Origin of the sequence: Actinoplanes sp. NPDC049802, from assembly GCF_040656595.1 — a bacterium.
In the GTDB taxonomy this organism is placed as follows: Bacteria; Actinomycetota; Actinomycetes; order Mycobacteriales; family Micromonosporaceae; genus Actinoplanes.
This window is the reverse complement of sequence record NZ_JBFAMR010000013.1, coordinates 1-57,671: the sequence shown is the minus strand read 5'-3', so window position 1 is coordinate 57,671 and position 57,671 is coordinate 1. Positions and strand designations below refer to the sequence as shown.

The 57,671-nt window shown below is 70.9% G+C and carries 40 protein-coding genes and 2 riboswitches (1 of these 42 running past the window's edge); of the genes, 20 read left to right on the top strand and 20 right to left on the bottom strand.

Annotated elements, in window-relative coordinates:
• The 9 genes from AB0I88_RS12210 to AB0I88_RS12170 form a co-directional block, all read left to right on the top strand.
• Positions 1 to 1,161: the 3' portion of an FAD-dependent oxidoreductase gene (locus tag AB0I88_RS12210; RefSeq protein ID WP_361021765.1), read on the top strand. The gene continues 1,050 nt to the left of window position 1, outside the view; the window shows 1,161 of its 2,211 coding nt (coding positions 1,051-2,211); its start codon lies beyond the left edge, outside the window; its stop codon occupies positions 1,159 to 1,161.
• A gap of 227 nt (positions 1,162 to 1,388) precedes the next feature.
• The gene (locus tag AB0I88_RS12205) at positions 1,389 to 2,141 is read left to right on the top strand and encodes an L-type lectin-domain containing protein (RefSeq protein ID WP_361021761.1); all 753 of its coding nucleotides are present in this window, start codon (positions 1,389 to 1,391) and stop codon (positions 2,139 to 2,141) included.
• A gap of 93 nt (positions 2,142 to 2,234) precedes the next feature.
• Positions 2,235 to 3,098, top strand: coding sequence for a glycosyltransferase family 2 protein (locus AB0I88_RS12200; protein ID WP_361021758.1), 864 nt, complete (start codon positions 2,235 to 2,237; stop codon positions 3,096 to 3,098).
• On the top strand, positions 3,095 to 4,246 hold the full coding sequence (locus AB0I88_RS12195) for a glycosyltransferase family 4 protein (protein WP_361021755.1): 1,152 nt from the start codon (positions 3,095 to 3,097) through the stop codon (positions 4,244 to 4,246). The genes AB0I88_RS12200 and AB0I88_RS12195 overlap by 4 nt, the downstream gene beginning before the upstream one ends.
• A complete protein-coding gene (locus AB0I88_RS12190; RefSeq protein ID WP_361021753.1) occupies positions 4,243 to 6,189 on the top strand; it encodes a hypothetical protein in 1,947 nt (648 codons plus the stop codon). Before AB0I88_RS12195 ends, AB0I88_RS12190 begins: the two co-directional genes overlap by 4 nt.
• Positions 6,186 to 8,489, top strand: a complete 2,304-nt coding sequence (locus AB0I88_RS12185; protein WP_361021750.1) for a hypothetical protein — start codon at positions 6,186 to 6,188, stop codon at positions 8,487 to 8,489. Before AB0I88_RS12190 ends, AB0I88_RS12185 begins: the two co-directional genes overlap by 4 nt.
• On the top strand, positions 8,483 to 9,949 hold the full coding sequence (locus AB0I88_RS12180) for a sugar transporter (protein WP_361021747.1): 1,467 nt from the start codon (positions 8,483 to 8,485) through the stop codon (positions 9,947 to 9,949). The genes AB0I88_RS12185 and AB0I88_RS12180 overlap by 7 nt, the downstream gene beginning before the upstream one ends.
• A complete protein-coding gene (locus tag AB0I88_RS12175; RefSeq protein WP_361021744.1) occupies positions 9,949 to 11,193 on the top strand; it encodes a glycosyltransferase family 4 protein in 1,245 nt (414 codons plus the stop codon). Before AB0I88_RS12180 ends, AB0I88_RS12175 begins: the two co-directional genes overlap by 1 nt.
• Positions 11,165 to 12,418, top strand: a complete 1,254-nt coding sequence (locus tag AB0I88_RS12170) for a glycosyltransferase (protein WP_361021741.1) — start codon at positions 11,165 to 11,167, stop codon at positions 12,416 to 12,418. The genes AB0I88_RS12175 and AB0I88_RS12170 overlap by 29 nt, the downstream gene beginning before the upstream one ends.
• Here AB0I88_RS12170 and AB0I88_RS12165 read toward each other — a convergent pair.
• The 4 genes from AB0I88_RS12165 to AB0I88_RS12150 all read right to left on the bottom strand — a co-directional run bounded on the left by AB0I88_RS12165 (position 12,358) and on the right by AB0I88_RS12150 (position 17,921).
• Positions 12,358 to 13,908: a glycosyl hydrolase gene (locus AB0I88_RS12165; RefSeq protein ID WP_361021738.1), complete on the bottom strand. Its 1,551-nt coding sequence runs from the start codon at positions 13,906 to 13,908 to the stop codon at positions 12,358 to 12,360. The two genes, AB0I88_RS12170 and AB0I88_RS12165, sit on opposite strands and share 61 nt — an antisense overlap.
• 187 nt (positions 13,909 to 14,095) lie before the next feature.
• Positions 14,096 to 15,751: a precorrin-2 C(20)-methyltransferase gene (locus tag AB0I88_RS12160; protein WP_361021735.1), complete on the bottom strand. Its 1,656-nt coding sequence runs from the start codon at positions 15,749 to 15,751 to the stop codon at positions 14,096 to 14,098.
• A 26-nt stretch (positions 15,752 to 15,777) separates the two neighbouring features.
• On the bottom strand, positions 15,778 to 16,398 hold the full coding sequence (locus tag AB0I88_RS12155; RefSeq protein ID WP_361021950.1) for a precorrin-8X methylmutase: 621 nt from the start codon (positions 16,396 to 16,398) through the stop codon (positions 15,778 to 15,780).
• Entirely contained in the window at positions 16,395 to 17,921 is a 1,527-nt protein-coding gene (locus tag AB0I88_RS12150) for a precorrin-3B synthase (protein WP_361021732.1), read from the bottom strand. Before AB0I88_RS12150 ends, AB0I88_RS12155 begins: the two co-directional genes overlap by 4 nt.
• Before the next feature lie 140 nt (positions 17,922 to 18,061).
• Positions 18,062 to 18,134: riboswitch (cobalamin riboswitch) on the top strand.
• Positions 18,135 to 18,186: 52 nt separating this feature from the next.
• On the opposite strand from AB0I88_RS12150, the gene cobN reads away from it, so the two are divergent.
• On the top strand, positions 18,187 to 21,774 hold the full coding sequence (cobN, locus tag AB0I88_RS12145) for a cobaltochelatase subunit CobN (RefSeq protein ID WP_361021729.1): 3,588 nt from the start codon (positions 18,187 to 18,189) through the stop codon (positions 21,772 to 21,774).
• A gap of 12 nt (positions 21,775 to 21,786) precedes the next feature.
• Positions 21,787 to 22,320, top strand: coding sequence for an N-acetyltransferase (locus tag AB0I88_RS12140; protein ID WP_361021726.1), 534 nt, complete (start codon positions 21,787 to 21,789; stop codon positions 22,318 to 22,320).
• Positions 22,321 to 22,443: 123 nt separating this feature from the next.
• On the opposite strand, the gene cobF is transcribed toward AB0I88_RS12140, so the two are convergent.
• From cobF to AB0I88_RS12075, 13 genes are all read right to left on the bottom strand, one after another.
• Positions 22,444 to 23,199 (bottom strand): precorrin-6A synthase (deacetylating), encoded by a 756-nt coding sequence (gene cobF / locus AB0I88_RS12135; RefSeq protein WP_361021723.1) that lies wholly within the window; start codon positions 23,197 to 23,199, stop codon positions 22,444 to 22,446.
• 204 nt (positions 23,200 to 23,403) lie between these two features.
• Positions 23,404 to 24,051 (bottom strand): carbohydrate-binding protein, encoded by a 648-nt coding sequence (locus AB0I88_RS12130; protein ID WP_361021720.1) that lies wholly within the window; start codon positions 24,049 to 24,051, stop codon positions 23,404 to 23,406.
• Positions 24,052 to 24,064: 13 nt separating this feature from the next.
• Entirely contained in the window at positions 24,065 to 25,123 is a 1,059-nt protein-coding gene (locus AB0I88_RS12125) for a dipeptide ABC transporter ATP-binding protein (RefSeq protein WP_361021717.1), read from the bottom strand.
• 12 nt (positions 25,124 to 25,135) lie between these two features.
• A complete protein-coding gene (locus tag AB0I88_RS12120) occupies positions 25,136 to 26,221 on the bottom strand; it encodes an ABC transporter ATP-binding protein (protein WP_361021713.1) in 1,086 nt (361 codons plus the stop codon).
• Positions 26,222 to 26,256: 35 nt separating this feature from the next.
• Positions 26,257 to 27,240, bottom strand: coding sequence for an ABC transporter permease (locus AB0I88_RS12115; RefSeq protein WP_361021711.1), 984 nt, complete (start codon positions 27,238 to 27,240; stop codon positions 26,257 to 26,259).
• 141 nt (positions 27,241 to 27,381) lie between these two features.
• A complete protein-coding gene (locus tag AB0I88_RS12110) occupies positions 27,382 to 29,121 on the bottom strand; it encodes an ABC transporter substrate-binding protein (protein WP_361021708.1) in 1,740 nt (579 codons plus the stop codon).
• 32 nt (positions 29,122 to 29,153) lie between these two features.
• Positions 29,154 to 30,167 (bottom strand): ABC transporter permease, encoded by a 1,014-nt coding sequence (locus AB0I88_RS12105; RefSeq protein WP_361021705.1) that lies wholly within the window; start codon positions 30,165 to 30,167, stop codon positions 29,154 to 29,156.
• A 592-nt stretch (positions 30,168 to 30,759) separates the two neighbouring features.
• Positions 30,760 to 31,665: a TIGR03619 family F420-dependent LLM class oxidoreductase gene (locus tag AB0I88_RS12100; protein WP_361021702.1), complete on the bottom strand. Its 906-nt coding sequence runs from the start codon at positions 31,663 to 31,665 to the stop codon at positions 30,760 to 30,762.
• Positions 31,666 to 32,014: 349 nt separating this feature from the next.
• A complete protein-coding gene (locus tag AB0I88_RS12095; protein WP_361021699.1) occupies positions 32,015 to 34,711 on the bottom strand; it encodes a bifunctional diguanylate cyclase/phosphodiesterase in 2,697 nt (898 codons plus the stop codon).
• A gap of 88 nt (positions 34,712 to 34,799) precedes the next feature.
• Complete coding sequence (locus tag AB0I88_RS12090; protein WP_361021696.1) at positions 34,800 to 35,456, bottom strand: response regulator transcription factor; 657 nt, start codon at positions 35,454 to 35,456, stop codon at positions 34,800 to 34,802.
• A complete protein-coding gene (locus tag AB0I88_RS12085) occupies positions 35,453 to 36,553 on the bottom strand; it encodes a sensor histidine kinase (RefSeq protein ID WP_361021693.1) in 1,101 nt (366 codons plus the stop codon). The genes AB0I88_RS12090 and AB0I88_RS12085 overlap by 4 nt, the downstream gene beginning before the upstream one ends.
• Positions 36,554 to 36,654: 101 nt before the next feature.
• On the bottom strand, positions 36,655 to 37,611 hold the full coding sequence (locus AB0I88_RS12080; RefSeq protein ID WP_361021689.1) for an ATP-dependent DNA ligase: 957 nt from the start codon (positions 37,609 to 37,611) through the stop codon (positions 36,655 to 36,657).
• A 17-nt stretch (positions 37,612 to 37,628) separates the two neighbouring features.
• Complete coding sequence (locus tag AB0I88_RS12075; protein ID WP_361021686.1) at positions 37,629 to 38,891, bottom strand: extracellular solute-binding protein; 1,263 nt, start codon at positions 38,889 to 38,891, stop codon at positions 37,629 to 37,631.
• A gap of 357 nt (positions 38,892 to 39,248) precedes the next feature.
• Between AB0I88_RS12075 and AB0I88_RS12070 the strand changes: the two genes are divergently transcribed.
• The gene (locus AB0I88_RS12070; RefSeq protein WP_361021683.1) at positions 39,249 to 39,626 is read left to right on the top strand and encodes a hypothetical protein; all 378 of its coding nucleotides are present in this window, start codon (positions 39,249 to 39,251) and stop codon (positions 39,624 to 39,626) included.
• 9 nt (positions 39,627 to 39,635) lie between these two features.
• On the opposite strand, the gene rnhA is transcribed toward AB0I88_RS12070, so the two are convergent.
• Positions 39,636 to 40,094, bottom strand: coding sequence for a ribonuclease HI (gene rnhA / locus AB0I88_RS12065; RefSeq protein WP_361021680.1), 459 nt, complete (start codon positions 40,092 to 40,094; stop codon positions 39,636 to 39,638).
• Between the two features lie 153 nt (positions 40,095 to 40,247).
• On the opposite strand from rnhA, the gene AB0I88_RS12060 reads away from it, so the two are divergent.
• The 7 genes from AB0I88_RS12060 (at position 40,248) to AB0I88_RS12030 (ending at position 53,692) form a co-directional block, all read left to right on the top strand.
• On the top strand, positions 40,248 to 41,177 hold the full coding sequence (locus AB0I88_RS12060; RefSeq protein ID WP_361021677.1) for an ABC transporter ATP-binding protein: 930 nt from the start codon (positions 40,248 to 40,250) through the stop codon (positions 41,175 to 41,177).
• Positions 41,174 to 41,929 (top strand): ABC transporter permease, encoded by a 756-nt coding sequence (locus tag AB0I88_RS12055; protein WP_361021674.1) that lies wholly within the window; start codon positions 41,174 to 41,176, stop codon positions 41,927 to 41,929. The genes AB0I88_RS12060 and AB0I88_RS12055 overlap by 4 nt, the downstream gene beginning before the upstream one ends.
• A gap of 279 nt (positions 41,930 to 42,208) precedes the next feature.
• Complete coding sequence (locus tag AB0I88_RS12050) at positions 42,209 to 43,045, top strand: ABC transporter ATP-binding protein (protein ID WP_361021671.1); 837 nt, start codon at positions 42,209 to 42,211, stop codon at positions 43,043 to 43,045.
• Complete coding sequence (locus tag AB0I88_RS12045; protein ID WP_361021669.1) at positions 43,042 to 43,827, top strand: ABC transporter permease; 786 nt, start codon at positions 43,042 to 43,044, stop codon at positions 43,825 to 43,827. The genes AB0I88_RS12050 and AB0I88_RS12045 overlap by 4 nt, the downstream gene beginning before the upstream one ends.
• Positions 43,788 to 44,954: a sensor histidine kinase gene (locus AB0I88_RS12040; protein ID WP_361021666.1), complete on the top strand. Its 1,167-nt coding sequence runs from the start codon at positions 43,788 to 43,790 to the stop codon at positions 44,952 to 44,954. The genes AB0I88_RS12045 and AB0I88_RS12040 overlap by 40 nt, the downstream gene beginning before the upstream one ends.
• Entirely contained in the window at positions 44,951 to 45,568 is a 618-nt protein-coding gene (locus AB0I88_RS12035) for a response regulator transcription factor (protein ID WP_361021663.1), read from the top strand. The genes AB0I88_RS12040 and AB0I88_RS12035 overlap by 4 nt, the downstream gene beginning before the upstream one ends.
• A 126-nt stretch (positions 45,569 to 45,694) precedes the next feature.
• On the top strand, positions 45,695 to 53,692 hold the full coding sequence (locus AB0I88_RS12030) for a Calx-beta domain-containing protein (protein ID WP_361021660.1): 7,998 nt from the start codon (positions 45,695 to 45,697) through the stop codon (positions 53,690 to 53,692).
• Positions 53,693 to 53,983: 291 nt separating this feature from the next.
• A riboswitch (cyclic di-GMP riboswitch) is annotated at positions 53,984 to 54,062 on the top strand.
• A 236-nt stretch (positions 54,063 to 54,298) separates the two neighbouring features.
• On the opposite strand, the gene AB0I88_RS12025 is transcribed toward AB0I88_RS12030, so the two are convergent.
• Entirely contained in the window at positions 54,299 to 54,805 is a 507-nt protein-coding gene (locus tag AB0I88_RS12025) for a hypothetical protein (RefSeq protein WP_361021657.1), read from the bottom strand.
• Between the two features lie 6 nt (positions 54,806 to 54,811).
• Positions 54,812 to 55,096: a hypothetical protein gene (locus AB0I88_RS12020; protein WP_361021654.1), complete on the bottom strand. Its 285-nt coding sequence runs from the start codon at positions 55,094 to 55,096 to the stop codon at positions 54,812 to 54,814.
• Positions 55,097 to 55,163: 67 nt separating this feature from the next.
• On the opposite strand from AB0I88_RS12020, the gene AB0I88_RS12015 reads away from it, so the two are divergent.
• A complete protein-coding gene (locus tag AB0I88_RS12015; protein WP_361021651.1) occupies positions 55,164 to 57,431 on the top strand; it encodes a Calx-beta domain-containing protein in 2,268 nt (755 codons plus the stop codon).
• The last annotated feature ends 240 nt before the right edge of the window (positions 57,432 to 57,671 follow it).

The following is a 57,671-nucleotide window of genomic DNA, read 5'->3' as shown; positions in this document are numbered from 1 at the left end:
CGGCCGGCGATCGACCTGCACGAGTGCGACCTCAACCGGTTCGACCCGGGCCGCTGTTCCCCGGAGTACGTGCGGCGCCGCGCCGTCCGCCGGCTCGCCGACAGCCGGCGGATCGCCCACCCGGCCGACCCGCCCGGGGTCCGCGACCTGCGGATCGGCCCGTTCCACTCCCGGCAGACCGAGCTGGGCGCGGTGTTCGGTGAGGCCGGCGGCTGGGAGACCCCGCTCTGGTACGCGTCCAACCCGGCGCCGGACACACCGGCCGCCCGGGACGAGTGGTCCGGCCGGCACCGGTCGCCGATCGCCGAGACCGAGGCCCGGCTGACCCGCCGCCGGGTCGCGCTGTTCGACCTGACGCCGCTCACCCGGATCGAGGTGACCGGATCGTTCGCCGCCGGCGCCGGCATCCCGGTCGGCGCGATCCGGGTACGGGGCGGGATGACCGTGGCGCGGCTCGCCGGGTCCCGTTTCCTGATCGGCGCCAACGGCCCGCTCGATCTGGACCGGCTGCTGCGTACGGCCCCGCCCGGCGTGGCCGTGCGTGACGTCTCGGCCGGCACCTGCGCGCTCGGTGTGTGGGGGCCCGCCGCCCGGGAACTGCTCGCCCCGCTCACCACTGTCGACCTCGCCGCCTTCGGCCACCTCCAGGCGCGGGAGGGGTACCTGGGCATGGCGCCGGTGACGCTGCTGCGGATCTCCGGTGTCGGTGAGCTGGGCTGGGAGATCTGGACCGAGGCCGGGTACGGGCCGCGGCTGTGGGACACCGTCTGGGAGGCGGGCCGGGAACTCGGGCTGATCGCCGCCGGCCGGCTCGCCCAGGACAGTCTACGGATGGAGAAGGGGCGGCGGCTGCGGTGGACCGACACCACCGACGAGGACGAGGCCGACCCGGACCGGCGCAGCGCCTGCCTGGTGCTGGCCGAGACCGGGGACGTTCCGGTGGGCGGCGAGCCGGTGTACGCGGGCGGGTTCGTGGTGGGTCATGTGACCAGTGCGGCGTACGGGTGCTCGGCGGGTGCTCCGATCGCGTACGCCTGGTTGCCGTCCGTCCTTGCCGTTCCGGGAACCCAGGTGGAGATCGGCTACTTCGACCGGAGACTTCTCGCCACGGTGACGGTGGAGCCGCTGTTCGACCCGAAAGCGGAGCGCCCGCTCCGCTGACTCCGGACATGCGCGCGGAGCGTCTCTTCCGGTGAGCTACTCACCGGTTCGTCCACGGGGAGCGGCCTGAATCTGCCTACCATCGGCGATGGACCGCATACGCGCGGTTTCCCCTCGGGGTCAAAAACCATCGGGGGTAATAACGGAGACTCGCTCACGCGGCTTCTCGGACTGCCCTAGCTTAGGCCAAGTCTAAGTCGGGCAAATCCGCTGAAATGGAGCATGTCGTGCGTCTTTCTCGTTCGTCCAGAGTGGCGCGGGGCGGTCTCTGGGCCTCCGCCCTGCTCTCCACGGTGGCCGCGGTGTACTCCGGAGGAGCGCTCGCCGCCGACGGCAAACCCCCGGCGGACCGGCAGGTGACCCTCAACGGCACCGCCAAGCTGGTCCACCGGGCGGGCGACGACCAGCCCGTCATCCGGCTCACCAACGACAGCTTCAAGCAGGCCGGCTCGGCATGGCTGACCGAGCGGGCGGATCTGACCCGCTCGTTCGAGATCGCCTTCACGGCGCACCTGCGCAACGGCCGGAACGGCGCCGACGGCATCGCCTTCGTGGCACAGGGCAAGGGCGCACGCGCCCTCGGCGGCTGGGGCGGAGGCCTGGGCTACCGCGGAATCAGCCGCAGCGTGGCCGTCGAGTTCGACACCTACCGGAACACGCCCGATCCCAGCAGCAACCATCTCGCGGTCGCGCTCGGCGGCAACCCCGACCGGCACGCCGCGCTCGCCGAATCCTCGACCCCGCTGTACGGCAAGCCGTTCCACGCCCGGATCCGCTACGACGCGGCGGCCCACCGGCTCACCGTGCACGTCCGCGCCGTCTCACCCGGCGCCACCGAGCAGCTCCTGCTCGACCAGAACGTCGACGTCGCCCGGACCGCCGGCGTGACCAGCGGCTGGATCGGTTTCACCGGCGCCACCGGCGACGTCACCTCGCGCCAGGACGTCTACGACTGGAACGTCACCACGCCGTCGGCGTGACACCCAACATCTCCTGCCGGGGTACGCGCCCCGGCCCGTAACCATGCTCCGGCCCGGCCCGGGCCGACCTCACCTGCCCGATCGGAGACAGCCATGCCCACGGTCGACCGTGTGCTTCCCGACGAGACCGGCGACGTCATGTCCCTGACCACCACCGACATCGAGATCAAGATCCCGGCGGCCCCGCCCGAGGACGACGCCGAACCCCAGCCCCGGGTCAGCGTCATCGTCCCGGCACTGAACGAGGCCCAGAACCTGCCACACGTCTTCGCGCGGCTCCCGCAGGTGGACGAGATCGTCCTGGTCGACGGCGGATCCACCGACGACACCGTGGCGGTGGCCCGCCGCCTGCGCCCGGACATTCGCGTCGTACGCCAGAACCGCAAAGGCAAGGGCAACGCTCTGGCCTGCGGGTTCGCCGAGGCGACCGGCGACATCATCGTCATGATCGACGCGGACGGATCGACCGACCCGCTGGAGATCCCGAGCTTCATCGAGGCGCTGCGGGACGGCGCCGACTTCGCCAAGGGATCCCGCTTCCAGGGCGCCGGCGGCAGCGCCGACATCACCCGGCTGCGCCGGGCCGGCAACAAATGCCTCAGCATGCTGGTCAACGTCCTGTTCGGAACCCGGTACAGCGACCTCTGCTACGGCTACAACGCCTTCTGGGCACACTGCCTGGACGTGTTCGACCTGGACAGCACCTCCCCGGCGCCGGACAACGCGGACGGCCGGCTGTGGGGCGACGGCTTCGAGATCGAGACGCTGCTCAACCTGCGGGCGGCCCGCGCCGAGCTGACCATCGTGGAGGTCGCCAGCTTCGAGCACTCCCGGATTCACGGCGTCAGCAACCTCAACGCCCTCACCGACGGGATGCGGGTGCTGCGGACCATCGCCCGCGAATGGCGGCCGAAGCGGTCCAGGGCCGGGCGGCGGGTCAAGGAACAGGCCCAATGAGGATCGGGATCGTCTCGAACGCCTACCATCCGGACATCGGTGGGGTGGAGACCCACGTCAAGCGGTTGTGCGCCGGTCTCGCCGCGGCCGGCGACGACGTCGAGGTGATCACCCAGTACGCCACCCGATCGGTGGAGACCGTGGACGGCGTGCTGGTGCGCCGTTTTCCGCTCACCGTCCCGGCCGGGAACTACCGGCTCTCCGTCCCGTTGTGGCGCTGGTTGCGTGCCCACGCCGCCGAGTACGACGTCCTGCACGCGCACAGCTACCACGCCCTCGCCGCTCTCTGCGCCGCTCTGGGCAACCGCACTCCGCTGGTGTTCACGCCGCACTACCACGGCACCGGACATACCCGGTTCCGTGCCGCTTTGCACCCGCTCTACCGGCCGCTCGGCCGGGCCGTCATGCACCGGGCCTCGGCCGTCGTCTGTGTCACCTCCGCCGAGCGTGAGCTGGTGCTGCGGGACTTCCCGGAGGTCGCCACCCGGATCGTGGTCATCCCGAACGGCACCGACCCGCGGCCGGTCTCCGTCGCCCGCCCGCCGCGCACCCGGCGGATCCTCTGCGTCGGACGGCTGGAGCAGTACAAGCGTGTGGACCGGGTGATTCGCGCGATGACCCACCTCGGCCCGGAACACCGCCTCGACGTGGTCGGCACCGGCCCGGCCGGGGACCGGTTGCGGCAGCTCGCCGCCGACCTCGGGCTGGCCGGACGGGTGGTGTTCCACGGGCGGCTCGACGACGCCGCCTTCGACCACTGCCTGTCCCAGGCGTCGGCGGCGGTGTCCGCCTCCGCGTACGAGGCGTTCGGGATGGGCGTGGCCGACGCGCTCGCCGCCGGGCTGCCCACCGTCGCCACCCCGATTCCGGCACACCGCGAGGTGGCTCAGCTGGCCGGGGACAGCGCGTGGCTGCGGTTCGCCGACCCGGACGACGAGCCGGCCCTGGCGGCCGCCCTGTCCGCGGCCGCGGCCACCGGCCGTACCCGGCCCGCCATCCTGCCGACCTGGCCGGAGGTGGTCGGCGCGACCCGGGACGTCTACGCCGCGGTGGCCCGCCGTACCGCTACCGCCCCGGTCACCCGCCACCCGGTCCCCACCGCGGAGGCCCACCACCGGCAGCCCACCACGGGGGCAATCACACAATGAGCGCCGCCACGGCCAGCCGCACGACCGACCGGCGGGACGGCCGGCCGCCCGGGGCGCCGCGGCGCGTCTGGGCGGTCCCGGCCGCCGCCGGTCTCAGTCTCACGATCGCCGCCGCGGGCGGGGCGGCGGCGCTGGTCACCGCGTACCGGCGGGCCGAGTGGGGGCAGGACGGCGCGTTCACCTGGTTCTGGGCCGGGATGCTGGTCTTCACGTTGCCGGCGGCGTACTGGGCGGTTCGCCGCGGCTCGGACGACCGGCTCCGGCTGGCCGTTCTGGTCGGCTACGCCTGCTTCACCTACCTGCCGAAACTGCTGCGCAATCCCACCGGCCCGCTCTTCCACGACGAGTACGCCCATTGGGGACAGAGCCGGGACATCCTCCTCGACGGCGTACTGTTCCAGCAGAACCCGATCGTACGGGTGATCGGTGACTATCCCGGCCTGCACGCCACCGTCGCCTCCCTGGCCTCGCTCACCGGCCTGACCGTCTGGCATGCCGCGCTGTTCGTGCTGGTGCTGGCCCACGTGCTGGTGACGCTCGGTGTCGCGGTCCTGGCGGGACAGCTGTGGCCGGATTCGCGGATCGCCGCCGCGGCCGCTCTCGTCTACAGCCTGAACAGTTCGTTCCTCTACTTCGACACCCAGCTCGGCTACGAGTCCCTGGCGATCGGGGTGATGGTGTGGGCGCTGGCGGCCGGGCTGCGCGCCGTCCGGACCGGTGACCGTGGTCCCCGCGCCCGCTGGTTCGCGCTGACCGTGCTGCTGGCCCTGGCGATCACCGCCACACACCATCTCACCGCGATCTGGCTGACCGGCATGTTCGGGCTGGTGGCGTTCTCCTGCACGGTCCTCATCGGGCGGAAGGCGGCGGCGTCGCGTACCGCGTGGCTGCTCGCCGCCTGCACCGGCGGGGCGGTGGCGCTCTGGATGGGCGCCGTCTCGCCGCGTACCGGCAGATACCTGGAGCCGTACCTGGGCCGCGCCCTCGACCAGTTCAGCGGCATGGCCGGTTCCGGCTCCGGTGGCCGCACCCTGTTCAGCCAGTCGATCGCCCCCTGGTGGGAGCAGTACGCGGCCTTCGCCGCCCCGGGGTTCGCCCTGCTCGCCACGGTCGGCGCCACGGTGCTCTGGTGGCGTCGCCGGCAGCTCGCCGAACCGGTCACCAAGGCGGTCTCCGGCGCCATGCTGCTGCTCGGCGCCCTCTACTTCCCGGCCACCCTGCTGATCCTCACGCCCGCGGGGGCGGAGGGCGCACGGCGGTCCTGGGCGTTCAGTTACCTCGGCATCGCCGTGGCCGTCGCTCCGTTGATCATCGCACTGCTGGACGTGGCGCGTCGCCCGATCGGTCGATCCCGGCTGACCGGATCCGGACCGGCCGGGGCGCTGCTGCTGGCCGGGTGCGCGCTGGTGATGGTCGGGAACACGGCGGCCGGCATGAATCCGGCCTACCGCCTGCCCGGCCCGCCGGTCTTCGGCTCCGACACCCGGGCTGCCACACCCGAGGTGCTGGCCGCCTCCCGCTGGCTGCTGGAGACCCAGGGACGCGGCGCGCGGCTGGTCGCCGACCGTTACTCCGGGCTGATCCTCGGCTCGTACGGCGAGCAGGAGCCGACCACCGGCTCGGAGAGTTTCCCGGCCTACGACCTGTACATCACCCAGCCGGGCCGGCCGATGCCCGCCGCTCTGCTGGAGCAACTCCGGACCTGGCGTTTCGAATATCTGGTGGTGGACCGGCGGATGGCCGAGCAGGTGCCCGACATCAAGATCTATTTCGAGAACAACGAGCCGATCCCGCACGACGGGAAACCCGGCTTCACCCGGTCCCAGCTGACCAAGTTCGACGCCCTGCCCTGGCTCATCAAGATCTACGACGGCCCGCACCTGGCGATCTACCGGTTCGACTTCGACAGCCTGGGCCAGCGGGTCCGGATGGGGGCACGATGATCCGGCCGCTGCTCGTCGTCTACGCCGGCCTCGGCGGCGCCCTCGCCGCGGACGGCCGCCCCTGGCTCGCCGGCCCGCTCTGCCTGGTGGCTCTCCACGCCATCGGCGAACTCTGGATCCGCGCCCTGCCCGGCGTCCCGGCCGAGACCGGGGTTCCGGCCGTGCGGGCCGGCCTGGCCGCCGTCACCGGCCTGGTCACCCTGCCGCTGGTGGCGTTGCTGCTGCACCTGGCCGGCTTCCAGGTGCGGCCGGTTCCGCTGGTCGCCGGCACCGCCACGACGGCCACGCTCCTCGGCGCGGCCATCCTGCTGCGTGCCCGGCTGGCCACCCGGCGTGCGGCCACCCGAACCGCCCTCCCGTCCCAGCGGAGCCACGCGGCCGCTCTCTCACCAGGCCATCCCCCAGCCGGCCCCGGCGCCGACCAGCCGTCGACCGGCACGTCGACCGGCACGTCGACCGGGCATCCTCCGGCGGGCCCTGTTCCGGGCTCCGCGGCCGACGACGCTTCGGGCGATTCTTCGTCAGGGCGTTCCCCGGCCGATCCTTCGGCCGATCAAGCCCCGGCCGAGGACACGTCGGATCACTCTTCGGACCGCCCGTCCGCCGGCCACTCTCCGTCCGAGGAGCAGACCACGGAGATCGCGGGTCACCCTTCGGCCGAGGGCGCGATCATGGCGGGTGATCCCCAACCCGATCAGGGGTACGCGCGGACGGCCGCGATCGTCGGCGTACCGGTGATGATCGCGGTGGCCGTCGGAGCGGTCGCCGTCCGCGCCTACCTGGCCGCGCCGCATCCTGCCGAACCCGGCTATCTGAGCGTCGCCCTGAACGGCTGGGCCGCCGCCATCGACCGTCCCGTCACCGTGCCGGTCCGGGGACTGTCCGTCCCGGTGCTGGTGACCAGCGCCGGGCTGGACGCCGTCACCACCCCGCTGCAACTGCGGGTAGGCGGCCAGATCGTGGCGAGCAAGCCCCTGACGGTGGCCGCCGACTCGGTCCGTTCGCTGACCGTCCACGTCCCGGCGTTGCCTCCGGACGGCTGCCTTCGCGCGATCGACATCAGTGTCGGCGCCACGAGCACCGGCTTCTACGCCCGGGGCCCACGAACCGCCGGGCAGTCCGCCGTCCGGGGCGGCGCTCCGGCCGGCCCCGCGCTCAGCGGCCCTGGGGTGCACGACTCGACGACCGTGGGCGACCCGTCCTCCGGCGCCGCCCACGACCCCACCTCGGCCGGCGGTTCCGCCGACGCCGGGGGCGCCGCGGTCGTTCCCGGCCTGAACCAGCCCGGTGTCCGGGCCGGTTCCACCGACCCGGGCGCTCCGGGCACGACATCCGTCCCCGGCGAGAGGCCTGCCGGTCCGGTGAGGGCGGGTGTGGTTCCCGGTAAGGGATCCACGGGCGCTGCCGGGGAGGGTTCGGTTCCCGGCAAGAGGCCTGCGGGTCCGCTGCGGCCGGGCGTTGTTCCCGGTGAGAGGCCTGCCGGTCCGGTGGGGGCGGGTGCCCTCCCGGGGAAGAGAGGCACAGGGTCCGCCCAGACACGACCCGATGCCGGCAGATCGGTTGTCGCTCCCGGCAAGAAGCGTACCGGCGACCGGCATCTGGGCGCGGCCTCCACGAAATCGGATGTCGTTCCGGGTAAGCGGCCTGCGAGTTCGGTGGGTGCGGGAGTCGTTCCCGGTAAGCGGCCCGCGAGTTCGGTGGGTGCGGGAGTCGTTCCCGGTAAGCGGCCCGCGAGTTCGGTGGGTGCGGGGGTCGTTCCCGGTAAGCGGCCGGCTGTCCGGGACGGCGCCTCCCACACGGCCGTCACCCCGGGGACGACACTCGTTCCCGGTAAGCGACCTGCGAGTTCGGTGAATGCGGGAGTCGTTCCCGGTAAGCGGCCTGCGAGTTCGGTGGGTGCGGGAGTTGTTCCGGGTAAGCGGCCCGCAAGTTCGGCGGGTGCGGGAGTTGTTCCGGGTAAGCGGCCTGCGAGTTCGGCGGGTGCGGGAGCCGTTCCCGGAAAGAACCAGCCGGGTACCCGAACGGGCGGAGCCGCAGACGGAAAGCGCCCAGGCGTCAACGGCCGTTTCGTCGACCCCGGTTTCGCCGGTGTGTCACCCGGCGGCGGAAACGGCTCGAACGTCCGGGGCGGTGCCGTGCCGGGTCCCGCCTCGGCCGGGGAGATCCGCGAGGGTGTTCCGGGCCGGTTCGCCGATCCGGGCCCGGTCGGCACCGGCGGCATGGGCGGCGGCACGGCCGTACCGGCCGGGACCGTGCACGCCCGGGCCGCGGCTCCCACCCTGGAGCGGGTCGCGTGCTGATCACCGCCGCCCGCAGGCTGTCCCGGGACTCGCTGGCCCGGAACAGCCTGCTGATCATGGCTACCACGGTGAGCAACGGAGGCCTCGGCTACCTCTACTGGATGCTCGCGGCGCGGACCGTTCCGCCGTACCGGATCGGCACCGCGACGGCCCTCATCTCGGCCGCCACCGCCGTCAGCATGATCGCCAACCTGGGTGCCGGGCACATGTTCATTCAGCGGCTGCCCGGCAGCGACACCGGCACCTGGTCCCGGATCGTGGGCGTCGGCCTGTCCGCCGGGACGGTGGCCACCGTCGCGGCGTCCGCCGCGACCGCCCTGGTGATTCCGGATCTGTCCGGGAACTTCGCCTTCCTGTCCGGCCCGGCCGCGACGGCCGCGCTGATCGCCACCGCGGTGGCGATCACCCTGACCACGTTGCTGGACAACCTCTATGTGGCGCACCGGGCCGGTCACGGCATGCTGCTGCGTAACTTGGCGGTGGCCGGGGGCAAGCTCGTCACGCTGGTCGCGGTGCTGGCCGCCGGCTTCCACGGCGCGGTGGCCGTGCTGCTCTCCTGGACCCTGCCGGCATTGCTGATCTGCCTGGTCACGATCGTCGCGGCGCTGGGCCGGCTGCGTCCCGGAGCCCGGCCGCGGCTCACCGGCCTGCGCACCGAGCTGCCGCACCTGCGGTCCGCGCTGACCGGCCACCACCTGATCAACCTGACCCAGGCCGGGCCGGCGGCGATCCTGCCGGTGCTGGTCACGGCCCGGTTGGGGGCCGACGCCAACGCCCACTTCTACCTGGCGTGGATGACGGCCTCGATGCTGTTCATGGTCTCCCCGGCGGTCGCCTCAGCCCTGTACGCCGAACGCACCAACGCCGCCGACGTGCCCGTCACCCGAGCCGCCGTCGTGGTGCTCGCCGTGGTCGGGGGCCCGGCCGTCGTCCTGCTGTTCGCGGGCGATCTGGTGCTCGGCCTGTTCAGCGCGGCCTACGCCGTCGAGGGCGGTCCGCTGCTGCGGATCCTGGTGCTGGCCGCGCTCCCCGACGCGGTGGCGAACCTGGCGGTGGCGCACTGGCGGTCCCGCGGCGAGTTCCGCCTCTGCCGCCGCCTCAACCTGGTCCGCGCCGTGACCTGTCTGCTCCTGGCCTGGCTGTTGCTGCCCACGCACGGCGTGACCGGAGCCGGCCTGGCCTGGCTGGCCGGCCAGACCGCCGCCGCCGTTCTGGTAGCCGCCGTGGCCGTGTTCCGCCGCCTTCCCACCGGGTCTGTGGCGGCTGGTGGTGGCGGCTGTGCCGATGGGCCGGAGGCAGTGCTGACGGCCGGCCGGTCCGGGCCCGCCGACGGGGAGACGCCGCAGAGGGGCGACCGGCGCGGCACCACGGAAGGACCGGAATCGGGTGCTCACGGCGTACCCGACGGGGTTGAAGAACGGCAGCGAGCCGGCGGCGAGTCACCCACCCGGAGAAAGTGATGAAGATCCTGCATTTGTCCAATCTCTACGCGCCGGTGATCGGCGGCCTGGAGCGCAGCATCGCCACCAGCGGCGAGGAGATGGTGCGGCGCGGGCACGAGATCACCGTGCTCACCTTGGCGACGCCGGAGGCGCCGCACGACGAGATGATCAACGGGGTACGCGTGATCCGCGTCCGCAGTGTCGCGAACACCCTGTTGCCCGGTATGAACCGGGATCCACGGAAGCCGTTCCATCCGACCGTCGCGGACCCGCTGACCACCGCGGAGATCGCGCGGGTGCTGCGGGAGAACGAGTTCGACCTGGTGCACAGCCACGACTGGCTGATGTACAGCTACCTGCCGCTGCACTTCGGGCCGTTCGGGCTGCCGCATGTGCACACGGCCCACGATTTCGGGCTGACGTGTGTGCGCAAGACGTTCGCCCAGAACGGCCGCCGCTGCGAGGGGCCGGGTCTGGGCCGGTGTGTGCGGTGCGCCTCGGAGCAGTACGGCACGCCGAAGTCCGCCCTGCTCACCGCCGGACTGCGGGCCCACTCGCACCGGGGCATCGACTGTCTCACCGCGATCTCGTCGTCGGTGGCCTCGGCGCTGAACCTGGCCCGGCTGCCCGGCGAGCTGCCGGTGCGGGTGATCTCCAGTCTGGTTCCGGACGGCCTGGACGAGCTGGCCCGGGTCACCCCGCGGCCGGAGTGGCTGCCGGACCGGCCCTACCTGCTGTTCGTCGGCCAGCTCGGCCCGCACAAGGGCATCGACGTGCTGTTCGACGCGTACCAGAAACTCTGCGCCGACTGGCCCGGCCCGGACGGTCCGCCGGAGCTGGTGTGCCTCGGAACCCGGCGGGCGGACACCCCGCCCATTCCGGAGGGCGTCCACCTGCGTACCGATGTGCCGCATCCCAGCGTGATGGCCGCCTGGCGGGGCGCCTCCGCCGGGGTGGTGCCGTCGGTGCTGGAGGGGATGGGCCAGGTGGCCGTGGAGGCGATGCTGGCCGGCGTCCCGCTGATCGCGTCCGCCTCCGGCGGCCTGCTCGACGTCGTCGAGGACGGGGTGAGCGGCCTGCTCGTGCCGCCCGGCGACCCGGGCGCCCTGCACGCCGCGCTGCGGCGTGTGCTCACCGACCGTGACCTGGCCGCCCGGCTGCGTGCCGCCGGCCATCAGCGGGGCCTCGCGTTCACCGCGGCCCGCGTCGTACCCCAGATCGAGGAGGTCTACCGTGCCTGCATCGCCGCCCATCCCCGCTGACCGTCCGGCCCGCATCCTGGTGGTCGGCTCGGGCTGGCGGTTCCTCTCCGGGATCAGCTACTACACCTGCCGGCTCAGCAACGCGCTGGCGGACCGGTACGAGGTGGGCACGATCCTGATGCGCCGCCTCCTGCCGGCCCGGCTCTATCCCGGCCGGGAGCGGGTCGGTCGCCCTCTCGCCGACCTGCGCTACGCCGACGGGGTACGCGTTTTCGACGGCATCGACTGGTACGCCGTACCCAGCCTGTTCCGGGCGGTGGCGTTCCTGCGCCGGTTCCGTCCGGACGTGCTGGTGCTGCAGTGGTGGACCGGTACGGTGCTGCACTCCTATCTGGTTCTCACGATGGCCGCCCGGGCGCTGGGCATCCGTGTGGTGGTCGAGTTCCACGAGGTGCAGGACACCGGGGAGGCCCGGCACCGCTGGGCGGCCCGGTACGTGCGCCGCTGCATCGGCCCGCTGCTCAACCGCACCGACGGGGTGGTGGTCCACTCCCGGTTCGACCAGGCGGCGCTCGACGAGGCGTACCGGCTGGGCGGGGTGCCGTCCGAGGTGGCGCTGCACGGTCCGTTCGACCACCACCTGCCGGACCGGCCGGTACGCGAACCCGGCGACGACGTGTGCCGTCTGCTGTTCTTCGGGACGATCCGGCCGTACAAGGGTCTGGAGGATCTGATCGAGGCGTTCGAGTCGCTGGGCCCGCAGTACCACCTGACCGTGGTGGGGGAGACGTGGGAGGGCTGGACCCTGCCCGGCGAGATGATCGAGGCGTCACCGGTGCGGGACCGGATCGCGTTCGTCAACCGGTACGTCGCGGACGCCGAGGTCAACGAGTACTTCGCGAACGCGGACGTGGTGGTGCTGCCCTACCGGCGCAGTTCGGCCAGCGGGCCGCTGCACATCGCGATGAGCCACGGCCTGCCGGTGGTGGTGACCGCGGTCGGCGGCCTGGTCGAGGCGGCCGAGGCGTACAGCGGGGCGGTTCTGGTGCCGGCGGCCGATCCGGGCGAGCTGCGGGAGGCGATCGTGCGGGCCGCCGGGCTGGCCGGGCGGCGGCACACCGATCCGTCCTCCTGGGGGCGTACGGTCGACGCGTACGCCCGCCTGCTGGCCCGGATCGGTGTGGCTCAGCCGGTGCTTCCCGGACGGCATCCGGCCACCACCGGTCAGGACAGCGACACGTCGTCGAACCAGACCGTGCCGCGGTTGTCACCCGACTTGAGGTGAAGCTGGAGGCTCGTCGCGCCGGGCGGGGCGACCGCGTCGACGGTCAGCCTCGTCCAGCCGCTGTTGCCCTTCGCGATCTGCTTCGAGGTGCTCTGGCCCAGCCACCGGTCGTTGATGTCGAACCAGCTCAGCGCGATCTCGTTGGTGCCGGTCACGTTGACCCCGCGGGCCCACGCCTCGGCGTGCCAGGTGTCGCCGGCGGTCACCGGGGCGAGCGGGGACGTGCGGATCGACGGCACGCCGTTGCCGTACCGGCCGGTCCGCCCGAACCGTGCCGAGAAGCTGCCGCTGCGGACCGCGTCCCTGACGCGCACCGCGGCACCCTCGTCGGCCAGGTACGGGCGCCACGGCGAAGCCGCCGGATTCGCCTCGAAACCCAGGTCGAGGATGCCGGTGGTGAGCTCCTCCCCGGTCCAGGCGGCGCGTACCACCGCGGCGGCAGCCTTGGCCGTCCCGTCCGGGCGGTAGAGGCCGAACTTGTACTGTGCCGGCATCCGCGACACCTGCGAGTTCGACGGGATGGCACCCTGGCTGAAGTCGTACAGCGTCCACGGCGCCACCGACCTCACCCCCGCCTTCCGGGCGCCCTCGAACACCCGGGCCAGGAACGCGGCCTGATCGCCCTCGCTGTAGACGGCCGTGCTCAGGCCGGTCTCACCGATCACGATCGGGGCCGGGCTGACCGCCGCCTGGGCACGCTTGATCTCCGCGTAGGCGCGTTCCGAGTTGCCGTAGAAGTGGTAGTCGAAGTAGTCCAGCGGGGTCGACGTCAGCGACGCCTTGATCCGGGCCAGGCCGGCCGCGCCCGCGCCACCGTCCACCGACAGGGTCAGCGGCATCTCCGGAGCGGCCGCCCGGACCGCCGGGATCAGCCTGCGCACCCACGCCACGGCGGCCGGATCGGTGGACTGGAACTCGTTCTTCAGCTCGACGGACAGCACCCGCGGATCGTTCGTGTACGGGGCCAGCACCGCCTTGGCCCAGGCGGCGCTGCCGGCCGCGTCCTGATAGCCGGACCACCAGTCGAACAGGGTCAACTTGACCGTCAGGTTGTGCGCGGCGGCGGTGCTGACGAACTTGCGGAGCCGCTCCGTGTACTCCGCCTTCGGCCGGGGGAAACCGAACGACTGCGGGAAGACGATCACGCGTACGTTGTCGGCGCCGAGCGCGGCCGCCTTCGCCATGTCGGCGTCGATGCGGGTGGCGTCGAAGCCGGTCCACATCGCCGACCAGCCGGCGTTGGACGGGTAGTAGTTGATGGTCTTCGCTGCGAGCACCGCGGTGAGGCGGGTCTCCAAAGTCGCCGACTGCACGACGGCGGGCTTGGCCTTGGCCTTCGACGGAGCCTTCGTCGGGGTCTTGGTCGGAGCCTTCGTCGGGGCCTTCGTCGGGGCCTTCGGCAGGGCCGAGGCCTTGGGGGTGGGCTTCGGCGTACTGGCGAAGGACCCGGAGGCCGGCACGGCGACGGCGAGCAGGAGCGAAGAGGCCACGATCGCCGCACGCTTGCGAGCAGTACTCACTGAGGGTCAGCCCTTCACCTCGTAGGTTCGTTTGCTGACCCCTTTATTCGGTTTTCCACCGGCCACCACGAGGATTGCCGTGCTGCAAGGTGGTTGCGGATGGGGAGTGGACCGGGAACCGCCCTTCATTCCGGCGGTCCCGGCCGATGGTGGCCGTCTACGCCGGATAGTGCCGGGGAGTGAAGACGGCCGTCGTCCCGTCGCCGCGGGTCACCGCGCGGGTCTGCGACGAGCCGATGATCAGCAGGCAGCGCATGTCGACGGTGGCCGGATCCAGCGCGGCCAGCGTGGTGATCCGCACCGACTCGCCCGCGCCGCCGACATCCCGGCCGACCACCACCGGCGTGCCCGGGCGACGGTGCCCGCGCAGCAGCTCCAAAGCCCGGACCAGCTGCTCCCGGCGGCTCTTCGACGCCGGGTTGTAGAGGGCGACCACCAGATCGGCGGTGGCCGCCGCCTCCAGCCTGGACTCGATCACCGACCACGGCTTGAGCCGGTCGGACAGCGACAGGATGCAGAAATCGTGCCCGAGCGGCGCCCCGGCCCGGCTCGCCACCGCCTGCGCGGCGGTCAGACCCGGGATGATCCGGATCGGCACGTCCACCCACCGCGGATCCTCGGCCACCTCCAGAACGGCCGCGGCCATCGCGAAGACACCCGGGTCACCGGACGACACGACCGCCACCCGGCGCCCGCGCTTCGCCAGGTCCAGCGCGAACGCGGCGCGTTCCGCCTCGACCCGGTTGTCGGACGGGTGCCGGCGCTGCCGCGGGTTCGGTGGCACGCGGTCCACATAGGGGCCGTAGCCGACCAGATCGTCCGCGGCCGCCAGCGCCTCCTGAGCCTCCGGGGTCAGCCAGTGCCGGGCGCCCGGGCCCAGCCCGACCACCGTCACCCCACCGGTGCCGCGGTCGTCGCCGCTCGCGAACCGGGTCAGCGCCGCGGCGTTCGCGTCCTCCAGGCTGACCAGCCCGCCCACCGGCTCGGCCGTCGCCACCGCCGCCCCGTTGAACGTGGTGTCGACCGTGGCCTCGGCGAACACGGCCGGAACCGCCGGAGCCGACCCGAAGGCGGCCGCCGCCGGGCTCGGCAGCAGGGCCAGCGAGAAATACGGCACCGTGGCCGGATCGACGTCACGCAGCGGCCCGGACCGCTCCCGGCCGGTGGTGGCACGCTCCACATACCACGCGTCGTCGAGCCGGCCCGCCTCGGCGAGCGCCTCCCGGACGCCCTCGAAGGTGCGGCCCAGCTTCATCACGGCCGCCGAGTCGGTGACCGCCAGGCGTGCCGCCAGATCCTTCGGCTCCAGCGTGCCGGGCAGCACGGTGAGCACCTCGTCGCGCTCCATCAGCGGCCGGCCCAGGACCGCCGAGGCGGCGCTCACCGACGTGACGCCGGGTACGACGGTGGCGTCGTACCGGCCGGCGAGTCGCTTGTGCATGTGCATGTAGGAGCCGTAGAAGAACGGGTCGCCCTCGGCGAGCACCACCACGTCCCGGCCGGCGTCCAGATGCGCGGCGAGCCGCGCCGCCGACTCGGCGTAGAAGTCGTCGATGGCGCCCTGGTAGCCGCCCGGATGGTCGGTCGTCCCGGTGGTCACCGGGTAGATGAGGGCCTCCTCGATCTGGCCCTCCCGCAGGTAGCCGGCCGCGATGGCACGCGCGTTGCTGCGCCCGTGCCCGGCCGCGTGGTAGGCCACCACGTCGGCCGCCGCGATCAGCCGGGCCGCCTTCACGGTGACCAGCTCCGGGTCACCGGGGCCCAGCCCGACCCCGAACAGCCGGCCGGTCCTCCGTACAGGGTGGTTCGTCATCTTTTCCGTTCCCGACCTATTCCGGGTCATTCCGCTTCGCAGGCGAGGGCGTTCACCGCGGCCGCGGTGATGGCGCTGCCACCCCGGCGGCCACGCACGATCAGATACTCCAGGCCGGACTCGGCGAGAGCCTCCTTGGACTCGGCCGCGCCGATGAAACCGACCGGGATGCCGAGCACCGCGGCCGGCCGGGGCGCGCCCGCCGCGACCATCTCCAGCAGCCGGAACAGCGCGGTCGGCGCGTTGCCGACGGCCACCACGGCGCCGCCCAGCCGGTCGCCCCACAGATCCAGGGCGGCCGCGCTGCGGGTGTTGCCGATCGCCGCGGCCAGCCCCGGCACCGACGGATCCCGCAGCGTGCAGATCACCTCGTTGGCCGCCGGCAGCCGCGACCGGGTCACCCCGGACGCCACCATCTCCGCGTCGCACAGGATCGGCGCACCGTCGAGCAGAGCCTTCCGCGCCGCGGTCACCACACCCGGACTGAACCGGACGTCCCGCACCAGATCCACCATCCCGCAGGCGTGGATCATCCGGACCACCACCCGCGACACGTCCTCCGGCAGCCCGGAGAGATCCGCCTCGGCCCGGATGGTGGCGAACGAACGCCGGTAGATCTCCGCGCCGTCGCGCACATACTCCATCAGAGCCTCCTAGCCACAGCCACGATCTCCCCCAATGCGGTCACGGCCGTGCCGACCTCGCTGATCCTCGGCGATACCGCCCCGGCAGTCGATGGGCCGACCAGTCCGGATCGGTCGCGTTCCGCGCCGGTCGCCGCCACCGCCCGGGCCGCGCTGGTCTCGTCGCGTTCCGTGCCGGTCGCCGCCACCGCCCGGGCCGCGCTGGTCTCGTCGCGTTCCGTGCCGGTCGTCTTCGGTGGGCGGGCCGGGCCGGATCGGTCATCGTCCTCGCGGGTGACCAGGTAGCCGTCGGCGGTGGCCTCGACCCGGACGTGCGGGCCCGGTGGGCTGCCGCACGCTCGGGCGCACCCCACCCAGTGCACCGGCAGGCCGTCGACGAACCGGGCCGCGGCCGTGGCGTCGGCACGCACGTCGGCCAGCGACTTCGCGCAACCCGGCCGCCCCGCGCAGGCGGTCACCCCGGACCAGGGCGAACCCGCCGCCACCGCGAGCCCGGCCGCCGCCAGCCGCTCCACCCACTCCGGCGCCGCCGATGGCGGCAGATCGGCCACGATCACTCCGCGCCAGGGCGCCACCACCAGCTGACCGGCCTCTTCCAGAACCCGGAGGGGTACGCCGTCCAAGCGCCCCAACGGCACCAGTGCCCCCACCGCGGCCAGCCCGTCCTGCTGGGCGACGACACCGACCACATCGGCGGCGCCGGTGTCCCCGACCGGAACCGCGGCCGCCACGGTGACGGGCGTCAACCCGAGCGCGGCCTCCACCCGGGCCGACACCCGGGCCGGACCGTCGCCAAGCTCCCGCAGCCGCCACGCCGCCGGGCCGTCGCCCCGCTGCTCCTCCCGCTCGGCGAGGAACGCGTGTGCCGCCGCGATCAGCGCCTCCACCACCCGGCCGGTCTCCACCCGGAGCCCGGTGTCGTGCCCGGCGAAACGGATCGCGAACAGCCCGGCCCCGGCCCCCGGCCCGGTGCCGGGCGCGTGGATGGCGGGCGTGGACGGTGCCGGAACGTCGGCGGCCGGGTGGGAGGCGGGCGCCGACGGTGTGGGCACGGTCGTAGGCGGGTGGATGGCGGGGGCCGGAACGGCGGCGACGTCGGCGACCAGCGGGACCTGGCCCAGCGCGAACAGGAACTTGCCGGGCAGGGCGGCCAGGCCCGGATCGGCCAGAACGGCGTGATCCAGCGCCGGAAGGAGAGCCCGCACCGCCGATCCCGCCAGCGGCGGCGACGCGATGTTCCGTACATTGTCGTGGGTTGGGGAGGGCAGGAGGCCGGCGGCGCTCAAGCGGGCCGCCAGAGCTGGGGCGTCGTCGGCCGAAAGGCCTCGGAGCTGGAGATTGGCGCGCGAGGTCAGCTCCAGGGCGCCGTCGCCGAACTCCTCGGCCAGCTCGCGCAGCGAGCGCAGTTGGGCGCCGGTGAGCAGCCCGCCGGGCAGCCGGACTCGCGCCAGCAGCCCGTCGGCGGCGGCGTGCAGCCGCAACGCGCCGGGACAGGCATCGGTGTCGGAGGTCCGGACGGGAGACATGGCCCGGATACTACGGCCGACCCCCGACAGGAATTCACCGTCGGCTCTCGGCGGGTCGGCAGCGTCACAGCGGCCGTTCGGCCTTGACGCGGGACACCGGGGTTCGGAAAGGTTGTGGGCCAACGAGCGGCGACGCCGCGGAGGAAGCCGGTGCGAGTCCGGCGCGGTCCCGCCACTGTCACCAGGGGATTCTGCCCTGGGAGCCAGGAACTCCGGTCGCCGTGACATCCGACTACCCGGGGCGCGGACCCCGAGGGGAGCGCGCGTGTTTCTGCTGCTGTCGACCTCCGACACCGACCTGCTCAGCGCCCGGGCCAGCGGCTCCGCGTGGCGCCCGGCCAACCCGGCCCGGACCGCGGTCTCCGATCTGCCGGCCCTGCTCGACGGGGCCGACCTCGTGGTGGTGCGCATCCTGGGTGGACGCCGGGCCTGGGAGGAGGGGCTGGACACGCTGCTCGCGAGTGGTGTGCCGGTCGTCGTCCTGGGCGGTGAGCAGGCGCCGGACGCCGAGTTGATGAAGCTGTCCACGGTGCCCGCCGGGGTGGCCGCCGAGGCGCACGCCTATCTGGCGCACGGCGGCGCGGACAACCTGGCCTCGCTGCACGACTTCCTCTCCGACACGGTGCTGCTGACCGGCAACGGGTTCGCGCCGGCGGTGGAGAGCCCACAGTGGGGTCTCCTGCCGCGCCCGGAGTCGGCAGGCGAGGCGACCGTCGCGGTGCTCTACTACCGGGCGCACCACATGGCGGGCAACACGGCGTTCGTCGAGACGCTCTGCCGGGCGATCGAGGCCAAGGGCGCGCGTGCCATGCCGATCTACACCGCTTCGCTACGGACCGCGCCGCCGGAGCTGCTGGCCGAGCTGCGCAAGGCCGACGCGCTGGTGGTGACGGTGCTGGCGGCCGGCGGCACCCGCCCGGCGACAGCGAGCGCGGGCGGCGACGACGAGGCGTGGGACGTCGGGGTGCTCGCCGATCTGGACGTGCCGATTCTGCAGGGGCTGTGCCTGACCAGTTCGCGGGCCGTCTGGGAGGCCTCCGACGACGGGCTCACCCCGCTGGACGCGGCGACGCAGGTGGCGATCCCGGAGTTCGACGGCCGGATCATCACGGTGCCGTTCTCGTTCAAGGAGATCGACGAGGACGGGCTGTCGGTGTATGTGGCGGACGAGGAGCGGGCGTCGCGGGTGGCCGGCATCGCGGTGGCGCACGCCCGGCTGCGGCACGTCCCGCCCGCCGACCGCAGGATCGTGCTGATGCTGTCGGCCTACCCGACGAAGCACTCCCGGATCGGGAACGCGGTGGGCCTGGACACTCCGGCCTCGACGGTCGCGCTGCTCGCCGCTCTTCGCGATGAAGGCTACAAAGTTGGAGATCTCGATTCGTACGACGGCGACGGTCTGATCCATACGCTGATCGCCGCCGGTGGGCAGGACCCGGACTGGCTGACCGAGGAGCAGTTGTCCGGAAACCCGGTCAGGATTCCGGCGTCCCGCTACCAGGAGTGGTTCGACCGGCTCCCGGCGGATTTCCGGGAGAGTGTCGAGCGGCATTGGGGGCCGGCTCCCGGTGAGCTCTATGTCGACGACGGCGACATCGTGCTGGCCGCGCTCCGCGACGAGAACATCGTGGTGATGGTTCAGCCTCCGCGCGGGTTCGGGGCCAACCCGGTCGCCATCTACCACGACCCGGACCTGCCGCCGAGCCACCACTACCTGGCCGCCTACCGGTGGGTGGCCGACGAGTTCGGCGCGCACGCGGTGGTGCACGTCGGCAAGCACGGCAACCTGGAGTGGCTGCCCGGCAAGAACGTGGGCATGTCCGCCTCGGACGGCACCGACGCGGCGCTCGGCGATCTGCCGCTGATCTACCCGTTCCTGGTCAACGACCCGGGCGAGGGCACGCAGGCCAAACGCAGGGCGCACGCCACCCTGGTCGATCATCTGATCCCGCCGATGGCGCGCGCCGAGTCGTATGGCGACATCGCCCGTCTGGAGCAGTTGCTCGACGAGCACGCCAACATCGCGGCCCTGGACCCGGCGAAACTCCCGGCGATCCGGGCGCAGATCTGGACCCTGATCCAGGCCGCGCGGATGGACCACGACCTCGGTCAGGCCGACCGGCCCGGCGATGAGGAGTTCGACGACTTCATCATGCACATCGACGGATGGCTGTGTGAGGTCAAGGACGTGCAGATCCGTGACGGGCTGCATGTGCTCGGGGCGGCGCCGTCCGGTGAGGCGCGGATCAACCTGGTGCTGGCCATGCTGCGGGCGCGGCAGATGTGGGCCGGTCAGGTGGCCGCGCTGCCGGGTCTGCGGGAGGCGCTGGGCCTGCCGGAGGACGCGCCGACCGCCGCTACGGACGCGGTCGAGGCACAGGCCAGGGCTTTGGTGACGGCGATGGAGGAGGCCGGCTGGCCGACGACCGTCTCCGGCGAGTTCGTGTCCTCCGCGCTCTCCGCAGCCCCCGCTGTTCCTGACGATATTTCGGACCTGTCGGATGTCGGGCAGGTGGCGCGGGTCCTCGAGTTCGCCGCCGGTGAGGTCGTGCCACGGCTGGCGAGGACCACCGACGAGCTGACCAACGTGCTGCACGCGCTGGACGGCGGCTACGTCCCGGCCGGCCCCAGCGGCTCCCCGCTGCGCGGCCTGATCAACGTGCTGCCGACCGGCCGCAACTTCTACTCCGTCGACCCGAAGGCGATCCCGAGCCAACTCGCCTGGGAGACCGGCCAGGCGATGGCCGACTCGCTGCTGACCCGCTACCGCGCCGATCACGGCGACTGGCCCCGCTCGGTCGGCCTCTCCGCCTGGGGCACCAGCGCCATGCGCACGGCCGGCGACGACATCGCCGAGATCCTCGCACTGATCGGTGTCCGCCCGATCTGGGACCCGGCGTCACGGCGGGTCACCGGACTGGAGCCGATCCCGGCCGAGGAACTGGGCCGGCCGAGGATCGACGTGACGGTCCGGATCTCCGGCTTCTTCCGGGACGCGTTCCCGCACGTGGTCGCGCTGCTCGACGACGCGTTCAAGCTGGTCGCCGGGCTGGACGAGCCGGACAACCACGTTCGTGAGCACGCGCTGCGCGATCAGGGGGAACACGGCGACTGGCGGCGGGCCACGATGCGGATCTTCGGGTCGCGGCCGGGGGCGTACGGGGCGGGAATCCTGCCGCTCATCGACAGCCGCAACTGGCGTGACGACGCCGACCTGGCCGAGGTGTACGCGGTGTGGGGCGGCTTCGCCTACGGGCGGGACCTGGACGGGGTGCCGGCTCGCGGGGACATGGAGAACGCCTACCGGCGGATCGACGTGGCCGCCAAGAACATCGACACCCGCGAGCACGACATCGCCGACTCGGACGACTACTTCCAGTACCACGGCGGCATGATCGCCACGGTGCGTGCGCTCACCGGTCGCGCGCCGGCGGCGTACATCGGCGACTCCACCAACCCGGACCAGGCACGGACCCGCAGCCTCACCGAGGAGACCGCGCGGATCTTCCGGGCCCGGGTGGTGAACCCGCGCTGGATCGCCGCGATGCGGCGGCACGGCTACAAGGGCGCCTTCGAGCTGGCCGCCACCGTGGACTACCTGTTCGGTTACGACGCCACCGCCGGCGTGGTGACCGACTGGATGTATGAGCAGCTCGCCGCGTCCTACGTGCTCGACGACGAGAACCAGAAGTTCATGCGCCAGTCGAACCCGTGGGCGCTGCACGGCATCGCCGAGCGCCTGCTGGAGGCCGCCGACCGGCGGCTGTGGGAGTCACCGGAGCCGGAGACGCTGGCCGCGCTGCGGGAGCTTTACCTGCGGACCGAGGGTGATCTGGAGGATGGCCCGGCCTGAGACACTGCAGGGGTGATCATTCGACGTGAGACCGATGCCGACATCGAGGCGATCCGGACGGTGACGGCCGCCGCGTTCACCGCGCCACACTTCCGGGAGCCGCTGCCCGACGGGGTCGAGCCGGACGAGGCGCCGCTGGTGGGCCGGCTGCGTGCCGACGAGGGCTGGCTGCCCGCGCTGTCGCTGGTGGCGATCGTGGACGGTGCTGTCGTGGGACACGTGGTGTGCACTCGCGGCCGCGTCGGCGACGCCCCCGCCCTCGGGCTGGGGCCGGTCAGCGTGCACCCGGATCATCAGCGCAGTGGTGTCGGCTCGGCGCTCATGCACGCGGTGCTGGGCGCCGCCGACGCCCTCGACGAGCCGCTGGTGGTGCTGCTCGGCGACCCGGCCTACTACTCCCGGTTCGGGTTCCGGCCGGCGGCCGAGCACGGAATCGAGCCGCAGGTGCCCGAGTGGGCGCCGTACTTCCAGGTACGGCCGCTGACCGCCCACGACCCGGCGGTGCGCGGCGTCTTCACGTACGCCGCGCCTTTCAACGAGCTGTAGTTCGGCTGGTTCGGGGCTGTCGAGGCAGCGCTGAGGGCCGGCCGGGGTTTGACGTGGCTGTAGTTCAGGCCGGCTCCGGGTGCTGCTTCGAGGCGTCGAGGCAGCGCTGAGGGCCGGCCGGGTTCAGTCGGCGTCCGGGCGGCGCAGCAGATAGGTGTCCATGATCCAGCCGTGGCGCTCGCGGGCCGCCGCACGGGTCTCGACGATCTCCTCCGCCACCTCGGACACCCGGCCGGCGGCGAGCAGTTCGTCCCCGGTGCTCACGTAGGCGCCCCAGTAGATGTCGGCGTCCGGATGCGCCGTGAAGGCCTGCTGGGCGTCGAGCATCACGACCACGTCGTCGACGACTTCCGGCCAGCCCTCGGCGAGCCGCCGGCCGGTGGTGATCTGCACCGGCCGGCCCACCCGGTTCAGCCCGATGCGGTGCTTGGCGGCCAGCGCGGAGACGCTGCTGATGCCGGGGATCACCTCGAACTCGAACTCGACCGCCCCGCGGGCCAGGATCTCCTCCAGGATGGCGATCGTCGAGTCGTACAGCGAGGGGTCGCCCCAGACCAGGATCGAGCCGGTCTCGTCGTCCTTGAGGTGCTCGATGATCAGCTCTTCGAGGACCAGCGAGCGGCGGTGCCGCCAGTCCGCGACCGTGCCCGTGTAGTCGGCCGGGGTGCGGTCGCGGTCGGGGTCGCGGCCTTCGACGATCCGCTTCCGCGGGTGTGAGTAGCCCCGGATCAGGCGCTCCCGCAGCTCGATCAGGCTCGCCTTGGTCTCGCCCTTGTCGAGCAGGAAGAACACATCGGTACGGCCGATGGCCTTCGCCGCCTGCAGGGTCAGATGGTCGGGGTCGCCGGCGCCGATTCCTACTACACAGATCTTCCGCACGCTCCGAGTCTGCCTCACCGCCAGGGCCGTCCGGCAGCGGGCGGTCGTCCTGGGAGAGGACGACCGCCCGTCTCACCGGACGGCCCCGTTTCGAGGGCCGGCGAATCAACCTAATGCTTTCTGCACAGCACTTTGGAGTAGTACCGAGCGAGCGAGGCAGGGGGCGCCTTCGGTCACGGCAATATAACGACGCAGGTGAATCGGTTAGTGCTCGAACTGCAGCCAGTTCACGTTGGCGAACTCGGCGCCGTCGTTCGAGGTGAAAGTCACGTAAACGGTGTGCACCCCGGTCACCGGCCGGAGCACCGCCGTGTCGGTACGCCAGCTCTGCCAGCCGCCGGTGTTGCCGACCGACAGCTCACCGACCGGATCGGCGGTCCGGCTGTCCACCCGGATCTGTATCCGCCCGGTGCCGCCGGCCCCCGACGCGACCCGGATCCGGGCCTTGGTCGCCGCCACCGCGCCGAAGTCGAAGCCGTCGAATCGTAGATGGTCGTCCCGGTTGATCCAGCCGACGTTCTCTCCGCCGCCCTCGTCGTCGGTCGGCTCCGTCTGCACCCCGGCCAGCTCGGCGGCCGCCTCGGCTTGCAGGAGCGCGTACGTGACCGGGCTGGGCGCCGCCTCGGACGGGGTAGCCGACGGCTCCGACAGCTCGGACGGCTCCGCCGGGATGCTCGTGACCGTGGGCGAGGCGACGATCGGCGTGGTGATCATCGGGTCGGCCGGGGTGTCCTGCCAGCGCCCGATCAGATAGCCCACCAGCACCAGCCCGGCGCCGCCGAGCGCTCGGAGCGCCCGGCGGCGATTCTGCCACGATCTGGTGCGGTAGACGGTCGGGGATCGACTTTCCACTCGGCCAGGGTAATCAGACGGTCTCGGCCACGATCGACTCGGCCGGGGGCTCGGCGAAGTGGCACGCCGAGCGCAGCTTCGGCGTGTGCTCCAACAGCACCGGGTCCTGGGTGGCGCAGATGTCCTGAGCCTTCCAGCACCGGGTGCGGAACCGGCAGCCGGACGGCGGGTCGACCGGGCTGGGCACGTCGCCCTGCAGCCGGATCCGGGTCTTCGGCGGCACGCCGCGGACCACCGCGATGTCCGGCACGGCGGAGAGCAGCGCCTGGGTGTACGGGTGGGTGGGCCGCTGGTACAGGTCGTCGCGCCCGCCTTCCTCGACGACCCGGCCGAGGTACATGACCGCGACCCGGTCGCAGAAGTGCCGGACCACACCCAGGTCGTGGGCGATGAAGACGAACGCGATGCCGAGCTCGGAGCGCAGGTTCTCCAGCAGGTTCATCACCTGTGCCTGGATCGAGACGTCCAGCGCGGAGACCGGCTCGTCGGCGACGATCACCTTCGGCCGGGCGGCGAGGGCACGGGCGATGCCGATGCGCTGCCGCTGGCCGCCGGAGAACTCGTGCGGGTACCGGTTGTAGTGCTCCGGGTTGAGGCCGACCATCTCCAGGAGCTCCTGGATGCGCTTGAGCTCACCCTTGCGCTCGACCATCTCGTGCGTCCGCAGCGCGGTGCCGACGATCGTGCCCACGTTGTGCCGCGGGTTCAGCGACGAGTACGGGTCCTGGAAGATCAGCTGGATCTCCCGCCGGTACGGCCGCAGCTGTCGCTCCTTCATGTGAGCGATGTCCACACCCTGGAAGTTGATTTTCCCGCCGGTGGGTTCGAGCAACCGGGTGATCAACCGGGCGGTCGTGGACTTACCGCAACCGGACTCGCCGACCAGGCCCAACGTCTCGCCCGGCTGCAGGGTGAAGCTGACCCCGTCCACCGCCTGGACCGACTTGGAGCCGCGGATCAGCTTGCCGTCACCCCTGATCCGGAAGTGCATCTTGACGTCTTGCAACTCGAGCAGCGGCGCGCCCTCGACCTTGCGGACGCCGGATTTGACGGATGCGGTAGCAGCGGTCATCGTCGTGGTTCCTTACGGCAGCCGGGGGAGGACATCGGTCTCGAACACCCGGTCGGGGTCCTTGAGGTGGCAGCGCGAAGAGCGGCCGGGGTCAGCGGTGCGGGCGATCAGCTCCGGGCGCAGGGTCCGGCACAGGTCGCCGGGCACCCGCTCGCGGAACTCGCAGCGCGGGTTGAAGGCACAGCCGGACGGCATGGCCAGCAGGCTCGGCGGTGCCCCCGGGATCGGGTGCAGCGGGCCGGGCGTGCCGGAGACGGCCGGGATGCTTTCCAGCAGACCCCAGGTGTACGGGTGCAGCGGCGTGCCGAGGATCTTCCGCACCGGGCCGTGCTCGACCGCGTTGCCGGCGTACATGACCAGGATGTCGTCCGCGATCTCGGCGACCACACCGAGGTCGTGGGTGATGAAGACGACCGCGGAGCCGAAGTCGCGCTGCAGGTCGGCGATCAGGTCCAGGATCTGGGCCTGCACGGTCACGTCCAGAGCCGTGGTCGGCTCGTCGGCGATCAGCAGCTTCGGGTCGTTGACCAGGGCCATCGCGATCATCGCGCGCTGCCGCATACCGCCGGAGAACTCGTGCGGGTACTGGTCGACGCGCCGCTGCGGGTTCGGGATGCCGACCCGGTCGAGCATCTCGATGGCCCGGTCCCTGGCGGCCTTCTTGGTGACCTTGTTGTGGTTCCGGTAGGACTCCATGATCTGGTCGCCGATGGTGAAGTACGGGTGCATCGACGACTGCGGGTCCTGGAAGATCATCGCGGCCTGGGCGCCGCGGATCCCCATCAGGTCCTTCTCCGACATGCCGACGACCTCGCGGCCGCCGATCTTGATGGAGCCGGACATGAAGGTGCTCTTGCGGTCGTGCAGTCCCATCACGGCCATGCTCGACACACTCTTGCCCGAGCCGGACTCGCCGACGATGGCGAGGGTGCGGCCCAGCGGCAGGGAGTACGTCAGACCATCGACCGCCTGGACGACGCCGTCCGCCGTGGGGAACCTGACCTGAAGGTCGGTGACCTCGAGGTAGGGCTGCTCGCCGGGGACGGTCGGTCGCCGGGACCGGACGGCCGCCTGCGGTTCGTGAGTGGTCTGGTCCATGTCGCCGCCTTGCGTGACGGGGGTGTCCGGCGCGGTCATGCGATCCGGACCCGCGGGTCGAGGAACGAGTAGATGATGTCGACGAGCAGGTTCATCAGGACCAGGACGGTGGAGCCGACCAGCACGCTGCCGAGCAGAACCGGCAGGTCGTACGTGTTGAAGGCGCGCAGCGTCAGCAGGCCGAGGCCGGGCAGGCCGAAGATGCTCTCGGTGAACAGCGTGTTGGTCAACTGGTACGCGATGTCGAGGCCGACGATCGTGACCACCGGGCTGAGGCCGGCGCGCACGCCGTGGCGGTAGACCACGCGGCGCTCACTGATGCCCTTGGACCGGGCGGTCCGGACGTAGTCCTGGCCGAGCGACTCGATCATGGCGGCTCGCGAGTACCGGGTGTAGGAGGCGGCATTGGTGAGCCCGAGCGTCAGCCAGGCGGCCATCAGGCCGGCGGCCCAGGCTAACGGATTCTCCAACAGCGGATGGTACTCCGAGCGGGGAATGACGACCCCCGACAGATACAGGGCGACGAGCAGAACCACGATGAAGTACGGCACCGAGTTGATCGTGAGGCTGGAGCTCACCGCCAGCCGGTCCAGCGTCGTCCCTCGGTGCCGGGCCGCCAGCGTGCCGACCAGCACACCGGTGCCGAAGTAGATGATCGCGGCGCCGCCGACGATCGAGAGGGTGACCGGCAGCGCGTCGCCGATGAGTTCGGTGACCGGCCGGCCGAGGGCGAACGAGTAGCCGAGGCACGGCGCGTCGCACTCGCGGACGGTGCCGCCGATCTCGTAGTCGCGCCCGGCGACGACGCCTTTCAGATAGGCGCCGATCTGAAGGAGCGGCGGCTCCTCCAGCTCGAGGGCCTTGGTGATCTCAGCAGCGCGGTCGGGGGTGCACTTCGGTCCGCAGATGGTGCCGGCCGGGTCGGTCGGCGCCAGGAGGAAGAGTGCGTAGCTGGCGACCAGCGTGACGAAGATGACCGAGATCGCACTCGCCGCGCGTCGCAGGATGTACAACAGCACCGCAAACTCCTCGTGTTTCCTGATTGCGGATCGGTCGATGGGGCCGGCTCACGGGTGTGGCCGGTGGAAGATACGACAGTGCTTCTCCGGCCGATGGTCCGGCCCGCGCGCGGACCGGACCATCGGAGTGTCACCGGGGAATCAGCTGAGCAGGTGCGCGTCCGGGAAGAACGGCATGCCCATGGTCGGGTCCGTCTGGATCGGGCCGACGTTCGTGCCCTTGACGATCGCGTTCTTCTCGTAGGTCATGGGGATCGCGACGTACATGTCCATGATCTTCTTGTCGAGCGCGGCCCACTTCGGGGTGGACTCCTCGGACGGGAGCTTCGACAGCTCGTTGATCTCGGCGTCGAGAGCCGGGTCCTTCAGCATGCCCCAGCTCTGGCCCTCTTCGATGCTCTGGGTACGGAACAGCACCGGGAACCAGCTGTTGCCGGTCGGCCAGTCGGAGCACCAGCCACGCGGGGTCTGACCGAAGTTGACCGGGGCGTCGTAGTCGCCGGCCTTCTTACGCAGGTCGGCGGTCGGCACACCGACCGGCTTGGCGGTGAAGCCCGCCGCCGTCAGCGCCTGCGCGATGGTCTGCGCGACCTGCTGCGGCACCGGCTTCTGGTTGTCGAAGTACCAGCTGACCTCGAAACCGAGCTTGCCGGCGGCCTCGAGCATCTGCTTGGCCTTGGCCGGGTCGCCCGGGCCGACGCCGCTCAGACCCTCGGAGGGCGCGTACTTCTCGTGGCCGGGGACGCTCGGCGGCAGGATGCTGCTGGCCCGCTCAGCGGTGTACGGGTTGTAGCCGCCGGCCTTCCAGACGGCGTCGTACGGCCACGCCACGGCGATGGCCTTGCGGACCTCCAGCGGAATCTTCCGGGTGTCCATCTGCCAGACCCGGGTGCACGGGCTGGCGCCCTGGACGAGCTGGGTCTCCTTGCCGGCGATCTGCTGGACCAGCGTGGCGTCGATGTTGAACGAGTTCATGGCGTTCGCGTCCACGCCGTTGCTGTTCAGCACCTGCTGCTGGGTCTTGACGTCATCCTGGCCCCACTTGAAGGTCCAGGTGTCCAGGTACTGGTGGCGCACCGGGTCGGTGTTCGGGTCCCAGTTCGGGTTCTTGACCAGCTTCAGCTCGCTGCCGACGGTGAACTTCTCGACCGAGTACGGGCCGGTCGCCATCGGGTTGAGCTGGTACTCCTGCTTGGTGTCCTTCGCCTCGGGGATCGGCGTGAACATCGGGAAGGTCATGTAGTACGGCAGGTCGGCGAAGGGCGTCGCGAGGTGGATGATCAGGGTGTCGGTGCCCTGGGTCTCCACACCGGCGTAGGCGTCCTTGCTGGCGTACGGGCCCTTGTACTTGTCGCCGTCCTTGAAGTACGACATCTGGTACGTGGGACCGTCAGGGTAGACATCGTGCGCGAAGGAGCGCTTGATGGCGTACGCCATGTCCTCGACCTTGATCGGCGAGCCGTCGTGGTACTTGATGTTCGGCTGCAGCTTGAAGGTCCAGGTCAGCTTGTCCGCGGAGACCGTACCGAGGTCGGTCAGGTCCGGGACGAGCACCGGCTTGCCGTCGCGGATGTCGTACTGGGTCGGCGTGCGGAAGATCAGCTTGGCGATCTCGTTCGCGTCGACGTAGTAGTTGTTGGTCGGGTCGATGGTGGCCACCGTCGAAAGCTGGTAGACCGTGAGGTCACCACCCTTCTTCGCGCCGGCGATCTCCTCGGCCGGGCCCTTGGCGGTGGCGTCGACGCCCTGCACCGCGGTTGTGATCTTGCCGGTGTCCTTGCCGGACTTATCCGAATTGTTCGACGACGGGCTGCCACAGCCCGCGATACCCAGGGTCACAGCGGCTGCGGCCACCACGGCCAACTTGGCTCGTCTCGCCATTTCTCCTCTTCTCAACTTGTACTGCAGGGTCCTCACCGCCGGGTGCGCGGATCGAACGCGTCGCGGATGGCATCTCCGAGCAGGCTCAGCGAGATGACCAGGATCGTGATGCCGAGAACGGGGATCCACAGATAGAGCGGGTCGGCCCGGTAGTAGTTGGTCGCGGCCGAGATCGTCAGGCCCCATGACGGCGTCGGCTCGGTCAGGCCGACGCCCAGAACGGTCAGGCCCGCCTCGGTGACGATGTAGGCCGGCAGCGCGAGCGAGGAGGCGATGACGATCGGGGCCACCAGGTTCGGCAGCAACTCCTTGAAGAGGATCTTGCGGGTCGGCACCCCGAGCACCTTCGCGGCCTGGATGAACTCCCGCTCTCGCAGGGAGAGCACCTCACCCCGGATCAGCCGGGCGAGGTTCGCCCAGCCGATGGCGGACAGCACGAAGATCAGCGAGTAGAACCGGACGTTCGAGGTCTGCTCGGCCGAGACGCCCTCCTGGGCGCCGTAGATCACGGACACCGCCACGGCCGGGACGGCGATGGCGAAGAGGAGGCTCGGCAGGCTCAGCACGAAGTCGATCACCCAGGAGAGCAGCCGGTCGACCCAGCCACGGGCGAAGCCGGCGACCAGGCCGACGACGACACCGATGATGGTGGAGATGATGGTCGCCGAAGCGGCCACGATCATCGACGGGCGGGCGCCGTAGACCCAGCGGGCGAACAGGTCGCGCCCGAGACGAGGCTCGATGCCGAACCAGTGCTCGGAGTTGGGGCCGATCGTCGGGTATCCGAAGTCGTCGATCAGGTCCTGATGGTACGTCGTCGGATCCTGGCCCTCGAGCTTGGCCAGCAGGGGCGCGAAGATCGCGATCAGCACGAAGGTGAGGACGATGCCGAGGCAGATCATGGCGGTCCGGTCTCTGCGGAGCCGCCCCAGGGCGATGCGGGTCAGCGACTTGCCCTGGGTCGCCTGAGACTTCCTGCCGCTGGTCTCAGGCTCCTCGGAGAGCTTGGTCCCCGTCAGCGCGGGGTCATCGATCAACGGTTCCACGCTTGTGGTTCACCTCCATGGACGGACACACCTCACATGCGCCGTGCGTGAGAGGTATTCGGATGCTGCGGTTGGCAAACGTAGTCGGGAATCGGGGTTTAGGAAATGAGTTGACGCATCGAATGAATAACAGAGAGCGGGCGCAGCCATATGGATTAGGTCATACCACCATCTGCCGAAGGACTCCCCAAAACCCCAAATCTGCTACCAAACTGGTACGTAGTGGTCGCGTCACGTGGGCGTTTTGTCGGCTATGGAGATTCAGCAGGCAATCGCGCGGTTGCGCAGAGTTATCTAAGTGGCGAGCGATGAAAGCCACATCACCGTTTCCCCGTTGTTTCAAGATCATGACTGCAGGAGGCCGTTGGTCCCGTGAGTCCTGCGGTGTGTGCGCCTTATCACGGGAAGATTTACGGTCCGTGATCGTCTTCGCCGTATATAGATGAGCTTCGCAGCCTGCCCCGGCGGCCCCGCCGGGACGCGCTCTCCCGCCGGGCGGGCGACAATTCGGCGACCATTCCGGCCATCGAAGGCCGCCATTGATGCCCCATCGGGTGGCGCACCGGTCGCCGGACCGGCCTAATGGCGACGATCAGCCATGTGGCGCGAGCGCCTCGACGATCTCGAACCCGAGGTCCGCCGCGGCGCGGGGGTCCGCGTCCGGACCGCCGATCCGTGGATCCCAGTTGGGCTCGTAGAACAGCTCGGTGGCACCGGCCTCAGCGTACCGCTCCGCCCCGGCGCGGATCTGACCCCAGTCCCCGGACAGCGGAATCGCCTCGTCGCGCCGCCCGGCCTGCACGACACCGCGTACGACGATACGCAACGTGTCCGGATCCCGTCCGGCGGCCTCCGCGGCTTCGCGCACGATCCGCACGCCACGCTCGATCTCCGGCAGACCGGTCCGGCTGCTGCTCACCCAGCCGGCCGCGATCCGCCCGGCCCGCCGCAGCGCCACGTCGGCCGTCCCGCCGAGCAGCACCGGCGGCCCGCCCATCTGCGCCGGTGACGGCGCCATCCGGCTCGGCGGCACCCGGTAGAAACGCCCGTCATACGCCACCTCACCGCCGCTGAACAGGGCTTTCAACACATCCAGGTACTCCTCGGTGCGCGGGCCGCGCGGTTTCGGATCCGATCCGGTGGCCAGGAACTCCGGCTCCGACCACCCGGTTCCCAACCCCAGATCGAACCGGCCCCCGGACAACCGGTCCAGAGAACCGGCCTGCTTGGCCAGGTAGGTGGGCGACAGGTACGGCAGGTTGATCACGGAGACCCCCAGCCGGATCCGTGACGTCGCCGCGGCCGCCCAGGTCAGCGCGACCATCGGATCGAGCACGCTGTGATAGATCGGTGCGAGATCCTGCCCGCGCCCGACGAGCAGCCGCTGAAACGCCCAGAGCCCGTGATAGCCGAGCTCCTCGGCCCGCCGGGCGATGGCGGTCAGTGTCTCCGGCTGCGCCCAGGCGCCGGAGACCGGACATCCGAAACTGATGAGCATGCACGCAACCTAAACCCCGCGTCCCGCCGCCGGCTCGCTGCCCGGTCGTTCTCCCACCCGTTTCCGGTACGCCTGGGCCGAGGCCCCGCCGTACCCCGCGATCCGCTGCCGGGTCACGCCCGTGCCGCGCCCGCCGGGCTGAGGTGCCCACTCACCCGGCCGGCGCTCAGCGCGGGTCGCAGGCCCGCCGAGGCGGCTCCGGTGTCCGGCCGGGGTGAGGGTGACCGGCGGCGCACAGCCCGGCGGGCGCGGCGCGGGCCGGACCCCGCGCCCGGCTCGCGGTGCTCGGCAGAGCGGCATCCCACGCGTACCGGAAAAGGTCGTGAGAGGGACCCGGCAGGGGCGTGAGTCAGGCGGGGGTCTGGGCGCCTTCCAGGAAGAGGCGGCCGGCGTCGGCGGCCGGGACGGGGCGGGAGAAGTAGTAGCCCTGGGCGAAACCGCAACCCATCTCGCGGAGGGCGGCGAGCTGGCCGAACTCCTCGATGCCCTCGGCGACGGTGGACATGCCCAGGCTGTGGCCGAGACGGACGATGGTGTCGGTGAGGGCGGTGTCGTCGGCGATGACGCCGAGGCGTTCCACGAACGAGCGGTCGATCTTGAGGGTGTCGACGGGGAAGCGGCGCAGGTAGGCCAGGGACGAGTAGCCGGTGCCGAAGTCGTCGATGGCCAGGGTGAGGCCGAGCGCCTTGAGGCGGACCAGCTGTTCCAGGTTGGCCTCGGTGTCGGTCATCAGGACGCTCTCGGTCATCTCCAGGCAGAGCCGGCCGGCGGGCATGCCGGTCTCGGCCAGCACGGCGGCGACGGTCTCGGCCAGGTCGGCCCGGTCGAACTGGCGGACCGACACGTTCACCGACATCTTCAGCGGGCGGCCGCCGGCCGCGGCGGTCCATTCGACGGCCTGGCGGCACGCCTCGTGCAGCACCCAGTGGCCGAGCGGCACGATCAGGCCGGTGGCCTCGGCGATCGGGATGAAGTCCAGCGGGTTGATCATGCCGCGGGTCGGGTGCGGCCAGCGGACCAGTGCCTCGAAACCGATCACCCGGCTGGTCTCCAGGTCGACGGTGGGCTGGTAGTGCAGGCGCAGATCGCCGTTCTCCAGGGCGGCGCGCAGGTCGGACTCCAGTTCCAGGCGTTCGACGAGGCCGTCGCGCATCCGGGGGTGGTAGCTCGCGAAGCCGCTGCCGCCGATCGCCTTGGCGTGGTGCATGGCCAGGTCGGCGTTGCGCATCAGCTGTTCGGCCCGGTCGCCGTGGGTGTCGGCGGACTCCTCCAGCAGGGCGGTGTCGGCCAGGCCGATGCTGGCCCGTACGTGGATCTGTCGTTCGCCGAGCACGATCGGCGCGTCCAGGTCGTCGAGGATCCGGCGGGCCACCTCCTCGGCCCCGTCGTCGCCGGTGAGCAGCACCCCGAACTCGTCGGCGCCGAACCGGGCCACCAGGTCCTCCTCGCGGACGCAGGCGCGCAGCCGGTCGGAGACCTGGACGAGCAGCTGGTCGCCGGCCAGGTGGCCGAGGCTGTCGTTGACCCGCTTGAAGCCGTCCAGATCGAGGTGCAGCACGGTGGCGGTGGCGCCGCTCTCCAGCATGACGGCGGTGCGTTCCCGGAACAGGGCCCGGTTGGCGAGCTGGGTGAGCGAGTCGTGGTACGCCTCGTGCACCAGCTGTTCCTGCAGTTCCATCCGCTCGCTGATGTCCCGGGTGTTCAGCACGAAGCCGGCCACGTGCGGGTCCTCCACCAGGTTCGTGATGATCACCTCGGAGGGCAGTCTGCGCCCGTCCTGGTGGGTGTGCACGACCTCGAGGGTGACGTCGGCGAACGGGCGGGCGGCGACCTGGCGCATCGCCTGGGCCAGCCGTATCGTCACCTCGGCGTCGACCAGTTCGGTGTAGGGGCGGCCGAGGAACACCGCCGCCGGGTAACCGAACACCCGCTGCATCGAGTCGGACTGGTAGCGGATCACACCGGTGCTGTCGATCACCGTGACGACGTCCGAGCTGTGCCGGATGAGGGCGTGGAAGTGCTGCTCACGGGCGTACAACTCGGCGGTCCGCTCGGTGACCCGGGTCTCCAGGCCACGGGTCAGCGCCCGGTTCTCCAGCAGGGTGAGCAGCTGCCGGCCGACGATCAGCAGAATCAGGAAGGACCGGGTGAAGGCGACGAACGGGTGGCTGTGGCCGGTCTGCAGGTGGAACATGACGCTCGCGCCCAGAGCCGCCAGCACCGCGATGTACGGCAACAGGACCGCGGTGTCCCAGACGCGCGGCGACAGCTCGAGCGGGGCGTCGGTGGCCACCCGGGGCCGCAGCGCGCCCATCGTGATCAGGGCGTAACCGGCCATCCAGCCCAGATGTACGGTCGGCCCGGCGTGGTGATCGCCGACCAGGTGCAGGTAGACGTGCCCGGTGTCGGCGACCGCGAACGCGACCATGCCGGCGCCGACGAACGCCAGGTCGGTGCCGCAGCCGTACCGGTCCCGCTGCGACGGCAGCATGTAGCCGACCATGGTGGCGATCACCACGTCGGCCAGCGGGAAGAACAGCGTCAGATAGAACCGCACCCCGTGCGTGCCGGCCTGGATCGGGTCGTTCATCACGAAGACCCACGCGACCAGCACCAGCGACGACGCGATCAGCAGACCGTCCAGGACGCTGCGGATCCGGTTCACCAGCGGCTGGGCGGCACTCGGCATGGTCAGCAGCGCGGCCGGGACGAGCAGGCCCAGACCGATCAGGCCGATGTCGCCCAGCCCGCTGTGCCCGGCGCTGTCCGGCGCCTCCTGGTGGGCGAGCCAGGCGTACTGGCCCAGGCCCCAGGTGAACAGACCGGCGGCGAGCAGCGCCCACGCCCAGCGGGCCCGGCCGGTGAAGCCGAGCGACCGCCACACGCAGGCGGCGGAGGCGGCGCCGGCCATGACCGGCAGAACCCAGGCGTGCTCCCCGCTGACGACCAGGACGGCGCCGATCAGGAACAGGACTCCGACAGCGACGCAGCTGCGGATCCACCGGCGCCACGCGCCCGGATCCGTGGCCGTGAAGTCGACCGCCATCCGTCTCACCCCTTCCGGTCCGCCACCGTGCGGTGGAGGTGACCGGGAGATCGGGCTGGGGCAGACGGTCCTGAGAAGATCCTGTGACTCAGTTTCCGGCCAGGCCGTCCTCGTACGCCACGATCACCAGCTGCACCCGGTCACGGACGCCCAGCTTGGCGATCGCCCGGGTGACGTGGGTCTTCGCGGTCAGCGGGCTGATCACCAGCTCGCGGGCGATGTCGTCGTTGGAGAGGCCGGCGGCGACCAGCCGCACCACCTCGCGTTCCCGGTCGGTGAGCACGGCCAGCCGGTCACCGCCGGGGGAGGCGGCCGCCGGGACCGGGCGGTGGGCGAACTGCCCGACCACCCGGCGGGTGACGCTGGGCGAGAGCAGGGCGTCCCCGCCGGCGACCACCCGGACCGCGTTGCGCAGCCCGTCCGGGTCGATCTCCTTGGTGAGGAAACCGCTGGCCCCGGCGGCGAGAGCGGCGAACACGTACTCGTCGGTCTCGAAGGTGGTCAGGATGATCACCTTGGCGTCGTGGAAGCCGAGGATCTGCCGGGTGGCCGCGATGCCGTCCATGCCGGGCATCCGGATGTCCATGAGGATCACGTCGGGGCGCAGCGTACGGGCGGCGCGCACCGCCTCGTCGCCGGTGGACGCCTCACCGACCACCGTGATGTCCCGGCCGCGCCGGAGCAGGCTGCGGAATCCGGCGCGGACCAGGTGCTGATCGTCGGCGAGGAGCACCGAGATGGTCATCTCGGCTCCGCGATCGGGATGGTCGCGCGTACCGTGAAGCCGTTCTTCACCGGTCCGGCGGTGAGCGCGCCACCGAGCGCGGCCACCCGCTCCCGCATGCCGGAGATGCCGTGCCCGTCGGTCACCGGCCCGGTCGTCGTGCCGTCGTCGTGCACGTCGACGAGCACACTGCCGGGCGCGTAGCGGAGCGTGACCCCGACCCGGGTGGCGCCCGCGTGCCGGACGGTGTTGGTCAGCGACTCCTGCACCACCCGGTAGACGGCGGTGGCCACCGGCGCGGGCAGTTCGACGGGATCGCCGACGGCGTTGAACGACACGTGCAGGCCGGCGTCGCGGACCCGGCTGATCAGCCGTTCCAGGCTCTCCATGGCCGGCAGGTCGTCCTCACGCAGCACGCCGACCAGCGTCTTCAGGTCGGTCATGGCCCGGCCACGGACCTCCTGGGCGAGTTTCAGCGACGCTTTCGCCTCTTCCGGCTCCTCGTCGAACGCGTCCAGCGCCACGTTCAGATGCACACCGACCACGGCCAGCGTGTGGGAGACCACGTCGTGCAGGTCGCGGGCGATCTCCACACGCTCCTCGGCCCGCCTCCGGCCGGCCTCGAGTTCCCGGCGCTGCTCGTCCTGGGCGATCCGGTGCACCGTCTCGGCACGCCAGCGCAGCGTGCTGCGGTACGCGGAGGCGCCGGCCAGCGCGGCGGCCACCCACAGCGTCTCCCCGCCGAGCTGGGCGAGCACCCAGTCGGCCGAGTGCGGGTGGACGAAGGTGTCCCAGTTGAGACCCCAGAACAGCATCAGCGCCGAGGCGATGATCGCGGTCCGCAGCCGCCCGGACAGCACCAGCGCCACCAGGGCGGCGGTCGCCGGCCACAGCCAGCCGGCCCCGATCAGCCCGGCCACCCGCCAGGAGGCGACGGTGCAGAAGCAGAGGACGAGCACGGTGAGCGGCCACCGGCGGGCGGCGAGGACCAGCCCGGCCAGGCTCACGGCGAGCGCGCCGACCAGAACGGTCTCGCCGAGCCCGCCGGTGAGGGCGAGCCCGGTCGGCACGCCCACCAGGGTCAGGACGGCGGCGGTACGGGTGAGGTTCGTCGTCATGCCGGGGACGCTATTTCCGGCGGGCGGGGCGGCGCGTCCTACCGCGGCTGTCACCCGCGTCGACGCCTTTCGCGTACGGCCTACACCGATCGAAGTAGCCATCAGCTCTCGCCGGTCGCCTCGCGGCGGGCCCGTGCTCGCCGTTTGCCCTCGTGCATGGCCTGGACCCGGGCCACCGGGATGGTGTGCCCCTCGGCCACCAGTTCGGGGTCCAGCTTCTGTGGCGCGGGCATGGCGTCCGCCCACGGGTCGCGGTCGCCGAGCAGGCCGGGCACCGTGGCGATGGTGAAGTCGGCGGGGGTGACCCGGTCCAGGTCGTCCCACCCGACCGGGAAGGAGACCGGCACGCCCGGCCGGGCGCGTGGACTGTACGCCGCCGCCACGGTGGCTCCACCGGCCCGGGTGGCGTCGAGGAAGACCTTGCCGTGCCGGTCCTCCCGGATGAACGCCGTGGTGGCCAGCTCCGGGTCGAGTCGTTCGGCGCGGGCGGCGACGGCGCGCTGGGCGGCTGCCACGTCCTCCACGGCGGCGCCGTCGGCGAGCGGGACGAAGACGTGCACGCCCTTGGCCCCGCTGGTCTTGACCGCCCCGGACATCCCGGCGCCGGCGAGCGCCTGGCGGACCAGCCGGGCGCCGGCCACGGCCAGGCCGAAGCCGCCGTCCTCCGGCGGGTCCAGATCCATGATCAGATGGGTGGGGTGGGTGGAGCCGGCGGTCATGAGCGCCGGGTGGTACTCGACGGCGCGCTGGTTGCCCAGCCAGAACAGCGTGCGCCGGTCGTTGGCCAGCGGGTACGTCACCTCGCGGTGCGACGAATCGGCCCACACCGTGGTCCGGGGCACCCAGTCCGGCGTGTATTTCGGCAGGTTCTTCTGCATGAACCGGTCCTGGCCGCGGAGCACCCGGATGACCGAGAGCGGCCGGTCCCGCAGCACCGGGAGGAATCGCCCGGCCATCGCGTCCAGGTAGTCGACCAGGTCCCGCTTGGTGGCCCCGGCCCCTGCGAACAGCTCCTGATCCAGATTGGTCAGCGGTACGCCGTCACGTTCCTCACCCATGTACCCATCGTGCCCTGTTACGGCTGCCTTATGAATTGTTTGGCGGCCGCGGTCAGCGCGCTCTGCAGCGCGGCGGCGTCGCCCGAGGTGGAGAACGCGCCGAGCGCCGCGTTGGCGGCGTTCTGCCAGGGCTGCGAGCAGGCCGAACCGTGCGCGCAGGACGGGACCGGGGTGCCGGACTGCCAGATCGAGACGGCTTCCAGCTGGTATTCGGAGAGGCCGTCGGTCGGTGCGTCGGTGCGGGCCGGGATGGAGCCCTTGCGCCTGTTGAACGCCTGCTGGCCCTGTGGCGACGCGACCGTCCGGAGCCAGCAGCGGGCGCCTTCGGGGTTGGCCGCGTCGGTGGTCAGCACGAACGAGTCGGCCATCCACTGGAAGGCCTTGCCGTTGCCGGGGAAGGTGAAGGTGTCGTACCCGTTGAAGGTGGCGGCCGCCATCTCGGCGGCCACCCAGTCGCCCATCAGCTGGTAGGCGGCCTTGCCGTCGATGAGCAGGCGGGTGGCGTCCGGCCAGTCGAGCGAGTCACGGTCGGTGTTGCTGAATTCGAGGATCCGGGCGAAGTCCCCGATGGCCTGCCGGACCGGTTTGCCGTCCCACTTCGTCGTGCCGGTGAACAGCCCGCTGAACCGCTTCGGGCCCAGGTCGCTGATCAGCACCGACTCCAGCAGCATGAGCTGTGTCCAGTCGCGGCCGAGCGCGAGCGGCGACTCGACGCCGGAGCGGCGCAGCCTCTCCAGGTTGCCGATGAACTCGTCCATGGTCTTCGGCACGGTCAGGATGCCGGCGTCGGCGAGCACCTGGTCGTTGGCCCAGACGACGTTGGCCCGGTGCACGCCGGCCGGCACCGAGTAGATGCCGTCGCCGACGGTCAGGTCGGCGACCAGGCCGGCCGGCAGCGCGTCGCGCAGCCCCCAGGTCCCGTACTCGGCGCTCAGGTCCTGGACCTGGCCGGCGTCGATGTGGTCGAGCAGTTCCGCGCCGGCGTGCACCTGGAACGTGTCGGGGGCGTCGTTGTGCTGGAGGCGGGCGTTGAGCACCTGCTTGGCGTTCACCCCGGCGCCGCCGGCCACCACGCCGCTCTCGAAACGCTGCCCGGGGCAGGCGCTCGCGAACAGGTCGGCCAGCGCGTCCAGGCCGGCCTTCTCCCCGCCGTCGGCCCACCAGGTGAAGACCTCCACCGTGGTGGTGGCGGTGTCGTCCTCCCCGGAGCCGCAGGCGGACGCCAGCAGCAGTGCGGCGGCGCCGACGACGGCCGCCAGGGCGCGTCCTGTGGAACGCATGGCCCTCCCCCATCATCCAGACTCATCCATGTCACATGGACAATCGGAAGTACCGTGCCGCTCCGCGCGTAAAGGTGTCAACTCGTGACCTATCGTCGCTTCATCACACAGTGCGGCCATTTCGATCATGAGCAGGGTGGATGCCGCTTGCCGGGCATGCGCCGCTGCCGCGAGGATCGCAGCTCTCGCGCTGAATGTAACTGACGGTTAGTTGTCTGACGGCACGTGCCTCCAGGTGGGCGGGGAGCAAATAAGATCAACTGCCACCACTTCGTCACTCAAAGTGATATCTCATTCCAACGGGGTACGCCAAACGGGCCATAGCTGACGGTCTATCCGATTCGTCACAATCGGGGAATGAGCGCACCGGGTGACATCCTCCTCCTCACCGGCCTGGCAGCGGCCGTCATGGCCTGTGCCGGATACGCCGCGGGCCGGATCCACCAGCGCCGGCAGAGCGGGCCGGAGCTGCGGGACGCGTACCGGCACGGGTACGAGACGGCCACCCGCAGCGTGTTCAGCATGGCCGCGCGGGCCGCCGGCCGGCGCCCGGTCGCACCGCGGGTCGTGCCGCTCGTCCCGGACGTGCCGGAACAGCGGGCGGGCCGGCACACCGTGCCCGAGGAACTCGTCCGGGCCGCCACCTACGAACTTCCGCCCGACCGGGTCGCCCGCGCCAAGGTGACCGGCAACCCGGTGCCCCGGCCCCGCGGAGTGACGGACCCGGCCGACTGACCCGGCCGGTCAGAGCTTTCCGGCCGCCTCCAGCGCCTCCTGCAGCCCACGGGCGGCGAGACGGTCGGCACGCTCGTTCTCCGGATGGCCGGCGTGCCCCTTCACCCAGTGCCAGGTCACCTCGTGCCGCCGGACCGCCTCGTCGAGCCGCTTCCACAGGTCGACGTTCTTCACCGGCTGCCGGGCCGCGGTCAGCCAGCCGTTCCGCTTCCAGTTGTGCATGTACTGGGTGATGCCGTTACGCACGTAGACACTGTCGGTGTAGATCTCCACCGTCAGCGGGGCACGGTTCAGAGCCTCCAGCGCGCGGATCGGCGCCATCAACTCCATCCGGTTGTTGGTGGTCGAGCCGGGGTCGCCGCCGCACAGATCCTTCTCCCTCGTGCCCCACCGCAGCACCGCTCCCCAGCCGCCGGGTCCGGGATTGGGGACACACGCCCCGTCGGTGTAGATCTGCACGACGCTCATACCTGGAGAAGATAGGACCCGACCCGGTAGGAGGTCCGCACCGGTCCGGCGGGGGATTGTGGGACAAGCCATCCGGCGCACCGCCGGGCCTGACCGCCCGACCGGTCACCGTATGGTGGCGGGGGCGGATGACTTCTCGGATGGACGGGACTCATGGTTGGTGGCGACGTGGCCGCGGTCGAGGTTCAAGACGTCGTGGTGCGTTACGGCGACACGACGGCCGTCGACGGGGTGTCCCTGCGCCTGCCCCGCGGGCGGGTGCTGGCCCTGCTCGGGCACAACGGCGCCGGCAAGACCAGCCTGCTGCAGACCTGTGAGGGCTTCCGCCGGCCCGACAGCGGCCGGACGCGGGTGCTCGGCCTGGACCCGGTCGGCGACCACGACGCGCTGATGCCACGGCTCGGCATCATGCTCCAGTCCGGCGGCGTCTACCCGTGGGCCACCGCCGGCGAGATCCTGCGGCTGTTCGCCTCGTTCGCCGCCAACCCGCTGGACACCGACATGCTGCTGGACCGGCTCGGGCTGCGGAGGTTCGAGCGGACCCGGTTCCGCCGGCTCTCCGGCGGCGAGCAGCAGCGGCTCAGCCTCGCGGTGGCCCTGGTCGGCCGTCCCGAACTGGTCTTCCTCGACGAGCCGACGGCCGGCATGGACACCGAGGCCCGGCACACCACCTGGCAGCTGATCGAGGAACTGCGCGCCGACGGCGTCTCGGTGCTGCTCACCACCCACCTGCTGGACGAGGCGGAGCGCCTCGCCGACGACGTGGTGATCATGCGGTCCGGGCGGGTCGCGGCCACCGGCACCCCGGCCGAGCTCACCTCGGCGGCCGCCGTCGACGTCCTGGAGGTGCGCGCCGACCCGGGGCTCGACCTGACCGGCCTGCGCGGGCGGCGGACCGTGACCGAGCCGTCCCCCGGGCAGTACACGATCTCCGGCGCCCTGGACACCGCCGGCCTGGCCGAGGTGCTGGCCTGGTTCGCGGCGGCCGGCGCTGACGTGACCGCGGTGAACACCCGCCGCCGCACGCTCGAGGACGTCTACCTCTCCCTGACCACGCAGACCCCGGTGGGAGCCACGCAGTGAGCACCTTCGCCCCGGCACCCGGGCGCGCCCCGATGCGGACCATCCTCGGCAGCCAGATCCGGATGGAGTTGCTGCTGACCGCCCGCCGTGGCGAGGCGGTGGTGCTCGCCATGGGTGTGCCGCTGCTGGTCCTGCTCGGCGCCGGCCTGTTCGACGTCACCAACCTGCCGACCGGCGACCGTCTCGGTTACGTCGTCCCCGGCGTCCTGGCCCTCACCGTCATGTCCACGGCGTTCACCGGGCAGGCCATCACCACCGGCTACGAGCGCAGTTACGGCGTACTGAAAAGGTTGGGCGCCTCACCGCTCACCCGGCCCGGCCTGTTGTTCGCCAAGACCGCCGCGGTGCTCGCCCAGATCGTCGTGCAGGTCCTGGTCCTCGCCCTGGTCGGCGTCGCGGTCGGCTGGCGGCCGGAGGCCGGCGCCGTGCTTCCCGCGATCGGGGTGACCGTGCTGGCCGCCGCCGGCTACAGCGGCCTGGCCCTGCTGCTGGCCAGTGTGCTCAAGCCGGAGACCACCACCGGCGCGGCCACCCTCATCTACGTGGTGATGCTGTCCGTCGGCGGGATCATGTTCGGCGCGCCCGGCCTGGGCGCCGCCGGCTGGTTCCTGCTGCCGCTCGCCGCGCACGCCGAGGCGCTGCGCGCGACCCTCACGCACGGCGGTTCGGTGCCGGCCGGCATCTGGCTGGCCCTGATCGCCTGGGCGGTGTTCTGGCCGGCCGTGGCGGCCCGCAAGTTCCGCTGGGAGTGAAACCAGCGTGTGGGTTTCGGGTGCGGGTCGTGCCTGAAACCCACACGCGGGGATTTCCGTCCGGGCGGGGGCCACGCCCGAAGCCGACACGCAGAGTTCTCCGTTCGGGGGTGCGGGTCGTGCCCGAGACCCGCACGCGGGGGTTTTTGTGTGTGGGGTTGGGGTGCGGATCGCGCCCGAAACCAACACGCGGGGTTGGCTGTCCACCGATCGATGGACAACCGCTGACCGTCGCGCGGTCGTCCCGTCAGGGGAGGCCCGGACGGCACGATCGACCGCATGGAAGCCATCGAGGTAACCGGACTCCGCAAGACGTACGGCGATCGGGACGCGGTCGCCGGAATCGACCTGGTCGTGGCCCGCGGCGAGATCTTCTCGCTGCTCGGGCCGAACGGCGCCGGCAAGACCACCACCGTTGAGATCCTCGAAGGGCACCGCCGCCGCACCGCCGGTGACGTGCGGGTGCTCGGCGAGGACCCGGGGCGGGCCGGGTCGGCGTGGCGGTCCCGGATCGGGATCGTCCTGCAGGACGCCGACGACGCCGCCGACCTCACCGTGCACGAGATGGTCCGGCACGTCGCCGGCTTCTACCGGGGCCCGCGCAAGCCGGACGAGGTGATCGAGCTGGTCGGGCTGGAGGCCAAACGGAACAGCAGGATCCGTACGCTCTCCGGCGGCCAGCGCCGTCGTGTGGACGTGGCGCTCGGCATCGTCGGCCGTCCCGAGCTGCTCTTCCTCGACGAGCCGACCACCGGTTTCGACCCGGAGGCGCGGCGCCGGTTCTGGGAGCTGATCCGCACTCTGGCCGGGGACGGCACCACCATCGTTCTCACCACCCACTACCTGGACGAGGCGGAGGCGCTCGCCGACCGGCTCGCCGTGATGTCCGACGGGCGGATCGTCGCCGAGGGCACCCCCGCCACCCTGGGCGGTCGGGTCGCCGCGCAGGCCCGGGTCAGCTGGCTGGAGAACGGCACGGCCCGGACCGAGCAGGCGGCCGACCCGACCGATCTGATCCGTCACCTGGTGACCAGCGGCGCCGACCTGAGCACGCTCACCGTCACCCGGCCCACCCTTGAGGACACCTACCTGAGCCTGATCGGAGCCGCCCGATGATCGCCGTCGCCCTGAGCCGTGGCCACGTCGAGATCCTGCAGTTCCTGCGGGACCGGACCGCGGTGGTGTTCACCTTCTTCTTCCCGGCGCTGCTCCTGCTGCTGTTCGGCACCATCTTCGGCAGCGAGTCCAGCGAGGCCGGCGTCGCAGCGAGCCGGATCTTCACGGCCAGCATGATCGCGTACGGCGTACTCAACACCGCGTTCGTGTCCATGGGCTCCGGGCTGGCGCTGGACCGGGAGGACGGCACCCTCAAACGGCTGCGCGGCACCCCGATGCCGGCGTGGGCGTACCTGGTCGGTAAGGCTCTTCTGGTCCTGCTGTTGAGCGTGGCCGAGGCGGCGGTGCTGATCGGTGTCGGTGTGCTGGTCTTCGACATGCCGCTGCCGCCGGCCGACCACTGGGTGACCTTCACCTGGATCTTCCTGCTGTCGGTGATCTCCTGCTCGCTGGTCGGCGTCGCGGTCAGCGGCCTGGTCAAGAACGCCCGCAACGCCGGCGCGATCCTGAACGTGCCGGTGGTGGCGCTGCAGTTCGTCTCCGGTGTGTTCATCCACCCGATGAGCCAGCTGCCGGACTGGCTGGAGAAGGTGGCGTCGCTCTTCCCGGTCCGCTGGATGGCGCAGGGTTTCCGCTACGTGTTCCTGCCGCCGGAGGCCGAGGCCCAGGAGATCAACGGGACCTGGGACCTCGGCATGGTGGCCGTGGTGCTCGGTGTCTGGTGTGTGATCGGATTGGTGTTGTGCCTGATGACGTTCCGGTGGAGCACGCGAGACAGGTGAGCGCCTCCCCTTCCATCCGGCTCTGGGAGCTCTACTTCCTGGTGGTCGTGGTCGCCATCGTGGCCGCGGCCCTGCTGATCGACGGATCCACCACGGCCGGCCGGGTGCTCGCCGTCGGCTCGGTCGCCGCGATGGCGGTGCTCTATCCGACCGCGGCCCGTCCGCTGATCGCGATCGACGAGCAGGGCCGCCGGTCGTTGCTGGTGAGTCTCGCGTACCTCCTGCTCTTCACCCTGGCGGTGGCCGGTGTGCCGGTCGCCACCTGGCTGATGTTCCTGATCATCCCGTTGTTCTTCATGCTGGTGCCGCTGCGCCTGGCGGTCGGCCTGGTGCTGGCCGCCAACGTGATCCCGGTCCTGCTGGAACTGCGCGCCGACCCCGGCGGAATCCTGATCGACCTGGTGATCGCGGCCATCTCCACGGCCGGGGGCATCTGCATCGGCGTCTGGATCACCCGGATGGCCGAGCAGAGCGAGCAGCGGGCCCAGCTCATCGCCGAGTTGGAGGCCAACCGGGCCGAGGTGGCCCGGCTCTCCCACGAGGCGGGGGCGGCGGCCGAGCGGGCCCGCCTGGCCGGAGAGATCCACGACACTCTCGCTCAGGGCTTCACCAGCATCATCACGCTGCTCCAGGCGGTCGATCCGGACCTGCGCGACGAGCGGCTCGCGCTCGCCGTGCGTACCGCCCGGGAGAATCTCGCGGAATCACGGGCCATGGTCGCGGCCCTCTCACCGTCGGCGCTGGCCTCCGCTTCACTTCCCGAGGCGGTACGCCGCAGCGCGGACCGGTTCACCGAAGAGGCGGGGGTGCCCGCCACGGTCCGGATCACCGGCTCGGAGCGGAACCTGCCGACCCGGGCCGAGGTGGTGCTGCTGCGCGCCGCCCAGGAGTCCCTGACCAATGTCCGCCGGCATGCCGGGGCCCGGGAGGTGGCCGTGCTGCTGGCGTACTCGCCGGATTCGGTGCGGCTGGTGGTCCGCGACGACGGGTGCGGCTTCGACCCCGCCGTGTCCGGGAACTTCGGCCTTTCCGGGATGCGTTCCCGGGCCGCCGACGTCGGTGGCTCCCTGACCATCCGCAGCGACGCCGACACCGGCACCACCATCGAACTGGAGATTCCCGCGTGATCCGCATCGTGCTCGTCGACGACCATCCGGTGGTGCGGATGGGCCTCCGGGGCATGCTCGACGCCGAACCGGACCTGACCGTCATCGGCGAGGCCTCGTCGGGGGTCGAGGGGGTGGCCGTGGCCCGGGCGGAGCGGCCCGACATCGTGCTGATGGATCTGCGGATGCCCGGTGGGGACGGGGTCGACGCCATCGGTGAGATCCTCGCGACCACCACCGGGGTGCGGGTGATGGTGCTGACCACGTACGAGTCGGACCGGGACATCCTCCGCGCGATCGAGGCGGGCGCGGCCGGCTACCTGCTGAAGGACGCCGCGCCGAAGGAGCTGGCCGACGCGGTCCGGGCCGCCGCCCGCGGCGAGACGGTGCTGGCGCCCAGCGTCGCGTCGACCCTGGTCCGGCAGGTGCGCAGCCCGGCCCCGCCGGCGCTGTCGGCCCGCGAGACCGAGGTGCTGCGGCTGGTGGCGGCCGGGCTGACCAACGCCGAGATCGGCAAGCGGTTGTTCATCAGTGAGGCCACCGTGAAGACCCACCTCCTGCGGATCTTCAACAAGCTGGATGTCGCGGACCGTACGGCCGCCGTGACCACCGCCATGCGGCACGGCCTTCTGTAAAGCTGAATTCGTCTCATAAGCCATCAATCGGACGGCTAGATTACGGGTCTGTGCGCCCGTCCCCAGGCCGGGCCGGAGCGCATCGGACCTGCTCCCACCTCGGCGAACGCCGGAGGAGACGAAACCATGCGCGAACGTCCGGCCCATCGGGCAGCAGAAGAGATCCCGTTCCGCTTGTGGGCGCCGGGCAGACTCCACGCCTTCGTCTCGGTCGCGGCCGCCACCGCCGTCGGGTTGCTGCCGGGGGTGGCGTACGCGGCGCCGGGGCAGGAGGAGACCGGCCCGGTGGTGAACATCGGCGCGCCCGTACGGGAGACGGTCGCGGAGGGCGACGTACTCGTCTTCCCGGTGACGCTGGTAGACGGAACCGGCCCGGTCACCGTGCAGTTCTCGATCACCGACATCTCGACGGCCTCCGATGACCGCCTGCCCGTGGATCCGGTGATCATCGATCCGGATGTCTCGCCGACCGTCGACGTCGAGGTGGCCACGGTCGCCGACGTCACCTCGGAGGCCCAAGCGGAGACGTTCTCGCTCCAGGTCGACGACACCGAGGAAGTCACCCCGGGCACGGCCGGCGTCGGCAGGATCCTCGACCCGGTCCTCTCGATCACCCCGTCCGGGACGATTCCGGAAGGCGACGGCGATCATGAGCAGACCTTCGACGTCTCACTCAATGTCGGATTCGCGGGCGGACTGGATCTCGACTACACGGCTTGGGCCGCGGAGAACGACAGCGCGGTCGACGGGACCCACTTCGACGCCACCACCGCGTCGCTGAACATCCCGGCCGACGAGACCAGCGCGCAGTTCGACGTCACCATCCACGGCGATCAGCGCCACGGGGGGCCGGACAAGACCTTCAGCCTGGACCTGGTCAACTTCGGCAAGCCCAACGTCGTGTGGCCGGGGCCGCGGACGATCACCATCGACGACGACGAGAACCTGCCGGCGATCGCCTCGGTGACCGCCGAGCCGTTGGCGGCCGAGGGTGACGGCCCCACCATGGTCACCTACGAGGTGAGACTGACCGAGGCCAGCACCCAGGACATCACCCTGGCCGTCTCCGGGGACGGCGGCGAGGCGGAGCAGACCGGCGACCGTCTGGGCTCCAACGACTACTCGGTGCCCTCCGACGTGGTTTTCCAGGCAGGCGAGACGGTTCAGACCTTCGACGTGACCGTCCACGGTGACGGGGTCTTCGAGAAGGACGAGACGGCCACCATCGCCGTGACACCCCCGTCCGACGGCACGATCATCGACCCGGTGGCGAAGACCGCCCCACTGATCATCCCCAACGACGACGCCGCGCCGACCATCACTTTCAACAACTTCGATCAGTACGAGGACAGCCCCGATGTCCCGGTGACCTTCAACGTCAGCGGCCAGTTCCAGGGGCCCCTGAACTGGACGGCGTCCGCTCTCGGCACCGAGACGGACGACCTCGACGCCGCCGAGGGCGGCGACTTCAACGCGCTCGATCTGGATCTGGACGGCGAATTGCAGTCCGCCGACACCGAGATCGTCCTCGGCAAAGTGGACCTCCTGCTCGGCAGCGCCGACGAGTTCGACGAGGCGATCGAGTTCACCGTCGACCTCGAAGACGTGGGGCCGGTCAGTGGCCACGGCGTCATCCGCGACTCACTCGACCACCTCGAACCCAAGCTCGAGATGGTGGCCGACGCCGAGTTCATGGAGCACGAGGAGGCGGCGAGCCTGCCGGTCCGGGTCTGGTTCGACCCGGCCGACGGCAACCAGGCCACCTCCAGCGAGAAGCCCATCAGCGTCAACTACTCCACGGGGGACGGTACGGCGCTCGCCGACGACGACTACACGGCCGTGGCCGAGGAGCCGGTGACGGTGTCGGATGAGGAGCCGTTCACCGAGCTGCCCCTGACCCTGACCGCGGACGGCACACGCGAGGTCGACGAGTGGTTCACCGTCAGCCTCTCCGATCCGCCGGTGAACGCGACCCTCGCCCCTCGGTCGTCGACCACGGTGACGATCACCGAGGCGCCGCCGACGGTGGCCGTCGCCGACGCCCCGGCCGTCGCCGAAGGCGAACCTCTCAGGTTCCCGGTGACCCTGAGCGATCCCCTCGGCAACCCGGTCACGGTGGGGGTGATCACCAGCGACGGAAGCGCCGAATCGGGGAGCGACTACACGGCCGTCACCGAGGTCGAGATCCCCGCGAACACGCGGACCGCTTTCGTGGAGGTCCCGACGAAACCGGATGATCTACCCGAGGCGGATCCGGAGACGGTGACCGTAAAGATCATCGCTCCGGAGGGTCTGACGCTGGGAGCCGACACCGCCACCGGCAAGATCGTCGACGCCGAGCTCACCGTGACCCCGGACGGGCCGATCACGGAGGGGGACAGCGGCACCCGCGAGCAGACCTTCACCGTCTCGTCCAATGTGGCCTTCACGAACGACGTGGAGATCACCTACGACGTCGTCGCGAACACCGCCACCGACGCCGACTTCACCGCGGTGGACCCGGGACCGCTGCTGATCACGGCGGGTCAGACCGAGGCGCAGTTCACCGTGACGATCGTCGGCGACCAGGTACCCGAGGCCGAGGAGACCTTCACCGTACGGTTGACCGGCATCACCGGGACGCCGGCCACCGTGGCCGGGCTGACCGAGCACGCCTTCGGCATCGTCGACGACGAGCAGGTGCCCACGATCACCTCGGTGACCGGCCCGGACCCGCTGGCCGAGGGCTCCGGCCCCACCACGGTGACTTACACGGTCACCCTGGACCGGCCCGCTCCCGCCCCGATCACCCTGGCCGTCGGCGGGGACGACGATTCCGCCGTGCAGATCGACGACGGGGTGGGCGGGCAGGACTACACGGTCCCGGACACCGTGACGATCGACCAGGACGAGAGTTCCGCGACCTTCGACGTGACGATCAACGGCGACACCATCCATGAGGAGGACGAGTCCGCCGTCATCGTGGTGAATCCCCAGCCGAACGACGCGACCGTACGGGGGACGGGGCAGGCGCCGCTGAACATCACCGACGACGACACCGCGCCCACCCTCGACTTCACCGAGTTCGACGAGATCGAGGGCGCCACGGGCGTCGCCGTGAAGTTCCAGGTCATCGGATCGGCCCAGGCATCCCACGACTGGACGGCCACGATCGAGAGCAACTCGGACGACACCACCGACTCGACCCAGGAGCCCGACTTCACCAAGGGCGCGCTGAAACTCGACGGCACCATCGCACCCGGCGCGACGGAGGTCTCGCTGGGCGCCATCGACCTGGTGACCGGCAGCGCCGACGAGTACGACGACACGGTCACCGCCACCGTGGAGGCCGGCGCCCTCGGCACCTTCACCGGCCAGGGCAGGATCCGGGACCTGCCTACGCAGAAGGCGCCGCTGATCGTGCCGGAGGGTGACGTCACGGTCGGCGAGGGCGAGGAGGCGACGGTCTTCTTCGGCACCGACTTCGCAGCGGTCGACGGCAACACCGCCACCAGGACGGAGAAGCAGATCGAGGCCGACTTCCGGACCGTCGGGGTCTCGGCGACCGAGGGCACCGACTACGAGGCCGCGTCCGGGTCGGTGTTCGTCGAACCCGGGGACGCCGGCGGATACGCCCAGGTCCTGACCACGGCGGACGGCGTACCGGAATCCGACGAGACACTCAGGATCGAACTGATCAACCTGGGCGAGTCGCCCTACGACGGGCCGGCGCCGATCGTGACGATCAAGGACGTCGAGCGGAACGTCAGCGTCGGCGACGCCGACACGGTCGGTGAAGGCGCCAAGCTGAGGTTCCCGGTCACCCTGACCGCGCCCGGCCAGGCGCCGATCACGGTCAAGGTGGCCACCTCGACCGGTACGGCGACGGCGGACACCGACTACACGGCCTTCACGGAGAAGGAGGTCGTGTTCGCCCCGGGCGAGACGGCCAAGACCGTCGAGGTGGCGACGATCGCCGACGGTGCGGCCGAGGACGCCGAGGAGACCGTGGTCCTGCGGATCACCGACACCGGCGGAACGGCCGCGGGCACGACGACGGCCACCGGGCGGATCGTGGATCCGGTCCTGTCGGTGAGCCGGTACGAAGCGATCATGGAGGGCGACGACGGCACCCGCGAGGCCTACATCGACGTGCGGCTCAACGCCCGCCTCGACACCGAGGTGCGGCTCGAATACGACGTCGTCGGCGACACCGCGACCGCCGGAACGGACTTCGACGCGGTCTCCCGCCGCTCGATGGTGTTCGAGCCGGGACAGACGTTCGGGAACATCACCGTGCCGATCCACGGCGACCACACCGACGAGGGCGCGGGCGAGACCTTCAAGGTCCGGCTCTTCAACGTGGTCGGAGCCCCGGTCGAGGGCTCGAACGAGCACACCTTCACCATCGTCGACGACGACGGGGCGCCGGCCCTCGCCGGCCTGGAGGCGCCCGACGGCATCCAGGACGGCGAACAGGACACCACCAGCAAACGGGTGTACTACGTCCAGCTGAGCGGGCCGGTCGCCGAGCCGGTGACGCTGAACGTGCGGGCGATCGACGGAACGGCCGTCCAGTCGGGCAGCGGACCGGGCCGGCCGGACTTCAGCGTCCCGGGCACGGTGACCGTCAACCAGGGGCAAAGCTCCGCGATCATCGAGGTCACCCTGGTCGGCGACGACGTCCACGAGGCCACCGAGACCGCCACCCTCGCTGTCGCGCCGCGCCCCGGCGAGACCGCCGTGGTCGGATCCGAGGTGACCACGCAGATCTCCATCGACGACGACGACGCTCCGCCGACCGTCACGGTGGTTCCGTTCGACCGGGACGAGAGCGCGGGGATCGTACTCCTGCGGGCGAACGTCACCGGTGCGGCGCAGGCGCCGATCCCCTGGACCGCGACCGTCGCGGGGGTTTCCGACGGCAACAGCGACCCGGCCGAATCCGACGACCTCAGCATGACCGGCCTGACCAGGTCGGGGACCATCGCACCGGGAGAGACCCAGATCGATCTGGGCTCCGTCGAACTGTTCGTCGGCGCCGCCGACGAGTTCGACGAGACCGTGAAGATCTCCCTGACCGCCGAAGGACTGGCGCCCGCCGACGGCTGGGGAAAGATCCGCGACCTGGACACCCATCTGCCGCCGGTCCTCGCCTCACCGGCCGATGTCGCGGTCGTCGAGGGCGCGACCGCGACCATCCCCGTCGAACTGGACTTCGGGGCGGTCATCGGCAACACCGCCACGTCCACCGAGAAGACCGTCAAGGTCGACTACGGCACCGTCCCGGGCACGGCGACGGCCGGCTCCGACTACACCGCAGTCTCGAACGGTGTGACCTTCACGCCCGGCACGACGACCGACGACATCACGGTCACCACCCTCACCGACGCGGTCATCGACCCCGGTGAGACGTTCACGGTGGTCCAGGCGAACGAGGCCAACACCGTGCCCGGTGCCGGTTCCCTCACCACCACCGTCACGATCAACGAAGCCCCCGGCGCCTTCGTCCCGCCCACCTTCCAGGTACAGCCCGACACCACGGCGACCGAGGGCCAGGCCACCCCCGCCGGCGTGACCGTCACCCTCAGTGCCCCGGCACCCGAGGACGTCGACCTCGTCATCACCACCACCGACGGCACCGCCCGGGCCGGCGGCGACTTCACCGCCCCGCCGGGCACTCTGACCATCCCGCAGGGTCAGCAGTCGGCCACCGTCAAGGTGCCGATCGTCGACGACGCCGTCCACGAGACGAAGCAGACGGCCACGATCAAGGTCGGCCTGGCTCCGGGCGAGACCCAGGCCACCGGCGTGGCCCAGGAGAGCACCCTGGTCATCACCGACGACGACCCGGTGCCCACCATCACCCTGAACACCGCGAACGGCCCCGAGGGCGCAACCGTCGACGTCATCGCGACCCCCACCGGTGTGGCCGAGGACCCGATCACCTACCTGCTGAGCCTCAGCGGCGACTCGTCGAACGGCGCCGACCCCGCCGAGTCCACCGACTTCACCGACAACAGTGGCGAGGTCATCCTGCCCGGCGGCAGCACCGCCCCGGTCACCCTCAAGACCATCACGCTGAAGAGCGACGCCATCGACGAGGCCATCGAGACCATCCGGGCCATCCTCCAGAACCTCACCGTCCCCGAAACCGCCCCGGTCACCTCCCGGTACGGCATCACCGACGACGCCCAGGACCTGCCACCCACCGTTGCGGTCGGGTCGGTGCAGGTCTCCGAGAACGCCGGTGGGGTGGACCTTCCCGTCTCCCTGGAGTTCCAGAGCGGAAACAGCGCCACCTCCACCGAGCAGCCGATCGCCGTCGCTTTCGAGACGCAGGCCGGCACCGCGAACGCCTCCGATTTCGGTTACTCCGCCACCACCAATCCGCTGGTGATCCCAGCCGGCGCCGCCGGTGGCACGATCCGGATGCCGGTCACCGACGACACCGAGTACGAGCCCACCGAAGGCTTCCTGGTGCGGGTCGCGCCGATCAGCCCGACGGACGTGAAAGTGAGCCCTGACCTGGGCATCGTCTACATCATCGACGACGACCAGGCGTCCCGGCCGACGTTCACCGCCGAGGACACCCTGCACGTGGGCGAGGAGTCCGGCAGCGCGACCATCGCGATCAACCTGAGCGCCGCGGCGCCCCGCGACATCGACCTCACCGTCGCCGTCCAGGACGGCACCGCCACCGAAGGCGGATCAGGCACGGGCGAGGACGACTTCGACAAACCCGCAACCACCACGGTACGGATCCCGCAGGGCGCCAGAAGCACCACGGTGACCGTGCCGATCCGGTCCGACAACGTCTACGAGGGCGAGGAGAAGGCGCTGGTCACCGTCGCGCTGGCGCCCGGCGAACTGGACGCGGTCGGTCCTGGGCGGGACACCACGCTGGTCATCGCCGACGACGACCCGGAGCCCACGTTCACCCTGAGCCCGGCCACCGTGGTGGAGGGCGACACGGTTCGGGTGTCGGCGGTCGTCACCGGCACCGCACAGCGGCCGATGACGTTCGACGAACCGATCGTCACCGGTGGTGGTGACGAGGACGCCGCCGAAGCCGCCGACTACGAGGCGGACCTGACCGCGGAGCTGCCGGCCGGAACGGCGAGCGGCAGCACGATCGAACTCGGCACCGTCCGCGTCAACGGCGACACCGTGGACGAGGCCACCGAGGGCTTCACCGTGGCGTTCGGCGGTTCGGTCGCGGGCTTCCGGATCACCGACGACCCGGCCGACACCCCGCCGACCGTGTCGATCACCGACGTGACCGCCGACGAGAGCGACGACACGGCCACCGTGACGGCCACCCTCGAATTCAGCGGCGACACCACGGCCACCGAGCGGACCATCACCATCCCGTGGAGGACGGTCGACGGCACCGCCAAGGCCGGCAAGGACTACACCGCGGCCACCGGCACGATCACCATCGACCCGTTGGAGAACTCCGCCACCGTCGCGGTTCCGCTGCGCGGGGACACCCAGTTCGAGCAGGACCAGGCATTCATCGTACGGCTGGGCGAGGCGAGCCCGGCCGACGTCAAGGTGGAGAAGGCCAACGGCGAGGTGACCGTCGAGGACGACGACAAGCCGAAGGCACCCACCCTGTCGGCCCCGGCGAACGTCACCGGCGTCGGCCGGGTGACCATCAGCGGCACGGCCGGGGCGGGCTCCACCGTCGAACTGCTGAGCGCGCCCGGCACCAGTGGCGGCACGTTCAAGGTGGTGTCCACGGTGCAGGCGGACAGCGAGGGCGCGTACTCCTTCAAACCGAACTTCACCCAGGGGTACCGGCTGCAGGTACGCGCCGACAAGCTCACCTCGGCGGTCCGCACCGTCCAGGTCCGGCAGGAACCGAAGGTCACGGTCACCTCGCCGAGCCGCCGTACCGCCCGCATCACGGTCACCGGTGATCCGGACCGGAAGGGCCAGAACGTGACGGTCCAGCGGCAGGACCGGGGCGGCTGGGACACCGTCGCCGCCGGCAGGCTCGACGGGGACGGCGAGTTCGTCACCACGGAACGATCGCTGCGTTCGGGCTCCAACGCCGTGTATCGCGCGGTCATCGCGGCGACGCCGTCGCTGGGCATCCTGGCCGGGACGTCGCCGGCCCGGACGATCCGGGTGAAATGAAGCCGTTCGGCGCGAAGGGTGGTCCGGGCGGGCCGCCCTTCCTCCGTTTCCGGGATCTCGGCCGGGCGGTCCCGGTACAGTTCGCCGCTGGTCAGGATGCTTTCGGAGCCTTCGCGTCAGGGCTGATACCCGGCTATGTGAAGGACTTTCGACCGAAAAATGCGTTCCGCCGCTAACGGTGCGATACGCCGGTTAGATTGCAGTTGGCACCGCCTCACGCGGATCTTCGCATCCCGTGTCTGCGCTGCTGAGGGCCGGTATGGCCGGCACCCCGAACCGCCCTAGGTGCGGTACCCGAACAGGCAAACCCGTCGCGAGGCGGGGACGCAAAGCCAGGGGCCTCCCCGCTGGAGGTAGCCCAGCCGCCGAAGGAGACAGGAAGAGAATGCGTCATCGACCCATCCAAGCGGCGCCGCGAGAGCGGGTGCCGTTCACGCTCTGGGGACGGAAGCGGATCCGGCAAGTCCTGGCGACTGTCGCCGCTTCGGCTGCTGCCCTCGTCCCAGCGACGTTCGTCGCCTCACCGGCGCTCGGAGCGCCCGTTCCCAACCTGACGATCACGCCTGCCGGCGGCTATGAAGGCGGGAATGCCGCATTCGTCGTCACCTACACGGGCGCTTCGTCCTCCGGCGTGATCACCTTCACTACGGATACGGGCGGTTCCAACCCGGGCACCGGCGGTGGTGACGACTGGACCGCCGCGCCGGACGTCCCCACATACACCTTCCCAGGTACGACCGCGGGTGGCGCGAACACGATCACTGTGTCGGTCGCCCTGGACACCGACGGCAACACCGAGAACGTTCCCGAGACCTTCCTCTTGAAGGCGACCAACCCCGGCGGCGCTGTCTCGACCGGTGAAGGCTCGATCTCGGATGTGCCCGCCAGCCCGGCGACGCTGACGTTCTCGGCACCCTCCGTTGTTGCCGAGTCGGCAGGAGACATCACCGTCGTCGCCAACCTGAGCGGCATCCTGCAGCAGGATGTGACCTTCCCGATCACGACAGGCGGTCCGGTGGGTTCGGGATATCCCGCGAACTCGACCGCTGTGTCCACAGGTGGTGTCACCCGGGACTTCACCGCCCCGCCGCCCGACGGCACCGTCACGATCAAGGCTGGTCAGCTCAGCGCCACGACGACGGTCGCCATCAACGACGACAATGTGGACGAGGTCGACACCCAGTACTTCTCGATCAGTTCCACGGGGCATTCGGTCGCTAACGTGACCACCGCGGCCGCCGGCATCGATGTCGGGATCACCGACAACGACGCTGCCCCGACGGTGACCATCGGTGATGCGCCGAAGGTCGCGGAAGGCGTCGCGGCGAGTTTCCCGGTCACGCTTTCGTCTCTGTCGGAGCGGAATCTGAACGTGAACTTCACCGCCTCCAGCGGTGCAGACACGGACAACGCCCGAGGCGCCACTGCCGGTTCTTATGATTCAGGCACCGATGCCCTGACCAACGACTTCGTGGGCGGCACTCAGACCGTCACGATTCCCGGGCTGACTCAGACGAAATACGTCAGTGTCAGAACGGGTACGAACAGCCCAGGGCCGGATCTCATTCTGGAGGGAACCGAGACCTTTGCCGCCAGCCTGAGCACCGCCACATCGGATGCTGCGGCACTCGGTACGACCACGACCGCTACCGGCACGATTCTTGATGCGTCAGACCCGGCCGACGCGGATGCGGCCGACTTCGACACGGACAAGACCGGAGCCACCGGTGAAGACGACTTCACCGAAGGTGACACCGGTACCACCGAGAAGAACATCCTTCTGACGATCAAGACGGCGGCGGCAACGCGCGAGGCACCGATCAAGCTGGACTACAAGTTCTCGGACGGCACGGGCACCAAGGACCTCGACTACCGGGGTGTCGACGGCACCATCACCGTTCCTGCCAGTGCCACGCTTCCCTACTCGGCGAAGATCCCGGTGACGATCATCGGCGACACGCTGAAGGAGGCCGGCGGCAACTACGAGACCTTCAAGGTCACCCTGTCCAGCTCCAACGGCACGGTCCACTCGGCCGACCTCGTAGAGAAGACCTTCGAGATCACCGAGGAGGCTGGCGACGCCCTGCCGACCTGGACGACGGCGGACGTCTCCGTCCAGGAGGGCAACACCGGCACGACCACGGCTAAGATCCCGATCACGCTGAGCGGCAAGACCAGCTCGGCGACGACGGTCAACGCCACCTTCACATCGAGCAGCGCGGTCGAGACCGGCGTGAACTCGGGCGCCACGGCGGGTGACAACGACTTCGACCTTCCGCTCACTCGCTCGGTGACGATTCCGGCCGGCAGCACGACCGGTTTCATCGAGGTGCCCGTCAACGGTGACACCGTCTACGAGAGGGACGAAGCCTTCAGCGTTGTGCTCACCACGACCAGCACGGACGTCTCCGCCGCCGAGACCGCGGATGCGGTGCACACCGCGCGTGTGTTCATCACGAATGACGACGCCAAGCCGACGATGACGCTGAACCAGATCGCCGGCACCGAGGGCACGTCGGTGCGTGTCACCGGAACCATCAACGGCGTGTCTCAGCTGCCCTACACGCTCGGTATCACCGCTGCGGGAAGCGGCGACTCGCCCGCCACCGTGGCCAAGGACTTCGAGGCCCCGGCCGCGATGCTGTCCACGCCGATCAGCGTCACCCGCGGTCAAACCGGTGCGCTGGCGGCCAATATCGGTGAGATCTACCTGCTGCCCGACGACATCGACGAGGCGACCGAGACGTTCAGCGTGACGGCGACCGAGACGACCGCGTCGCCGGTCGGGTTCGTCACCTCGGCGGGCGCGTTCCGGATCACGGATGATCCGGCGGACGTGCCGCCGGCGGGCTCGATCCGCGACGAGTCGATCGGGGAGGACGAGGGGTCCGTCGACGTCCACGTGGACTTCAAGTTCGACGAGAACACCAAGGAGACCACGCAGACCGTTCAGATCCCGTGGACCACGGTCGACGGCAGCGCCAAGGCCGGCGACGACTACGAGTACGCGAAGGGCATCCTTCAGCTCAAGCCGGGCGACCTCTCCGCGACGGTGAACGTCGAGATCCTCAACGACAAGTTGAAGGAGAACGAGGAGAACTTCTACGTCAAGCTCGGTACCCCGATCACGGCGGGCGCGGCGGTCGACAAGGCCACCGGCGAGGTCACCATCAAGTCGGAGGACGTGGCCAGCCCGGTCACTCCGACGCTGAGCGTGACCGGCCCGGCCCGCGGTGTCGGTGCGGCGAAGTTCATGGGTACGGCGGCGCCGAACACCAACGTCGAGTTGTGGGGTTCCCCGCTGCCGAACACCGACCCGACGAAGATGGAGCAGCTCACCGACGTCAACGCGGACGACGACGGCTACTTCGAGTTCGCGCCGCGGTCGATCGCCAGCGGTTGGGCGTTCGTGGTCCAGTCGCAGGACATCAACTCGGCGGTCAGGACCGTCAAGGTGACGCAGCTGCCGTCCTTCGCGGCCTCCTCGCCGAAGAAGGGTCAGCTGAGCGTCTCGGTGGCGGGTAACCCGCGGGCCACCGGCCAGGCCGTCACGGTCCAGCGGTACACCGGCGGCAAGTGGGTGAACGTCGGCAAGGGCACGACCACCGCGACCGGCTGGAAGGGCACCTTCAAGTTCAAGTCGAAGACCAAGCTGACGCTGCGGGCACACGTCGCGGGTAACGCCGCCGCCGGCATCAACGCCGGGTACTCGTCGCAGAAGAAGGTCACCGTCAAGTAGGAGAACGCGCACAAAGACGGGGGCGGCCGCCAGGCCGCCCCCGTCCCGCGTTCGTATGCGGAACGCCACTCGCCGGTCACAGAAGTACGGTTCTCAGAACCGTACTTCTGTGACCCGCCGGTAGGGGGCGGGCCGAGCTGGCGCCAGGCATTCGCTCTGGAGTCCGGTGAGCGGGCCACCGACCGCCGACCTCGGTCGCGTGTGGCTTTCGCCCCGAGGTGCTGTTCCTCGACGAGCCGT

Bases quoted from the DNA above. Each gene is read 5' to 3' on its own strand.
- AB0I88_RS12120 (WP_361021713.1), bottom strand. From the start codon at position 26,221: ATGGACCAGACCACTCACGAACCGCAGGCGGCCGTCCGGTCCCGGCGA.
- AB0I88_RS12095 (WP_361021699.1), bottom strand. From the start codon at position 34,711: ATGGCGGTCGACTTCACGGCCACGGATCCGGGCGCGTGGCGCCGGTGG.
- AB0I88_RS12200 (WP_361021758.1), top strand. From the start codon at position 2,235: ATGCCCACGGTCGACCGTGTGCTTCCCGACGAGACCGGCGACGTCATG.
- AB0I88_RS12050 (WP_361021671.1), top strand. From the start codon at position 42,209: ATGGAAGCCATCGAGGTAACCGGACTCCGCAAGACGTACGGCGATCGG.
- AB0I88_RS12080 (WP_361021689.1), bottom strand. From the start codon at position 37,611: ATGGGTGAGGAACGTGACGGCGTACCGCTGACCAATCTGGATCAGGAG.
- AB0I88_RS12125 (WP_361021717.1), bottom strand. From the start codon at position 25,123: ATGACCGCTGCTACCGCATCCGTCAAATCCGGCGTCCGCAAGGTCGAG.
- AB0I88_RS12045 (WP_361021669.1), top strand. From the start codon at position 43,042: ATGATCGCCGTCGCCCTGAGCCGTGGCCACGTCGAGATCCTGCAGTTC.
- AB0I88_RS12030 (WP_361021660.1), top strand. From the start codon at position 45,695: ATGCGCGAACGTCCGGCCCATCGGGCAGCAGAAGAGATCCCGTTCCGC.
- AB0I88_RS12070 (WP_361021683.1), top strand. From the start codon at position 39,249: ATGAGCGCACCGGGTGACATCCTCCTCCTCACCGGCCTGGCAGCGGCC.
- rnhA (WP_361021680.1), bottom strand. From the start codon at position 40,094: ATGAGCGTCGTGCAGATCTACACCGACGGGGCGTGTGTCCCCAATCCC.
- AB0I88_RS12085 (WP_361021693.1), bottom strand. From the start codon at position 36,553: ATGACGACGAACCTCACCCGTACCGCCGCCGTCCTGACCCTGGTGGGC.
- AB0I88_RS12185 (WP_361021750.1), top strand. From the start codon at position 6,186: ATGATCCGGCCGCTGCTCGTCGTCTACGCCGGCCTCGGCGGCGCCCTC.
- AB0I88_RS12060 (WP_361021677.1), top strand. From the start codon at position 40,248: ATGGTTGGTGGCGACGTGGCCGCGGTCGAGGTTCAAGACGTCGTGGTG.
- AB0I88_RS12195 (WP_361021755.1), top strand. From the start codon at position 3,095: ATGAGGATCGGGATCGTCTCGAACGCCTACCATCCGGACATCGGTGGG.
- AB0I88_RS12090 (WP_361021696.1), bottom strand. From the start codon at position 35,456: ATGACCATCTCGGTGCTCCTCGCCGACGATCAGCACCTGGTCCGCGCC.
- AB0I88_RS12190 (WP_361021753.1), top strand. From the start codon at position 4,243: ATGAGCGCCGCCACGGCCAGCCGCACGACCGACCGGCGGGACGGCCGG.
- AB0I88_RS12075 (WP_361021686.1), bottom strand. From the start codon at position 38,891: ATGCGTTCCACAGGACGCGCCCTGGCGGCCGTCGTCGGCGCCGCCGCA.
- AB0I88_RS12100 (WP_361021702.1), bottom strand. From the start codon at position 31,665: ATGCTCATCAGTTTCGGATGTCCGGTCTCCGGCGCCTGGGCGCAGCCG.
- AB0I88_RS12160 (WP_361021735.1), bottom strand. From the start codon at position 15,751: ATGACGAACCACCCTGTACGGAGGACCGGCCGGCTGTTCGGGGTCGGG.
- AB0I88_RS12110 (WP_361021708.1), bottom strand. From the start codon at position 29,121: ATGGCGAGACGAGCCAAGTTGGCCGTGGTGGCCGCAGCCGCTGTGACC.
- AB0I88_RS12150 (WP_361021732.1), bottom strand. From the start codon at position 17,921: ATGTCTCCCGTCCGGACCTCCGACACCGATGCCTGTCCCGGCGCGTTG.
- AB0I88_RS12175 (WP_361021744.1), top strand. From the start codon at position 9,949: ATGAAGATCCTGCATTTGTCCAATCTCTACGCGCCGGTGATCGGCGGC.